Origin of the sequence: Brumicola pallidula DSM 14239 = ACAM 615, assembly GCF_000428905.1 — a bacterium.
GTDB lineage: Bacteria > Pseudomonadota > Gammaproteobacteria > Enterobacterales > Alteromonadaceae > Glaciecola > Glaciecola pallidula.
The window spans coordinates 173339-231009 of sequence record NZ_KE386817.1; the positions used below are offsets into that span (position 1 = coordinate 173339).

A 57671-nucleotide genomic window follows, 5' to 3' on the forward strand; every position below is an offset into this window, starting at 1 on the left:
CAGTAGCGTCCACCACTTTTTGGAATGCACGATGAAATACGCCAACCCATGGTTCAACTACTTCGTAGCGAGCCGTCAGTAGCGTCCACCACCTTTCTTTTCAAGCACTTAGCTTCAAATCTCTGTTCAAATATTAAGCACGAAAAAGTCTGTGGGGCGCCAGTGGGTTTTTTGTGGGACTTTTGTGGGACAATCGGAAATGACTAATCTTCTGTATCTCGCGTCAAACGTGGCCTAAAAAGAATCTCCCGTGGGGCAAAGCTGTTTTAGTTAATATCATCAGTTGGACTAAAATAGTGCACAAGAGATTTTTATAATTTATGAGGTTACTCTATTATTGCACCCGTTATGGCATTATCAACTTATCGAATTAAGATGATTAGAACAAATTTTCGGTAGCTCATGCCAAATTCTGGACGCAACTAGCCCTAGTTCATTCACTAAAGGCTCGTTCTCGCAGTATCCTGTAATTATCGGCTTGCATTTTATGGCGGCCAAGCCTAAACAGATTATTTACAATGCCATGACACAATAGAAATCGTTGTGCTTGGCCTTGTGATTTAAAACGCCGCATTTGCCGTTTTTGTTGTCTACCCGGCTGGTGAGACAATTCACAGCGATTGTTTTCGTATGTTGGGTTGAATGAGCAACGCTGGGCATAACTTCCCTTCTCGCAGCCGAATAGCTGCGCAATTTATCGGTGCCTAACTTTAATGGCGTTGCCTGCTGGCCCTTCAATAACTTTTTAAAGAACTTCATTGCGGTCTTTTTGTTTCTGCGTTTTTGAACGAGAATGTCCAGCTCATCGCCATCTTGATCGACTGCTCGCCAAAGGTAGTGCAAAACACCACTGATCTTAATAGATACCTCATCCAAGTACCACATATCGCCGAGTTGACCGCGCTTCTTCCTGAGCCGATTAGAATATTGGTTACCAACCTTTATGCACTAATTTCTAACGGTCTCGTAACTTACATTGATCCCTCTGGCTGCCAATAATTCTTCAACATCTCTGAAGCTAAGTGTAAATCGATGGTACAGCCAAACTGCAATACTGGAGGAGACCATGTATGACAGTACCTTTATAAAGGATCAATCGGAGAAAACTTCTAGAATAACCCTTGATTCAGCCATTTAAAATCTAGACCATGAAGAGCATGATTGATTACCTAAAATAGAGGTACTCAACGCACATTTTAGAATTTTCACTAAGCAGAATAAGTCAAAGTTACCGGTTAATTCGATTTGCGAATAGAACGTAAACAATGCTTCCCCTTGAAAAAACCAGTTTAGAGACTATAATATGGTCTCCAAGTAATTTATAAAGGTAAAATTATGATACGTTCAATACTAACCGAAAATTCTACAAGTATTTCTGAACTCAAAAAAAATCCTATGGGAGTGATTGATCAGGCAGATGGTTTTCCAGTGGCTGTATTAAACAGAAATCAGCCCGCTTTCTATTGCATCCCAGCAAAAGCTTACGAGGCTTTACTCGACAGACTTGAAGATATCGAACTTGCGGAAATAGTTAAGCAAAGGCTAGGTCAAGAGGAAGTCGAGGTCAACATTGAAGACCTATAGGCTAGTTTTTAAGAGTGATGCCCAGAAAGAGTGGTACAAACTTGATAACACGGTGCGTTTGCAGTTCAAAAAAAAGCTGAAAGAGAGGCTTTTGAATCCTAAAATTGGATCAGCGAAATTGAGCGGATTGGATGACTGCTATAAAATCAAGTTGAGGAGTGCTGGTTATCGCTTGGTTTATCAAGTTAGAGACACCGAACTTGTGGTATCTGTTGTCTCAGTTGGAAAACGCGACAGGAACGCAGTCTATAAGGCCGCAATAAAACGTATTTGATTTTGTATATTTAAAACGAGCGCTTTTTAAGATTACCGCTTTTGTAGAACTAATTTAATCCACGAATTTTGTTTTTTTAAACAATAATAAAGCTATTAAAACAATCATGTCCTACACACTTCAGCTAAGGCGTGAATTTCAATGATATTAAGCTTTTTTCGATTATGACTATTTTCAAGCCCTTATAAGGCGAGGGTCACTGGTTCAACTACTTCGTAGCGAGCCGGCAGTAGCGTCCACCACCCTTCCTTTCAAGTACTTAGTTTTAAATTCAGTAGCTGCAAAATCTTGTTGTTTATAAACCATAAAAACGTTGGCAAAATTACAAAGTCAAACGGCATTGTCGCATTATGGACACGAGACCTATCTTTGAAAGGTGCACGTTGCTTAAGTTTATTCATGATAAAACCACCTAATCGGTAAGTATTGCCATAGTAATATACACATAACCAATTATAGATTTAGAAAATTAAAATAAAATCTCCGAAAATCCACATGTAATAAACGTATACACGATAAAGAAAAAATATAGAACAAAACCAGACTTTTTAATTAAATAATTTTTGCAGAAAGCGCGGTTATTTAATTGAAATTAGTATTGATGTAAAGCGTATCCGCCTTTTAAATGCCCTACATGTTCAAAACCTAAGCGACCCAATGCTTGTGCAGCCAATTGAGAACGACTGCCACTGCGGCAGGCAAGCACGAATTGCACTTGTTTATCTTGTTGATGTTCTCGGGCAAATTGAACTAATCGATTTAAGGGAACATTTATTGCGAATTTTTCATCATGTTGCAATGCATATTCGTGAGCTTCACGAACATCAATTAATTGAATTTTATCCGACTGCTTTATTGCATCGACTAAGCTATTGCTGTCATATTCAACCACTAATGTTTTATGACAATGGTCAAATAGGGCGCCACACATAATTTCACTTCCTGTCTCGTCGAGAATCTGAGTATCCATTATTGACTTTTGGAATGAAAACTCTTCACTATTAATTTCATTATTAACCACTTGAGTCAGTAGTGTATTGCGTGTTGTTTCAGCTGCAATACTAGTGGCAAATTCGTTGTTATAATCATGACTAGGGCAAACTAGGCTCTCGTTCCCTATAAGCGTTTTTAATAATTGTAAACTTGTATACATCGACGGCGCACTGCTCGTCGTAAAGTTCGTTCGGCCGAGACTATCCATTAAAATCAGGTCTCCACAAAACGCATAATGAACAATTAGTCTTTCTGTTGATGTTCTGATTGGTTCGCAAAGTAGAAGACTAATACTGTCATTGGTATGCCCCGGTGTAGGCACTTTAATTAACCATTTGGCGCCAACAGTAATGTATTGGTACTGTTTTCCATGAATTGTTATTACTTGCGCACTTATTGGCCATCCCAGAGCATTAGTCTTTTGAACGGCTAAAAACTTTTTAGCGATTACGCCACGACAGGATTCATGATCTGCGTGGCCATGAGTGTCGATTACTGCGGTTAAAGTGAGTCCTCTACAAGTAAGCAATGTTTGTAAACGTTTCACTAATTCAGGTAGGGGATCGATAAAAATGGCTGATTTAGTTTGTTTGTCGATATATAACCAACTGCAGCTGCCAGCGACTTTAAACTGCAGCAGACCTTCTAGTTCAGCTCCATCAGCTATGATGTTTGAGTCCAGTGTTAAGCAACTTTGACCTAAGGCTTCAGCTGCAAAGACTATTCGTGTGCAAGCATCAATAATTTGTTCTTGAGTTATTGCAGGGCCAAATGACATTCTAATAGCGGACTCACTTTGCCAAGCAGGCAATCCCATCGCGTCCAATACAAAACTGCGAGTAACTGTGGAACTACAAGCAGACCCGGAGCTAACGCGTATGCTCGCTGCGTCAAATAAATCCATGACTTCTTTTGAAGTAAATCTAGGGATAGAAAAATTAATAGTGGTCGGTACTGAATTTTCAAAACTATGATTAAAAACGATATTTGGAAATGCTCGCACTAACGTTGCCACTAATTGCTGACGAAATAAATGAAGTGTTTTTAGTGGCGTAAATTTATATTCACTTTCGCCCAGGAGCACATTAAATATAACGTTTAAAGCTGCTATGCCTGGTAAATTTTCCGTACCTGAGCGTAAACCACTTTCTTGTCCACCTCCGGCGATAAAAGAAGTAAATGGCGAATTTTCTTTGATGTACATAAAACCAATGCCCTTAGGCGCATAAAGTTTATGACCACTAAAGGGTGCGTAGTCGATACTTGTCTTTGCTAGGTCGAGGTCTTGTTTACCCAATGCTTGAACACAATCTACCAACCATAAAGTATTTGGATTGTGGAAGCGGATGGTTTGGTCTAGGAGATTGATGTTTTGATAAACACCTGTTTCGTTATTGACCGCCATAGTGCAAATCATCAATGCATTAGGTACCTCTTTCGCAATAAAATCCAAATCTAGTTGGCCTCTCTCATCCACTGGAATAGCTTTAATGTCGGCGTTTATTTCAAGAATTTCGTTCCAATGTATAAGTGACTCAGGTACTGCTTTATGTTCGGTTGCACCATATAAAAGCGAATATTTCTTGGTTTTATCTAGGGTGTTTTTAGCATGACGTAACGCTGACAAAATTGCGGTCTGAATACCTTCCGTTGCACCACTGGTAAATATAAGATTGCCATTTTCTGCCCCAATGACTTTCTTAGCTTGTTTACGCGTATTATCTATTACTTGTTTTGCTTGAAGCCCAGTAATATGAGAACTACTAGGATTACCAAACAAGGTTTCCATTGCCAATAAGGCCGCTGATGATGCCTGCGGTAAAACTTCAGTTGTGGCGTTGGCATCTAGGTAAATTACACTTAACGGCTGCTGTGGTCCTCTGGATAAATTAATCATGACATTCTCTTAAATTATTTTGTTAACGGTCTCTGCTGAAAGAGTCACCATTAACAACGCTTAACATCCTTTGATCTTTCCACATATGACGTAGTGTTTTTTTCTTATTTGTCTTCCTTCTCGCAATATATTGACATTTTATTTCAATAAATCTGCATTATTTAGAAAATACTTCCATAGTTGCAAATAACTCCGGGTAAAAGTTAAAAGAGAATCATCGCGCTACAGCATTGTAATCTTAGTTTTTTGATTATTGAATGTTCAAAAGAAGCTTACTAATTAGCTAATATTGCGCAATAGCGGGATAAGACCTAAAGAAAGAATTTAGAGGACCGGATTCATCTCTGAAATGAACATTACTTAACAACGTGAAGTTCATCATCAAAGTAGTCTACAAGACTGTCTATCTGCCTAAATCAAACATATAAATAAGTATCAGATAAACCTACATTTTTCGAACACTTTAATGACAGTGGATGGTAAACATATGCTAAGTTCTCAAGAACTAATTTTTAAAAATTTTGAAAGTTACTTCATTAGTGACAAAATCCAATCAAGATCGAGGTTCCGTATTATGATTTTAGCGTTATTAGGCGCATTAGCAATTGGCTTAAGTTTAGGAGTGTTAGGTTCTGGAGGTTCCATTTTAACAGTTCCGGTGCTGATTTATTTTGTTGGGCAGGAAGAAAAAGTAGCCATCGCGGGCTCACTCGCTATCGTAGGCACCATAGCACTAGTGGGTACAATTCCAAATATATACAAAAAGTTAATTGATTGGCAAAATGTCATCTGGTTTGGCATTCCCGGCATAATAGGGACTTACTTAGGCGCTTTTACTACTCAGTATATCCCCGGCATTGCTCAGTTAACGTTGTTCGCCATTATTATGCTTATCGCCTCATATAAAATGCTCAATGCAAAGGAAGTGGTTCAAACCTCCAACGTCACTCGCCCCCGATTTAAAATTATCTTGGATGGCTTTGCCGTAGGCGTAATTACAGGTATTGTTGGTGTGGGCGGTGGTTTTTTGATTGTCCCAGCACTCGTTATTATGGGCGGTTTGAGCATGCGCCGTGCCGTGGCAACTAGCTTGATGATAGTCTCTTTAAAGTCATTTGCAGGATTTTATAAGTACGTGGATGTCTTAGCAGCGCAAAATTTATCTTTGGATTGGAATACTATTTATCTAATTTCAGGTGTAGGAATAGCTGGTTCGTTCTTAGGTAACGCAGTTGCTGGTGTGCTCCCTCAGCAAAAACTAAAACGTTTTTTCGGTTTCTTTTTAATTTTTATGGCTACTTTTATATTGATAAAAACGGTTCCTAAGTTTCTAACTTAGCGAAATACGCCATCAGTATGCATAAACTGTTAATTTGCACGTAAAACTTAACGCTCAATGGACCAGTTTTGGTTGTAAATTAACAGATATGCATCATTTCTCTCCGCCTGTCGGGCTATTATTGCAATTTGCTTCGCATTTCACAAAAATCCAAAAATTTTATTTGCACTACACGAAAAAAAGTAAAATCGTAAATTATTAGTGATAAAAATCAGCGGGTTACCCACCACTTTTATTAAGGCATACTTTATGCTTACTCTACTTTTAGGCGTTTAATATAAAATCTTTATAGATGTTATAAATGAAAAATAAGAACGCTGACACAAATAATTAAAAACCTGAGAGCTGCTGTTTGTAAAATAAAATGAAACCTCGGTCTTCCTAGGTAAAAAATAATTTAATAAATAGAGGTAAAAAATATGAAACATATAAACAAATTACTAATGGTAACTATCCTTCCTGTAATGTTTAATGCACAAGCTGGAATTATACCTGTATTGTTGGATGCAGACCTAAATGGTCAATCAATCTATGCCCATTTTGGTGTCACTTTGGGCCAAGATACGGATGTCGGAGGCAATATGCAGGGCGCAAGCCCAATTACGATTGGCATAAATTCAATCGTGGGCGGTAATGTGCAGGCTGGTACTGTCGTGCTAACTGGCGCCGGCTCCAGCGTAGGTGGTTATATTAAGGCTGGAACTTCTGTCGACACCGGTGTGGGATCGGTAGTAGAAGGTAATATTTATAGTGGAACCACTACAAATACTGGCGGTTCTTCTATTGTTGAAGGTAATATTGAAGCCGGAGGTAAATTTCAATTAGGCGCTTCTGCTGTAACAAACAATTCCGTTTCTGACTTCCTTGCGAATGACCCTGACTATGTGCCACCCTCAGTCACAGAACAAGGAGATCAACTTAGGGTCGTACAAGAAACGCTGAGATTGCTGGGAGTAGGAAACTCGACAGCACTCGATATTACATTCGGTGAAACTAACAGAACGCTCACTTCTGGTATCTATGATAGTCTAAATTATCTAACGATAAGGGCTGGTAGGACTCTCATCCTTGATGGTGAAAATAAAAAGGGTGATTTTCTTTTTAATGTCCATAATTATCTAGATTTTGCGAGCGGTGCAACTGTAAAGCTGGTGAATTTTACGGATAACAGTAAAGTTATTTGGAATGTATTAGGCGACGTAACTGGCACAGCTGGATATATGCAAGCGGCCGCAGGTGTCAGTATTAGGGGCTTTGTTTTTGCACGTGGCTATATTGGTACGGGAGCTGACACCACTATTTTTGGTGTGGGCAATTCTTGTGGTGGAGCAGCTTCAGGGCAACAGAAAGTCGGATTTGGCGCAAGGAATACTATTGGCGCAGTAGGTTGCACTAGTACCTTTGAACCCACCGTCGTTAACTTGCCTGAGCCTAGTTCACTCTGGTTATATAGTGTTACCCTAATCGGTTTAATAGCTACTTACAGACAAAAAAGTTTATAAATTTATATGTTAATCTACCCTCCTAGCGTAATTAAAAGGAACCATAAACCTAATCTGTGCAGCGGGCTTATGGTTCCTTTTGATCCCAACTCAAAAAGATGCGAGCTCTTCGCCACTAATTTATCGTTTTGACTAACTCTGCCAGTCCAGCGTAATTGAACAATGTCTGCAGCCATGAACACATATAGCGAACCAGGGCGACTGCGTATCTTCAACTGATAAATTAAAACAGCGAAGAATGATGGACATTTCTTCCCCAGCTTTTGATACTATTTGAACACAGGAAAATTGCTCGCCGAATTTAAACCAATTATTTAAACGCCGCTAACATGTTAATTGTTTTGAGCGATTTTTTATTATAGATAGCATATGTGCAAAACATTGCACATATGCACTGTTTTTTAAAGCACCGCGCAACCGATACGTCCGCCAGCAGCGCCAGTTGGCTGTGTTGTAAAATCATCTGCCTTTTCATGGATGATGAGAGCCGCACCGTCGTCATCAATCAAAGCAGGAAGACCATAATCGCCCCTGATAGAAACACGTTCATTAACTACAGTAAGCGTGCCCGTACCATCACTTGTAACTTCAATGTTCATCATGTCACCCGCATGAGGACCATCTGGTGACATTGTGCCATGGGAAACGTTAGTTGGATTGAAGTGCCCCCCTGAAGACGTGAAGCCGGGCGCTTCGCACAGGCCTTTTTCATGAAAATGCATCGCGTGGGTTCCTGCACCGTCTAAACCGCTTATGCTTATGGTTACCTGTATTCCGCCTTCAGCTAAGTCGGTTAAAGAAACAGAACCTAAGGTTGTGCCATCTGCCATTTGAATGTCGCGTACAAATGCTTCAGCCTCTGGCATTTCAGTTGAATCAGGCATAACTTCAACCTGTGACATCGCATCAGTCTCCGAGGGATCAGCCTCAGGCGGAGCGGACGGAGTACAAGCTAATATTGTGCAAGCAGAACTTAGAATAAGCGCAGTTTTTATATATGTCATAAAAGATCTCCATTGAAATAATTGTAAATATAATTGCAAGACTAGCATGCAGTCCTATGTTATCACGCCAAGGTTGATAACTCGCAATATTCAGTTCATTAACCTCAAATCCAACAAAATCTATACCCGTTGAATAGATCAGGAATGTCGTTTACTCTCAAGGTCTATCAAGTAGTTTCACCGAAACAATTGGTGGGTCTTGGATTAAAAGGTAATGTATTTGGCGAAGAGCGTCGCAGTGACCAGGTCGATGCTATTGGAGATCTAAAGAAAACACACGTTAGTGACTCAGCTGAAAATTAATATGGATAACATAATGTCAAACAACCCCACATTACTTATTACTGGCGCAGCTAAAAGACTAGGGGCCGAAACTGCACAAATATTCCACGATAATGGCTACGATATTGCGCTGCACTATCGTCAATCAAAAGCACCCGCCCTATTACTAGCAGAAAGACTCAACAATATCCGCGCAAACTCCTGCGAAATTTTCGCTGCTGATTTAGATCAGTTAAATGAAATAGAAAAACTAGCAACTGATACAGTCCAACGCTTTGGCAAAATCGATACGCTAATTAATAACGCGTCGAGTTTTTATCCAACGAAAATAGGCACTGCTACAGAACAGCATTGGAACGACTTAATTAGCAGTAATATGAAAGCACCGTTTTTCTTATCACAGGCTTGCGCTCCATACTTGCAGAAAACCAAGGGATGCATCATTAATATTGTCGATATTTATAGTGAAAAAGCCCTAACTAATCACACCATTTACTGCATGGCTAAAGCGGGGCTTAGTATGATGACCCAATCGCTAGCGCTAGAGTTGGCGCCAAATGTACGCGTTAATGGCGTCTCACCGGGTGCTATTCTGCAGCCCAGCGAAGGCGATTTGGCCATGCCTGACCAGACGACTATACTCGCCAAAATACCATTAGCTAGAACTGGAGAAGCGTCAGACATTGCCAATACAGCATTATTCTTGGCGACAAATGCACCTTATATTAGCGGGCAAATTATATCAGTAGACGGCGGCAGAACTGCAGGCGCTTAAACTATAGAGTCGCGTTTTCATGCCATCAAATCTTAGCCAGCCACATATCTTTTTCATCTAAGTTAAATTCTGTTGCCGTTGTTTGATAGGCTTTATAGTATCCTAGCGAGAGTGAAGCAATCGATAGTCGCAATGGAAGGTTGTGGTGCGTCTCATTAATGAGGACACTAAGGATGAGGACGGAGGTGACAAGTCAGGAAAGAGCAAACCTTAACTGTCGCCTACTTAAGTTGCGGGTGAATTCTTGGAACTTGATACCGCATTAAAATATATGTCAGGGATATCGATGACGCCACAGGCGCCATCGTTGATAAATGTAATCCGCTTCGCTGGGGTTAGGAAAGTGCAGATTTTGCTGCAGCCAACTCGGTTTGGCTGTTGGCAGTGAGTAAATCACCATCAGAAGATTCCCAAAGTAGTTATTCGCTCTGCGATGGTGTCTGTTATGTCGCGCACCGCTTCTACTTGAGGGTAAGGGCCAAATCGAGCAGTGCTGCCATTAGATCGTCTAAAAGTGAACTTTGCCAAAAGTGGCATAAAGCCCCTCTCTGTGACCTAATCACGCTATCAATTACGCAAGCCCTTTGTTAAGCATCAGCAACCGTCTGCGACTTATCTGAGCTGTGTACCATTCCTTCGAATTTCTGAATGTTTTTTATATGCGATTCAACAAACGAATATTGATTAAATACCCTTTATAACTTCAATAAAGATAGCTAAGCGCCCTTAACAGAATACTGATCCCCCATTTATTATGTTGAATTAAATTCAACATAATAAATTGAACCAAAAGGTGAACTCAGATATCGTTTGAAGTCTAATAAAACAAATTCAAAACGAGTGGATCTGCAGCCTCGTTATGCATTATTTAAAGTTTGGAGTTTCTGTGACGGATAAGATAATTGTTCCTTTATCACTGCGCGTATTGAATAGAATAGCAAAACACTATTCAGTGACTGTGGTAGGTATCGTTTTATTTAATGTATGCTCTTTGTTTACTTCAATAATCCTAAAAGATTTTGATTGGTTAGCTGCATCCGGTGGTGTCACAACTATATTTGGTGTATTACTGACAGTCAGTCATTCAGTGCCAAAAACAGATGAAGAGGTTCAGTATTATGTAGCTTCAATATTCCCAAAATCTGGAGATGGGATAATGTCTGAGCTTCCAACAGCAAGAGGAGTTAATCTATCAATTCCTGAAGTTAGTGAGGACAATGAAGCGCTAATGAAGAACACAGCCAAAAAAGTCCTCAAAATTGAGTCAATCGGTGTAACGTTGACTATCATAGGTACTTTACTTTGGGCATATTCTGGTTTTTTAACAAACTTTATATATCCATATAAATGCCTAACAAGTTGTTAAAAAAGGACCAAAAAAGCTTTTTGTTGCTTGTTAGTTACGCGTTGAGGCTCTGATATAAAAACCAGCAGAATAGTATTTGAAGTACATTTGCGCACATTATTAGTGCAAAATCGATCTAATTTAGTGACTTTATTGACTAGTTTTTACATATTTAAATCTTTGAGTTTTGCGACTGCCCTGCACTGCGGGCTTAACAATAATTGTATTTAAAGGTATTGAATTTGCACCAGCAACGCTGACACTTGCAGTCAATCGAAATACCATGGATATTCTTATTGAAAAAAAGCCAAAAGCTGAGTTATATGTTCACTTTAAAGGAACGTCAAAGCCCGAGTTAATTTTTGCACTGGCCAAGACTTAATCAATTGACCGCTAACCCTCATATTATTGCGGAGATGCTAGTAAAAAACATGTAGGCGTTTGGCGAAGAAGGCTTGTTGTATTTGGAAACATAAGTAAGTGCCAGTAATTTTTTAGACCCAAATGTAAAGTCTATTCCCAAACAAGAAGCGGTTAATATTTACCGTAAACGACTCGTCCAAAAAGATGCCAAAGAAACAGGAGTCACCGTTAGGCTGCCAAAAGCAGTGCTGCGCTTTTTACCAAAGGCTGAAAAACAAGCCCTACTTAACCCGTTCAACAGTAAGATGGCAACCTTTACTCAAGGCCTTAAAGAAGATGGAAAGTTTGATCTAAAATCGATTCAAACCCGGCATTTTATCTGTAATAACTATGCCATTTGTATAAACGATAAAGTTAAGTAAGCTTGAGTCTTGGCGATGCACTTAGTGCCCGCGTGAAGCGAAAAACCAGAGATGTTAGCTAATTGACCATAGCAATGCAGATCGAACGCTAGGCGCTCAAAGCGCTGTATCAAGAAGCATCATCAGCACAAATCCAATTATAAGCCCACCCGTTGCCCAGCTTTCATGCCCGGCGCGATGGGATTCGGGGATCATTTCATGACTGATCACAAACAGCATAGCACCTGCCGCAATTGCCAATCCCCAAGGCAGAAGATGAGTCGAAAGGCCGATCAATGCGACGCCCAACACGGCCGCAATAGGCTCCACTAAACCAGAAAAAACACCAACGCCAAGGGCTGCGCCTTTACTGTAACCAACGCTCATCAAGGCCAAAGCCACCACAAAGCCTTCGGGAATATCCTGTATCGCAATACCCACCGCTAGGGCTTTTGCACCCACCAGATCCGGCCCGGCAAATGAAACACCAATCGCCATGCCTTCAGGAAAGTTGTGCAACACGATTGCCGTGACAAAAAGCCAAACCCGCTTGAGCTTTGTTGCCTGCTCGATATTGACTTCAGATCGGGCGCCACCTTCAAGGCCTTTCACAAAATGCTCATGCGGCACAAACCGCTCAATCATAAGCAAACCCAGAGCGCCCAGTATGATGCCACCGCCAACAATGCCCCCAGCCAGCCAGGAGCCTGCACCCTGATCAGCAGCAGTATCCAGTGCCGGTATAATCAATGAAAACGACGTTGCTGCCAGCATCACTCCCGCGCCAAACCCCATTAGCGTATCGATAAAGCGCTGCGAAAGCTGGCGCGTTAAAAGCGCTGGGATCGTACCCAGCGCAGTTGCCGCAGCGGCAAGCATGCCACCTAGCAGCGCGCCCGTCATGTGCGGGTCATTCGCCGCTAAGCGCGAGTATATGCCGGGCAACAACGCGACGAAACCACCGATAAGAATCGCCAGAACTAACCAATATCGCAATGCCATAAACTCACCTTAGGTTGATAGTATCGCGGATGTGCATGTAACAAGAATAAACCACATACCTGATCGATTCAACAGGGTCTGATTTTGCTGGTCCTGGCAACTTTACCGGTTTCCTTAGAATGACAGCTTATACATTTTCAGTATTTTCCTTAGGTTTTGCATACGCTGCATTGTCTGTATTGGCTTGGAAACAGGGCGTCATTTACGTCACTTTTTACCTGTACAGGCAAAATAGCGTTAATTAACTATCTATTACAAACAGCCGTTGGCGTGACTATATTTTATCTTTGCTAGATACCATCTATGTTCTTATTGCACTGCTTTAGTGGTAATGTATGTTTTAAGTTCTCCTGTAATAATCAACTAATAAGTGGTCATAAACGATATGAGTAAATTACTTAACTGGTTTGCAGTGCTAAGTGCGTTAGGATTTCCACTTGCGCTGGTCGGATTTAGACTGGGTCTATACGAATTTGGAACAAGTTTTAAGATTTTAAACTATTCTTTTTATTTGGCAGTTGCGGTGCTTTTAGTCGGCCTTGTTCTGTTTTTTGTGCATCGGCGCTCTAAACCAACGAGCAGTCGAAGCGCCATGATAGCGGTAGCAATAAGTGTAATTCCAATTGTAGGCTTGGGTTCTCAGGTATTTGTCGCAAGTTCGGTACCCGCAATTCATAACATTTCTACTGATATTGTCGACCCTCCTCAGTTTCGCGCAATTGTTGATCTTCGCGGCGCAGGCACGAATCCTCTGGCATATACTATTGAGAACGGCAATCTAGGTGAAATTCAGAGAAATGCATACCCAGATATTAAAACAATTACCGCAAATATCGACATAGCTAACGCCTTTGATAAAGCTGTTTTTGTCGCCGATAGTTTAGGTTGGGACATCGTCAATAAAAACATAGGTGGGAAAACCGTCAATAAAAATCAAGCCAATGAGGGCATCATCGAAGCGACACAAACAACCACTTTATGGCAATTTAAGGATGACATCGTTATTAGACTGCGGTCAAATTCGCAAACGCCAGATGCTACATATATCGATTTGCGCTCAGTGTCGAGGATTGGTCAGAGTGATTTGGGCGCCAATGCGAAAAGAATTCAACGCTTTATAGACCAATTCAATAGCTAAAAATGCATCTGCAAATAGCGGGTGTAGATCAAAACAAGTCATTTGCAACAAGGTAATCAGTGCGGCCCTAACATTAAGATCGTCTTGACGTTTGGCTCAACTTCAACACGGGTGATATTCATACAGAGCTGACATTTATGCAAAATTGCAACTAACAGAAGCGTTATCGGGCAGTTTGGGTAAAAACGATAGGTCGTTTTATAATTATTTGAAAGAATAATTTCCTAATAAGGGTCTACTAAGCCAAGCTACTGCCTGCAGCAACACTGTTTGTCTATGATCACTTAATGTCAGACAGCGTATTGATACTGTTTTAACTAATTACATGGATTTATCAAATATGCGACGAAATTCGTCTACACCGCGCCACTCGCTTGTTGCGCTATCTATCCTGCTTTCACTTTTTTGTTTTACAGTCGCGGCTCAGCAAACAACAGAAGCGTCAATTGAAGTTATTAAGGTCACTGATAGCGGGTCTAATGCGAGTTTAATGTCACCTAAAGAGGCTTTAATCAATGGACCTTTTGGCGATGGCTTAACCATCGAAGATATTCCACGTTCAATAACCCCCATCTCGGCTCAAATGATGGAAGCACTGAATATCACGACCTTGCAAGATATTTTAGCCGTTAGCCCAAATACTTATGCTGCGACAGGTTTTGGCGCTCCTAGCCTACCAACAATCAGAGGACAATTAGGCGAATTACTGCAAGACGGCGTGAGACGTCAAGCAGGTAACAATGGCTTTGGTGTGCCGCTATCATTCAACGCAATTGAACAAATTGACGTTGTAAAAGGACCACCTCCAGTATTATTTGGCACCAGTCAACGCAACGGTGGGTTTGTTAATTTACAGTCTAAACGAGCATCAATCACCGAACAAGACAGTCAATTTTCTGTTTCAGCAGGCAGATGGGATAGTTATCGCGCCCAAATAGATACGTCAATGGTGTTAGTTAAAAATAAAAGCGGCTTGCGGCTAAGCTATGAGCGTATCGACAATGGTGACTTTTATGATTTCAGCTCATATCAAAGCGACAGCTTGTATGGAGCACTTCTATTCGTGCCAGACTCCGACAGCAGCTGGAATATTAACTTTGAATATTATGATGTGCAGTTTACTGACAACGCAGGTATAAATCGACCTACCCAAAATCTGATTGATAATGGCTTGTATATCACAGGCCAAGGCGTTCAAGCTAACGGCAGCTTCATTCCTGGCGCTGGCGCAATCATCTCACCGACGGCGCAAATTGTCATCGACAGAAGTCGAGTATTCACAGACCCAGATAATATCAACAATGCGACAACCTTCTTAATGCACAGCATCTACCGACGTCAACTTAACGATAGAATAAACCTAAAAAACACCACCTATTATCAACACCTTGAGCGTGAAGGAATTGCCCAAAATAGTTTTGTAGAAATTATTGATGCTGCTAAAACTGCGCAAAACCGCACCGAATTAGCATACAGTTGGAACGACAATCAACAAAGCATATTGGCAATTGATGTTCGCTATAATAGTGTACTTGGCTATAGTCAATTTACCACAGAAGCCGATGCTCCAATCGACCTAACTGGCCCTATCACAAACCGGCGCATCCCACTGACAAATACACAACAAGACCGCTTAGTCGAGCTACGTCCTGGTGTATTTGTTTCGCCCGGTGGGCAATACGATATTAATGGTGACGGCATGGGTGACTTTTCCCTATCAGACACCACTGATTCAAGCAGCTTACAAACCGGTTTGGCCGTGCAGCACGACAGCAAATGGACTGACGACCTCAGCACAAGTATCGGCTTGCGACTTGATTATTACGATGTTAACGCCCAAGACCCCATTGCGCCGCGGGGACAAATTGCTGCTTACGACAGTATTAATGATATGCTGCTCTCTAGGCAAATTAGCGTGACTTACACTATTACTCCTTCGTTAACCTCATATCTTGCCACCAGTTACAATGAAGCCACTTCAAACAGCATGGCAGGAGGCAATACCTTGAGTGGTGATAACACCATTAGCGAGCTAAATTTTGCCACCGATAATAGTTTATTTGAAGTGGGTCTAAAGTATGCACCCGACGACAGCGGATGGTATATAGATGGCGCTTGGTTTAATCAAAAGAGAAGCCAGAGAAACCGAGATGGCAGCAACACAGGAATTCGTTCAACAGGTTTAGAAGTGCAAGCCTTTTATAGCGCCGAGCGCTTTTGGCTCAACGCCGGATATACTTACGTAGATGTGCGTTACGACAACAGCGGAGCAAGCCAAGAATCTCGACAGGTAGCCGATGCTTTTGACAACTCCCGCCCTGATATTATTCAAGGAACGGCCTTAGGCTCGCCTAACTTCACGCCATTTCCAGAATCAACTAATCGGCTACAAGGGATCCCGCAGCAAAGCTTAGGGTTAAGCGCAGGTGTTAACATCAAAGAGCACTGGACCATAGGTTTCTCGGGCATCTACACAAAGAGTTACCCCTTAGATTTTTTAGCAACGGTGATGATCCGCGATCAGGTTACCCTCAATGTGAATACTCGTTATATGTTTAGTGAGCGGTTAGCCCTTCGTTTTGCACTTACTAATATTACCAATGAAAAAAATTGGCGACCGGTTTTCGAAGGCGGATTTTTTGGCTCAACATTAGTCTTTCCAGAACTGCCCATTCATGGCGAAGTGAAGCTGACCTACTCATTTTAAGGAAGTAACAACATGTTTAAAAAAATTACCGTAGTCGTCGTTTTAGCGGCTTTAATCGCAAGCTTTTTCTATTTCAATTTGAATACCTACCTCACTTTGGAAGGTCTTAAGAGCTCCATTGACGACTTCAGGCAATGGCGCGATGCTTCTCCTGTCTTAGTATTAGGCGGTTTCTTCTTTATATATGTTATAGTTACCGCGCTTTCATTACCTGGCGCGGCCATACTGACCATCACTGCTGGTGCGCTATTTGGATTAGTTGAAGGTCTGCTGCTCGCCTCTTTCGCTTCAAGCGTCGGTGCATTATTAGCCTTCTTAGTATCTCGCTATATATTAAGAGAGACCATAAAAAGAAAATTTCCTGAACGCTTATCTTCGATAGATAAAGGCATGGCTTCACAAGGCCCTTTCTATTTGTTTACACTGCGCCTAGTCCCCCTCTTTCCGTTCTTTTTAATTAACCTGCTAATGGGCTTAACCTCAATTAAATCATGGACCTTTTATTGGGTCAGTCAAATAGGCATGCTGGCCGGTACTCTTGTGTATGTAAACGCAGGCACGCAGCTTGCTCAACTCGATAGCTTGCAAGGTATCTTATCGTTCGACCTTATCCTTTCCTTTGTTTTGTTGGGTATTTTCCCACTAATAGCCAAAACGATTATTAACATAATAAAAAAACAGCGGGTGTATAAAGATTGGAACAAACCAAAAAGTTTCGACCGCAATTTAATTGTGATTGGCGCGGGTGCGGGCGGTTTAGTGACGAGTTATATTGCCGCCGCCGTGAAAGCCAAAGTGACGTTGATTGAAGCTGGCGAAATGGGGGGCGATTGCTTAAACTACGGCTGCGTGCCCAGTAAAGCCATCATTAAGAGTGCAAAAGTACTCAGCCAATTCCAGCAAGCAGAAAAATACGGCTTCGACGAGGCCAAAGTGAGCTTTTCATTTGCTAAGGTCATGCAGCGCGTGCACGATATTGTTGCTCAAATAGCCCCGCATGACAGCGTTGAACGCTATACTAAGCTAGGCGTAGAAGTTATTAAAGGATATGCTAGCTTTGTCGATCCTTGGACCGTAGAAATTGCTTTAAATGATGGTAGTAAACAACGCTTAAGCGCCCGTAATATCGTTATTGCTGCAGGCGCACGCCCCTTTGTACCGCCGTTACCGGGCATTGATGATTCTGCTTATGTTACCAGCGACACCATGTGGACAGAGTTTGCAAAACTGCAAGAGGCTCCTAAAAAACTGGTGGTGCTGGGTGGCGGTCCTATTGGCTGTGAACTTGCACAAGCATTTGCCCGATTAGGCTCTGAAGTTTCCCAGATTGAACTTGCCAAACGTATAATGACAAAAGAAGACGAAGAGGTTTCTGACTTCGCCATGCAAAGCCTTCAGGACAGCGGTGTGAATGTGTTAACCGAGCACGAAGCATTGCGCTTTGAGCAACATGATGGCAAAAGATTCATCATCGTGAAGCACGATCAAAAAGAACTTTCGATAGAATACGATCAGTTGATTTGTGCAGTTGGCCGCGCCGCTCGTCTAGAAGGTTACGGTTTGGATGTTTTGGGTATTGAAAGCGGTCGTACAATTAGTACTAATGAATTTTTAGAAACCAAATACCCGAATATTTTAGCTGCTGGCGATATTGTTGGACCTTATCAGTTTACGCATGTTGCAGCTCATCAAGGTTGGTATGCAGCGGTTAACAGTCTATTTGGGAATTTTAAAAAGTTTAAGGTCGATTATCGCGTAATCCCATGGGTTACATTCATCGACCCTGAAGTTGCCCGAGTAGGTATTAATGAGCAAGAAGCCATTCAACAACAAATTGAGTATGAGGTAACGCGTTATGACTTTGAAGAGCTCGACAGGGCCATTACCGAAAGCGCAAACAAAGGCTTTATAAAAGTAATTACGTCAAAAGGCAAAGACAAAATCTTAGGAGTGACGGTCATTTCAGAGCATGCTGGCGACTTAATAGCTGAATTTGTTTTAGCCATGAAACACGGTCTTGGTCTTGAAAAAATCTTGGGTACCATTCATAGCTATCCGACCTGGGCTGAGGCTAATAAATCTGCTGCTGGTGAATGGAAACGGGCGCATGCTCCCGAAGCAGTGCTCAGATTACTCGAGAAGTACCATACGTTCATAAGAAGATAATGATATGCACACATTGAGAGGTCCGACGGTAACAACTTCGCGAGTAAAAGGCTATGCAATAGCGAGCATTATTTTACACGCCATTTTTACCCCTTTAGTTGAAGCAAAAACGCTCCATGAAAGCTGGAATACCTTGTTAGCTGAGCACGTAATTCCAATCAATCAGGGCCATAGTACCGCAGTAGATTACACCGGTTTTTTAGCACAACGAAGTCAGCTAAAGGCTTATCTTAACGAGCTCGAACAAATCAGTCTCTCAGACTTCAGTCAGTGGAGTGATGCCAAGCAATTAGCGTTTTTAATAAATGCTTATAACGCATGGACAGTAGAACTTATTTTAACTGAGTATCCTGATGTTAAATCCATTAGAGATTTAGGTAGCTTCTTTCGGTCGCCTTGGGAAAGGTCTTTTATTACTTTACTAGGGCATACTTATAGTCTTGATGACATAGAGCACGAACTCATCAGAGGCGGCAATAAATATAAAGAGCCGCGTATTCATTTCGCTGTCAATTGCGCTAGTATAGGCTGCCCAGCGCTGCGTGAAGAGGCTTACGATGCTGACCAGCTTGACACCCAGTTGGAACAGCAAACGCAAAGGTTCTTATCCGATAAAAGCCGAAACTATGTGCAGGATAAGCAACTGTATTTGTCGTCAATATTCAAATGGTACAAAGGCGATTTTGAAAAAGAGTTCAGAGGAGCAAATAGCGTTGAGTCATTTTTACTATTGTATCCTGAGTCACTCGACTTGACTGCCGAGCAAAGGGCTAAATTGAAGAATAAAAAGATGACAATCACTTACTCAGACTATAATTGGCAGTTAAACGATGTGAAAAAATAGGCTGGATATCGCTTGCCCATCATAAAAAATAAAGCTTTTAGGTTAAGGCGCTGGTTAATTTGGACACTACTCTTGGTTTGTCCGTTTATTAACGCACAGACGTATTCAGAAAAAACAGCTTGGCAGCAGACACTCCAAGACGCTCGCGACGAAAGCGTTTATTTTTATGCTTGGGGCGGCGATCCTCAAGTTAACCGTTATCTCCAATGGATTGCAAAAAGAGTTGATAACAAATACGGCATCAATTTAGAGCACGTCAAACTGGCGCAAACCAGTGATGCTGTGAGCCGCGTGCTTGCAGAAATGTCAGCGGGAAATATCAGCGCAGGACAGGTTGACCTTTTATGGATAAACGGCCTAAATTTTGCGACTATGGCAACAAACAATTTGCTTGAAGCCAACTGGGTTGGCAACCTACCCAATTTTTTCCTGACCAATCCAGATCAAAACCCCGCCATGACGATGGATTTTGGTATGCCGACAAACGGTATGGAAGCACCTTGGGGAAGAGCCGCACTGACCTTCTATTACAATAATGCGTCCATATCAACGCCGCCAACAACTCTGCAACAACTATTAACTTGGAGTAAGCTTAACCCAGGGCGCTTTACCTATGCTAAACCGCCTGATTTTTTAGGTTTGAGCTTTTTAAAATATGCATTAATAATACTCAACCAGCAGCAGGATGCAGGCGTTTATGAGCAGCTATATGCAGCACCAACACCGCAAAGTGAACGCCAATTATTATCATCTTTATGGGCATTTTTAGATCAGCTTCACCCACAATTGTGGCGTCAAGGTCGATACTTTGTAAGCGATGGCACAAGCATTAGGCGCTTAGTTGGTGACAGCGAGCTTGACCTAGGCTTTACTTTTTCTGCTTCTGACATACCCGGTGCCGTCGACCGTTTTGACTTACCTCTTAGCATTCGAAGTTATGCAATGAAAGACGGTAGTTTAAGCAATGTGCATTTTGTCACTATACCGGTTAACGCCAAGCATAAGGCTGGCGCAAAAGTAGTCGCTAATTTTTTAATGAGCATAGAAGCACAAGCAAAAAAGCAGCAGCCAAGTAATTGGGGTGACCGGACTGTGGTAGATTTAAGCTTACTAGCGCCCGATAAACAATTGCTGTTTAGCTCGCCTAAACAGCATCCAAGCGCCTTGCCTGAGTCGGATACGAGTCCATCTTTGAGTGAACCTCATCCACAGTGGAGCGCAGTAATTTCCAAAGAATGGGAAAAACGATACGGTGCAAAGCAATGATAGTCGACACATCGCTTTTTACACGCTGGGTAAAGCTAACTCCGAGCATTCTAATAACACTGCTGCTAGTACCTGTTGTCGCCGGCTTATTAGGCGTTATACTGCCGGCATTTGGTTGGTTACCTGCACTTGGCGAAGATAGCGTTGACTTCAGAGGTTTTAAGGCTCTATTTCAAACCCCTGGTTTCGTCACAATGCTAACCTTAAGTTTTTCAACTAGCTTCATTAGTACATTTTTTGCGGTCATTTTAAGTATTTTAATACTGGGGAATTACTTCGACAGTAAACTGCTAGGACACATTCAAAAACTTTTAGGGCCAATATTGGTTATTCCTCATGCGGCAGCAGCTATTGCTATTGGATTTCTAATTGCGCCATCTGGCTTGATCATGCGTTTATTTTCGCCATGGCTAAGCGGTGCTGAATTACCACCAGATATACTTTTACCAAACGACCCCCTCGGTTTTAGCATCATTTTAGGGCTTACTTTAAAGGAACTACCTTTCATTTTGTTAATGGCAATGGCCGCCATGCAGCAAAAAGAAATTAAACAAACTATTGAGGGGCAATACAAAGTCGCGCTTAGCCTTGGCTATTACCCTTTTACCAGCTTTTGCAAAGCCGTTTTACCTATCCTTTATCCTTTTATGCGCTTACCTATCTTTGCTATTTTGGCTTATTCTAGCGCCAGCATAGAAATCCCGTTAATCTTAGGTCCAAATACGCCACCCACTCTGGCAGTTGCCATTATGCAGTGGTTTAACGATGTTGACTTGCACTTAAGGATCCAAGCCTCGGCAGGCGCGCTAGTGCAAGTTATACTAACCTTGTGTGTATTATTTACTTGGTGGTTATTAGAACAATGCGTTAAACGATTTTGTTTATCTAGGTTGATAAATGGACGCAGAACGTATGCTGATATGACTTGGAAATTCCTAACTCATTGCATAACGCTTCTAGTGCTTTTTGCCATCGTTTTGGCATTGATTGGCTTAGTGCTTTGGTCGTTTGCTGGCTATTGGTCTTTTCCAAAAGCGTATCCCGATCAATTAGTTACTCTGCACTGGCAAAGCGCTTTACAGCAATTACCAGAAATTATCAACGACACAATTTTAGTCGCTCTTGCTGCCACCGGTATTGCTTTATTCCTTGCTTTATTCACATTAGAGGCAGAACAACAACGCCGTACACAGCTAAGTTCTGTTGCTAGTCTAATGATTTATTTACCTTTGTTAGTACCCAGTATCGCTTTTTTATTTGGCATTGTATGGGTTAAAGAAATCATTGGTGTTAATGCCGTATTTAGCATGGTGGTGGTCGGCCATTTACTATTTGTTATGCCATACGTGTTTTTGTCTTTAGCCACAAGTTATCGCAAGCTCGATTTGCGCTATGCAAAGGTGGCGGCGTCTTTAGGCTGTTCGCCATGGAGCGTGTTTTATTCGGTAAAACTGCCTCAATTAATGCCGCCTATCTTATTTTCTAGTGCGCTTGGACTTGCCATTAGTTTCAGTCAGTATCTGCCAACATTATTACTAGGTGGCGGACGTATAAATACCCTAACCACCGAAGCTGTGGCTATTGCAAGCGGTGCCAGTAGGCGTATAAGCGCGGTCTATGTCATAATACAGCTTCTGCTGCCAGCCTTCGGATTTATACTTGCTTGGCTGATCCCTAAACTTTTTTTTCGTCCAAGGTGTTAAGCGATGGATCCAGCAAACAACATGTTAAGCATTCAAAACTTATGTATTTACAAAAATGAGTCACTTTTATTTACGCTAGACACAAGCCTATTGGCGGGTGAAATATTGACCATCATGGGGCCATCAGGAAGCGGCAAATCGACTTTACTAAGTTGGCTATCGGGAATGCTATATCCTGCATTTACAGCAGAAGGGAAACTATTGCTAGGTGGCCAAGATATAAGCCAAACTCCCAGTCATTTGCGACAAATTGCGCTTCTTTTTCAAGATCCGTTGCTGTTCAATCATCTTACAGTCGCAGGCAACATCGAATTTGGCATGCAGGCTTCAAAATCGAACAGCAAAAAAGAGCGTATATCAAAGGCATTGGCCTCAGTTAACTTATCCGGTATGGAAATGCGAGCACCTAAAAGCCTATCAGGTGGCCAACAAGCGCGTGTTGCACTGCTGCGAGTATTGTTGAACGAGCCACGGGTAATTTTGCTAGATGAGCCTTTTAGCAAGCTCGACAGTCAACTTAGGCAAGCAACAAGAGAACTCGTATTTGAACAAATACGCCAGCGCGGTTTGACCGCTATATTGGTTACCCATGATCAAAGTGACGCAGACGCCGCAGCAGGTAAGGTGATTAATTTGTCAAATACAAGGAGCGCTTAACAATGTTAGACGCAAGAATTACGCCAGCGGTAAAAGTGTTATTAATGCCCTTGGTTAAGCTTCTAGACCGTACTAAGGTAACGCCAAATCAGTTAACGTTCACCGGCTTTGCCGTTGGTTTGTTGGCAGTCCCATTTTTAGCTTTGCAATGGTGGTATTTGGCCTTAACCGTCATTTTGTGTAATCGGATCTTAGATGGATTAGACGGTGCTCTTGCACGGTATCAAGGATCTAGCAGCAGCGCAGGCGGGTTTTTAGATATCTGCTTAGACTTTCTTTTTTATGCGGCGGTGCCAGTTGGCTTTGCACTTGGAGACACGGCTCAAAATGCGCTGCCAGCCGCTATTTTATTAGCCGTTTTTATTGGAACAGGATCGAGCTTCTTAGCCTTTGCTATACCGGCAGAAAAATACCAGTTAATTAAGCCTCAATTTGAATACAAAAGTTTTTATTATCTACATGGTTTAACCGAAGGCACAGAAACCATTCTAATTTTTATCGCCTTTTGCATCTGGCCAGAACATTTTCCATGGTTAGCCTACGGGTTTGCAATTGCGGCAAGTATCACCGTATTCACGCGAATTTACGGTGGTTATTATACCTTGAAAGAGCAAGATTTGAAGGCACCGCACGACGAATGAGATGTTTCAGGTTGAACACATTTGCGCAATTAACTACCGTAAAATACGCTGCGGGTCTGCGTACTTCAGTCCAGCCGATGGTGCTTCATGAAGCCCAGATCTAGATAGTCCTTCCACAGGCCTATGAGGCGTCCACCCAGACTAAAATGCTGGTAGTCCAGCAGTGCGCTGCCATCAGCAGTGGAGAGCAAAGCTAACGAACGTGGTTGGGGCTGGTATTCACGCAGTGTTCTGCCTGCCAACAATGCAGGAATGATTTCGCTCAACACCGCTCCTTGTCGCACCGCATAAACACCAGAATGGAATGCTCCAGGCTGACTTGCACAATCTCCAGTCGCTAAGACCTCGGGGTGACTTTCACTTTGTAAGGTTGCTCGTACTCGCACAAAGCCTGAATTGTCGCAACTAAGACCAGAGGTAGACTGCCAGGGCTGCGGTGCAGCGCCTGTTGCGATCACAAGCGCATCGGGACTTTGTATTCGTTGTTTGTTGCTCAATAACCAACCACCCGCGATACAATCGACTCGAGTGCCTTTACGCAGGTCAATACCGCGTTTATATAGTATTTTGCTGGCTCGTTTGCGCAGCCCCAACGAATAACCATCCAGCAAATCACCGCTGCAAATCAATGATAACTGCGCTTGAGGTAAAATCTGATGCAAAGCTAGTGCGAGCTCGAATGCCGCCGCTCCGCCGCCCAGTACCGCTATCTGTATTGAGTCGTTATGCCCTCGCCACGCTTGCCAATGGTTGTTAAAAGCCGCAAACGGTTTTGCTGGGGCAACATTAATACTACCGTCGTTTAGACTGGGCTGAGGTGGCACCGAACCTACGTTTAATGAGAGATAGTCATACTCAAGTTCTCTTTTGTCAAGCAGCTTCAATTTGCGACTTACGGCGTTCAACGTCGCAATTTCACCAATCATTAGTTCGACCCCACAGGCCTTGCATAAAGGCGCAAGTTCGATCGCACACTCTTCTTCAGTAAAGCGGCCAGCAACGAGACCAGGCATCATCCCTGAATACCAAGCGTGCGAATCAGGGCTGAGCAATATTGTACCTTTTGGAGGTCGATATCCATTATCTATCCAGCCGCGCACGGCAACTAAATGAGCATGGCCAGCGCCGGCGAGAATAAGCGTATGCCGTGTTGCTTTCATAGATATCCAGTAACCCTAGCTGATGGGTTTTTTCACTAGGTCAACGTATTGACCGTATCCGGCTTTGTCCATATCAGCTTTCAAAATAAATCTAAGCGCGGCTGAGTTCATACAGTAGCGTAATCCCGTTGGTTTCGGTCCATCTTTAAAAACATGGCCTGAGTGGGAATCTGCCAGTGCACTGCGAATTTCGGTGCGCACTCCCCCATACCAAGAGCGATCTTCTTTCTCCACCACCGCATTCGAACTGATTGGCCGAACAAAGCTCGGCCATCCTGTACCTGACTTGTACTTGTCAGTGGACAAAAATAAAGGTTCACCAGAGACCACATCGACATAAATACCGGCACGTTTTTCATCCCAATATTTATTGTTGAAGGAGGGCTCAGTCGCATCCTGCTGGGTAACCTTATACTGAATACTGGTTAATTGTTTACGAAGTTGTTCATCACTTGGCTTTTTAAAGGCCTGCTGATCAAACCTACCATGCTGGCCTCCATCAGCAGCTTCGCTGGTTTTGGGCCGGTATTGGGCATAGTCAATTTCACGGTCCTCCCCCCATACCTTATCAATAAACTGATAGCGGCCGGAGTTAAAAGTGTAATACTTATACCTTATCGGATTTTTTTTATAATAATCCTGATGATATTCCTCTGCGTCATAAAATGACTCAAACTGGCTTACCTCCAGCGCCACCGGTTTGTCATAGCGACCACTGTTCTGCAAGGCCTGAATAGAAGCCTCAGCGCTAAGTTTTTGTTCAGCGTTGTGGAAAAAAATAGCGGGACGGTACTGTTTGCCTCGGTCTACAAACTGACCGTCGACATCAGTTGGGTCCATCATTCGCCAAAGTGCTTGTAGCAGTCCCTCATAAGTGATGACCTGTGGATCGTAATAAACTTGAACAGCTTCCGTATGGCCCGTTGCACCGCTAGCAACTTGCTGATAGTTCGGATTTTTCTCAATACCGCCGCTGTAGCCAGAGACTGCTTCGGCCACACCAGGAATTTGTTCAAAACCGGCCTCAACACACCAAAAACAGCCCCCTGCGAACGTGGCTACTTTCAGGGATGGATCAGATGGTGCATACTGCGGATCTTGAAGAGCCACATTATTTAGTCCAATGGCCTTGAAACCAATAAAGCCCAGACTCAAAACCAGGACGAAGTAAAATATTTTATGATTCATGCTAATAACCTAATTTATGATTCATGCTAATAACCTAATTTGCGAGATATGCGTCTCATTTGAGGAAACACGGGTCTGTTGGCCTGTTTCCCAGTCAGTCCGCAAACAACTACTTAATAGCTTAAACGAATGTACACCGTCTTAGGGATCAATCCCGATGCAGATCATTTTAGACTACACAGGGTCAATTGAATATGGTTAACAGGCCAAATTGAATTCGTCGAACAGTAAAGCATAGCTAAGATACTCCTTAGCTACTCACACAATAAAGAGACGAGCGCAGTATACTGTTAATTGAACGCGAACTCTTGCAACGAGGGCTTGGATTGTTGCATAGATCAGGTATGCCGTTTATTGTACTTATACACGCAGGTAAGACTTTAATAATATACAGAGTGAGATCATGAACGATAGCCTACGTCAAATATCTAACTTAATCCTCGCGCCGCTGATGTGGATTTGCTCCAGCCTTGGTTTTGTTATTGAGGGAGCGAATAGCCCAGGCGATATGTCAGATCCCAACACGAATTTGTTAACACCGTTTGGCGCGGCGTTTTCAATATGGCTGCCGATATTTTTGCTCTGCATTGCTTACGGCCTTGTTCAAGCACGTCCGAGAAACCGCGAACGTGGCGTGTTTAGACGTCTCGGATGGTGGAGCGCAGCTGGTTTTGCGGGCGTTTGCCTGTGGGGAATTGTCAATGCTTTCGCACCAATGCAGCCCTTTAATTGGGCACTATTGAGCACCGCAATTATATTTATCCCGACCATGTTACTGCTGGTCAAAGCCATGCTGATTGTAACCACAGAGAAGGGAAACCTTAAAGGATTTGAGAAAATCGTGACATGGTTGGGCCTTTCGTTAATCGCAGGCTGGTGCTCAATCGCCGTGTTCTTAAACTGGACCACTCAAACGGTGACATTAATGACAAACGCTGGGCTAGATACTCAACTCTCCCATACTATTATCCTCGCGCTTGCGCTTATGTGGGGAGTATTTATCATCCTTAAAAGCGGTGGCAATCGGGCGTACGCCTTTCCCATTATTTGGGGCTTGGTGTTTATCGTTATTAGGCGCCTCAATTCAGAACCAAGCTATACCGTCATCACACTCGGCGCCGCCATTGGCATCGTAGTTTTAATCGTCGCTTGTTTGGTGAAGCCAAAAACCAAGCAAATTATTTAAGCCCAGCTCTGTGTTTTGACGACATCGCTGCAGCTGAGCTAAGCTAGTGAATTTAATACATGGAGCCAAGGTTATCTAAATAAAATTAAAGTTGTGTAGAGGTTATGTAGAGGTTATAAGGAGAAGATAATATAATAAGTGAATGGCGCAGAGCCCTTTGCCACCGAGCGTAAAGTCCTCAGCGGCTGATGCTGCTTGGTCCTTGTTAGGCATTTTTTGGTGCTTAAGACCAAAGAATTGAAGGATTTCCATACTCAATGGGAGAACGACCGCCGTTCGACGAATTTATGTGCAGTGACTTATTAGTTCCGTTTAAAAAACCGACCGCTTCGACAACTGAGTACCTTTCAATCACCTGATTTTCTATTGTTTAATTTAGGCATACTAAAAAAGATTTAATTCAAGTATATTATGGATATAACGATAATAAATTCAGTAATAAGAATTAATAGTAGATGATAATGGACTTGGCTGTCATAACAAGAATACGTATCCTCATTATTGACAATGTGGTCAGCGCTAAAAAACATTTTACATCACCTTTAGAGCAAATTGGTTTTAGAGATATTCAATATGTCGAATCAACTAGTCGTGCCCTGCTGGCGATTGAGAAGCTGCCTTTTGACTTAATTATTTGTGCATATAGTATTCAAACTGAACATGACGGCCTGTATTTTTACGAGCAGTTATTGCAGTTAAAATTGTTAAATAGCAAAACTGGATTTATTTTTACTAGCACCACCACTAGCTTTGAAATTATTCAAAGCATTGTCGATTTACCTCCTGACGACTTTATTGCGAAACCAGTCGATACCCAAAAGCTTGAGAAACGCATTCACCGCGTATACAAAAAAAAGCAGCGAATGAGTGCGACTTGCGAATTTATCGGGCAACAAAAGTATAACTCAGCCCTCACTGAAGTTGACAAAGTTCTCTCATCTCAAAGTAATCGAGAACTTTTTCCAATCGCGCTCAAAACCAAAGGTGACGTATTATTGCTAAGCCAACGCTATACTGACGCAGGTGCCTTTTTTACATCAATGCTAAAAGTACAGGCACTTAGTTGGGCTGAAATTGGGTTTATTAAGTGCCTCATTGCACTTGATCAAGATGATGAAGCTGAAAAGAAAATCATTAATTTGGCCTGTAAAAGAGAGACCAAAACAATAGCTTATGAGCTCTTAGCTGTATTACATGTTAAGCATAGTAAATTTAATGAGGCACTTGAAAGTACATTAATGGCTACCGAGAACTCACCCAAAAATTTTAAGCTTCAAAACACAGCTCGTTTGTTGGCTAAATTATCACATGATCACGAAACCGAGTTTGATATCACTAAACGCATGCTGACTTTTGCAAAAAATTCGGTAAAAGAATCACCCGAGTTATATAAGAATGCGGTTCGTGCGGGTATCGACTATGCAATGAGTGCTAAACCCAAACAACTGCACGATATTATGAATGCGACCAAGCAATTTTTAACTCAGTTGAAAAAAAACTATGTCATCGAAGAACATGCTGAAGAAGTAAAAGTGATGCAGGCACGCATTTTGTATTTACAAAACGAAAGCGAAAAGGCGCTCGAAATTGTCGAACAATTTAGTAGAGATAATTCATTTATGTCAGATGAGGCCCTGATCGATAAAGCAAAAGCCTTGCACGAAATCGGATTAAAAGACGATGCTATTGCACTCTATAATGTGTTGGAGGCACGCGCTCAAAAGCGCATCAATTATATTGACGGTCAACTTTCCGATGTCTCGCTGCTGTCAACATTAATAAGCAAAGAGAAACTAGAAAAACAACGTATTCAATTGAATCCAACAGAGTTAAATAAGGAAGGAATACAGGCCTTTAATAACGGTAATTTTGCCAAAGCATTTGAAATATTTTCACAAGCTTCGGCATTAATGCCGAAAAATACCGCGATTGCATTAAATTTGTTGCATGTCATTTCAAAACTGCAAATGAACACCGCTATTTCAGAGTTGGGTTTACACGTTAGCCGCAATATAAATGTACTCGAACAGAAAAAACTTAGTTTTGAACAATCTCAAAAATACAAAAAACTGCGCAATCTATTAAACGTTTAACGGATATTTCGCGTACTATCTTGAGAATAGAATATCGACTCATTATCAAAGGTGGTACAACAAAACCATGCGACAATCCCGCTACAATGATCCAGAAGACGCTTCAATAAACTGGCGCGTACTAACAAAACTATTACCTTATCTTACTGAATTTAAAACCCGTGTATGGCTTGCCATCAGCTGTTTAGTGGCTGCCAAATTAGCCAGTGTAGCACTCCCTTTTATATTAAAAGATACGGTAGATAACCTTAATTTAAACACCACAAAAGAAGTAATAATGGCGGCCACAATAGGTCTTATTATTGCTTACGGTGTCTTGCGACTCGCTAACGTATTGTTCGGTGAAATAAGAGATACTTTATTTGGTCGTGTTACCGAGCGCGCAATGCGTCGACTGGGCCTAACCGTATTTAATCATCTACATAAACTGGACCTCGACTTTCATCTTTCTCGTCAAACCGGCGGTTTATCTCGTGATATAGAGCGCGGCACATCGGGCGTCAGCTTTTTAATGCGCTTTTTGATTTTTAATATAGGCCCTACTCTGCTTGAAATTGGCATGGTAGTTGGGCTCTTGTTTTATAATTACGGTGCCAGTTTTGCTTTGGTCATTTTTGTTTCTGTTGTGCTTTATGTGTTTTTTTCTTTGAAAGCGACCGATTGGCGTACAAAATATGTGAAAGAAGTAAATCAAGCTGATAACAATACGACATCACGTGCCATCGATAGTCTGCTCAACTTCGAAACAGTCAAATACTTCAATAATGAAAAATTTGAAGCAAACCGGTATGACGTTGACCTTGAAAAATGGGAAAATGCACGTCGAAAAAATCGCTTATCCTTATTTGCATTAAATGGAGGTCAAGCGTTCATTATTGCTGGTGCGATGACCTCGATGATGGCTTTAGCTGCGATTAATGTGGCAAACGGCAACATGACCATTGGTGACTTTGTATTGGTGAATGCGTTTACCATGCAGATATTTATGCCATTGAACTTTTTAGGCTTTGTGTATCGTGAAATTAGAGGCTCATTAACTAATATCGAAAACCTATTTGCCTTGCTAGAACAACAGCCTGCTATTGTTGATAAGGCGGATGCAAAAGAGTTACATGTGACTAAGGGTGAAATTGTCTTTGAGAACGTTGGGTTTGCTTATCATAAAGATCGTCAGATACTCGAAAATGTTAATTTTGTAGTCAAAGCAGGGACCAAAGTTGCCGTGGTTGGCGAGAGTGGAGCGGGTAAATCAACCCTAGTAAAATTGTTATTTCGATTTTACGACCCCACCGCGGGAAGTATAAAAATTGATGGCCAAGACATCGCGCAATATACCCAGGATTCGGTGAGACAACATATTGGGATCGTGCCACAAGATACCGTTTTATTTAACGACACACTGTACGAAAACATTCGCTATGGACGTCCTGATGCCTCTGAAGAAGAAATTCAAGAAGCAATAAAATTAGCCCACTTAGATGCATTCGTAAACCTTCTTCCAGACAAAGGCGACACCCAAGTGGGTGAGCGTGGTCTAAAGCTCAGCGGTGGCGAAAAACAACGCGTGTCGATTGCTCGAACAATATTAAAACGCCCTCCTATCATGGTGTTCGATGAGGCAACATCGTCACTTGACTCACAATCGGAGCAAGCAATACTGTCGGCCTTGCGAGAAATAGCCAAAGGCTACACGAGCTTTATGATTGCACATCGACTTTCAACTATTGTTGATGCTGATATTATTATTGTTATGGACAAGGGACAAATTGCAGAACAGGGTTCACATAGCGACTTGCTTAATCTAAATGGAATATATACGAACTTGTGGCAAGCACAACAAAAAAACACTAACACTGGGTGATATGCCTAGTGACACTGCGGGCATTATTGATTTGCGTACTATTATTTACTTACTATTATTTACGTACTGTTATTTACGTACTGTTATTTACGTACTGTTATTTACGTACTGTTGTTTACGTACTGTTATTTACGTACTATTTTTTAAGTCCTATAGCTGCAAGCATTTTTAACCGTGAATATAGATAAGAAGAGTTGAATATGAACATCGATTTCGGCAGTCAGTCGCAGGAAGCCTTGTTAACATTGGTTAATACCGTTATGCCTTTTGGTAAATATGCTGGCACCAAACTACTCAACTTACCGGAGCCATACTTAGTCTGGTTTCATAAGCAAGGTTTTCCCAGTGGCCAACTAGGAGAGCAATTAGCGTCAATGTATGAAATCAAACTGAATGGCTTGGAGCCTCTGCTTACGCCTTTACTTTACGAAAATAGAAATGCCGGACGAGCAGCATTTTCAAACTCTGAAGATATAGAAACAATAAAAACCCGTGATAAAAATCGATATTAATATGCGCTTATTTAATTCTGAACGTCGCGCGCAATCGAAGCGCAAACCCCAGTATGAAAAAGTACAAGTAAAAAACGTAGGCATAGACCATCAAATTCTCAATTTGCACAGAGCAATGGTGGAAAAATGCTTTGCAAATCCTGATTTATTTTCTGATATTCAAGCCCGAATAGAAATGCGCTATACAGCAAAACAGATGAGCTATGGGACTTATTTAACTTGGTTATCTATTCTTGAATTAAAGGATAAACCAGAGCAGTTAACAGCGGCACTTTTGGAGAAATCAGTGAAAATGCGCAATCTGCGTCGAGCAACGGTGTTCACTCAAGTACTAACAGAAGAAGAGCGCGTTGTGGTGATTCAGGGCGACTGAATACATCAGGTACATCTAGTTGATGAGTAATATTGATGCAAGTATTACTAACTAATAATAGTATCTATAGGACCCATCGACGCCCACCTATAGGTGACTATGACTCATATGTTTATTTCGCTACTGCCCGCTTGACTTATTTCTTGCTCCAACATCGTTCGAAACTCTTCATTATAAGAGGCAAACAGGATACCAATACCCTCTTTACTGGCATGCATCACCATGCCTTTTTGTAATGCACAAGCCTTATCTTCATTTTTACTGGTAAAAGAAATTCCAACAAAATCATCAGTGACTAATTCAGGCTCGGGTAATTCTATAAAGACACCAAAAGGATTGATATTTCGTGTACAGGCGCGGCCCAGATTTTTACCTTTAAACTGCAATTGGACTTCCAGAGCTAAGCTTGTGCGGTTGTTGGTACGATGATAAAGCGACATTTCAACTCCTAATAATCAATTTAGCTAGCATCGATTTTGACTTTAAAATCGATGCTACCCTGTTCTAACGAAAGTCAGTATATGCATATCTCTTTGGCTGAAGTTGATTTGAATCAACTCGGCGTATATGAGTGTCTATTGTGAAGTGTCTATCGTGAAGTATCTATTGTGAAGTAACACTTATTCACTCAATCTGCCCACGTATTTCACCCGATGGATTAGCTGGCGTATGCACATTAACGTAATGACCACCTGAAGCTAAGACGCCAAATATTTCTGCGTTCAACGTCGTACCCTCAGGTACAGACCAAACATTAACATCATCGATTGATTGCTCAAGAGCAACTAAAACTGGCCCGTTTTCGCCAATTCGACCTGTGTGAATGTGCGCCATACTGGCGTCTTCAACACCCGTTGTGTTTACTTTGAGCGTTAACGCTTGCGTTGTTTTGTTATAGCTTGCATAGCCGTCTGCATTTGCTGACGTTGCAACAACAGGAACTTGTTGAGAGCCGGTTAGTGAAAAGCCGATAACCACTGCGTCAGACGGCAATATTTGCCCACGTATCGCTCCACCAGGAAACTCGATCGTAGCGATATTGATGTACATTAAACCGTTAAGTAAGGCACTTATTTGCTGCGGACTAACCACATTAGATAGCTCAAGCATATCAGTGTCGTTATTTTCGAAGGTAAACAATGATGCGCTATTTTCTCCTATCGCAGCGATATGTAAAGTGGCCGTTGTAAGCATATTTACAGAACTTACATCTAGCATTATTTTTATTAAATTACCGTCAGAATCATATTCGACAGACGCCGTTGCAGTATCGGCACTGCCCGTTTGTGGAACTTGTTGTCCAGCGTTAAGCGTAGGGTTAAAACTGCCGCTAGGGCTAAATATTTCTGCAGGTTCAATGAGGTCAGCATCATTCCTGCCGCAAGCAGCAAGGACAAATACAACAGATAGGATCAATAAATGTTTTAGCATGGTAGGTTCTTTTAATTTTATGATACCCAATTAGACTGGTGCAAATAATAAACAGTTCGCTTACAAAAATTAAATTTTTGTCATGTTTGTATGCTGCTTTGATAAAAGCAGTTAACGGCGTCACCGGACTTCAAGGATTGGAGGGAAATATAGATATTGTAATGAAAAAATCAATGAGTTATACCACTCATTGATTCATTTCAAGGCTCGCTGCCGAGCCCTATTAATTGACTACACTTTTGCGCTCTTTAAATGATCAGCGACTAAAAAAGCCATTTCTAACACTTGATCGGCATTTAAACGCGGGTCACACTGAGTTTGATATGCCTGGGATAAGTCAGCATCACTTATTTTATATGCACCACCTGTGCACTCAGTTACATGTTGACCCGTCATTTCTAAGTGGATACCACCGGCATGCGTTCCTTCTGCTTTGTGGGCATCAAAAAACTGAATGATTTCAGTCAAAATAGCATCAAAATTACGCGTTTTATAACCGCTTTTAGAGGTGATGGTGTTTCCATGCATTGGATCTGAGCTCCAAACTACATTACGACCTTCAGCTTTGACTCGGCGAAGTAATCGCGGTAGCTTTTCACCTAGATTATTTGCTCCCATACGGGTGATTAAGGTTAATCTCCCAGGCGTATTGTTTGGGTTTAAGGCATCAATTAAACGGATCAATTCATCTTCTTGCATGCTTGGGCCAATTTTCACACCTATAGGGTTGTTGATACCACTGAAAAATTCAACATGCGCATGATCTAATTGACGTGTGCGCTCACCAATCCACAACATATGTGCAGAACAGTTGTAAGGTTTGCCGGTTAAGGTATCAATGCGCGTTAATGCTTGCTCATAATTCAATAGTAAGGCTTCATGCGAGGTAAACAACGACGTTTCATGCAATGAACTGTTGTTTTGTGCATTTATGCCAATCACATCCATGAACGACAATGTATCTTGAATACGATCAGACATATCTTGATAACGTTCTCTTAATGGATTATTTTCTAGAAACGCCATATTCCAGCGATTAACTTGGTGTAAGTCGGCCAAACCACCTTGCGCGAATGCTCGCAATAGATTCAGTGTAGCCGCGCTTTTATTATAAGCTTCGATTAAACGTTGAGGATCCGGTTGCCTAGAAGCCTCTGTAAAATCAAAGCCGTTAATAATGTCACCGCGATAAGTTGGCAAGGTAACGCCGCTGATTGTTTCAGTGTCAGATGAGCGAGGTTTAGCATATTGCCCCGCCATACGAGCTACTTTTGTCACCTGACAACGACCCGCAAAAGTCAATACAATCGCCATCTGCAAAATAACTTTGAACGTATCTCTAATTTTAGGCGCATTAAATTCATCAAATGATTCGGCACAATCACCGCCTTGCAATAAAAACCCTTTACCTTCACATACATCGCCAAGTTGCTTATAAAGTTGACGTGTTTCCTCAGCAAATACCAATGGCGGATAACCGGCTAGTTTAGCTTCTACTTCTTTAAGTGCTTGTTGGTTTTGATATGTGGGTTGTTGAAGTATCGGCTTTGATCTCCAACTATCGGGTTTCCATTGACTCACTGTGTTTCCTTTTACTCTGTTATGTATTGTTCGTATTAATAAATAATATATTTTATGTTTGTGTGCGTGCCTGTTTTAATCTCTGTTTATCATAAGCTGTTTATCAGAAGCTGTTTACCAGAAGCTGTTTACCAGAAGCTGTTTGGGTTCTGACTAACAATCGATTAGCTCAAGCACAACAGGACTTCAAGCATATCATAAGGGGGGTTAAAGTGGGCTTCTAATAAAGAATTTTTCTGAGTTATTCTGGTTTATAACTGCAGTGAACGGATAATTGTAGAGTGCGGTTATATTCTCAGCAGTCATAACGGATTTGACGTCACCAGTACAAAATTCTGATTTATTTTTAATCATCAAAACATGATCACAATAACGCAGAGACAGGTTCACATCATGAATACTCAGCACCACTAAATTTCCCTTTTGTGCTAATGCCTTAAACATAGCTAAGGTTTGTTCTTGAAATACAACGTCAAGGCTTTGGATCGGTTCATCTAAAAGGATCAAGGCGTCGCCATTTTTAATGGTATGCCAAACTTGCATTAGGCATCGCGCAATATGCACACGTTGCTGTTCTCCGCCACTGAGGTTATTTAACTTATGATGTAACAATGGCTTGATTAAAAGTGCTTGCTCAACATCATACGGAATATCAGCGTGCCCAGCATAAAAAGTTAAAATTTCTGACACATTTAGCGAAAATGATAGTGCATAGTGCTGTTGTAAATAGGTCAACTTAGTCGCCAACACTGAAATTGGAAATGCGGATATATCTCTACCATTTAATCTAATCACGCCACTATCAGGCTCTACTAACCCCGCTATCACATCAAATAGTGAGCTTTTGCCTGCGCCATTTTGACCAAGCACGTGCCAGCATTGCCCAGCATGCATGCTGACATTTATACTTTTTAGGCGATGTTTAAGAAACAAGTGAGAAACGGTTAGCATACAGGAAGTTATACCTTAAAATAAAAAACGGCTTTGTGTGCATATCGCAAAGCCGTTAGTGTCTCTATTTGAGACCTGTAAAGCAAGCCAATATAAGTCTCCTAAGATACTACTTTTGGCTGAGCCACCGGTGCATCGGGGTAATCTTTGAGTACTTCATCAACGTATTCTTTACGCTTTTGTTCAGCTTGATCACCAAACAAGATTTGGCAGGCCTCGATAATTCCCGGCGTATTGATAATTTCTGTCTTTCTTAACACCATTTCAATTTTAGAACGTCGACGCAGGAAGTCTTCCAGATTTGTGATCATTTCTCTTCTTGCCGCATAATGTACTTCCGCACGTAAATATTCTGCGTTTCGCATCAATTGCTCGGCTTGGGCTGGGTCACGTTGAATTTCATCTAGAATTTGCAACGCATAAATGTCATAACGACGCCACAGTCTCACCGTCAGTTTTTCTGAACTATAGCTTGGCGTCATATCGTCTAGACCAATCAAGCCCGCTCTATATTCAAATTCTGTTTTAATCGCATTTGAAGACTCGCCATACCAAATAGCATCTTTATTCGGCAATACAATACCTAAATCTTGCACAAGGTCAGCAATCTCTTCCCCTACATTAATACAGTCGGTCAGTTTGCCGCCAAAAATACTTACATACTTGTCTTCTTTATTAACGTCTACAGCGTGTTTGCGAGATAACTGAACCCAGTCAGCCTTGCCCCCTGCATCCTTTACAGCAAGTGGGCGTACGCCACAACGTTCAGAAATAATATCACCTCTAGTTAATGGCTTGGGTAAATCTAAAAGCGCATTTACGTTATCAAGAATAAAGTCGCGGTCCTCTTCAGTGACAGATGTCATCGGATTTTTTACTTGATTGTCAGTGGTGCCAATACAGGTTTTCTGACCCATGGGAATAACAAAAAACAAACGCCCGTCAGAAGCAAAAAAGGCTAACACTTTGTCTACTTTAGTGAGCTTATTGACAATTAAATGCACGCCCTTGGAAAACAAATGGCTGTGCTCAGTAACTTGCTTGGTGTCGTCATTGTAGTTGTCCACCATCGGGCCACAGGCATTAATAATTGCTTTGGATTGAATGGTAAATGTTTTACCGGATTGCTCATCTATCGCTTTTGTGTGCCAAATACCCTCTATTTTCTGGCTTCCGTGTGCACCGACATAATTGGTTACAACGGCCCCGTTATCCATTGAACTGCGCACAAAGTTAAAAACGAATCGAGCGTCATTATCATGCAAGAACGCGTCTGAATATTCAAAACCGCCTTGTGCATTTGATATATCGATGGCAGGTTCAGTTTGTTTTATCTTTTTTGAGGACATAAAGGTCGGCATTTGGGTGAAGAACCGTCCCATCAACCAATACAGGCAAGTACCAATAAAAACAAACCAGGCAGGAAAACGAAAACCTTTTTGTAATGTGGTTAAAAAACGAATTTCTTGAACCGTTGAAGGATAACTACGCATCAAATGATTGCGGCTTTTACATAATTTATTAACCAGAAAATACTCATGATTCTCTAAATATTTAATACCACCCCAAGCAAGATTAGACGAATTAGAAGAAGTGTGACCAGCAAAATCGCCTTTATCAATCATCGCTACGCTTGCACCCTTTCTTGATAAAGAAGCCGCTGACACAGCACCATTGATACCCGCGCCCAATACAAGCACATCGAATATCTCAGCCGACAGCTTGGTTATATTGGTTTCTCTCAAAATCATAGTTCTACCCCCTTAGCGATTACCATTTTTACACCTCGCCATGATAAACTATTCAATCAAATATGATATATATGATTTATTATTATTTAGAAGCTTGTTAAGATTATGTTTTGTTCACCTACTTTTAATAAAAGAGCCGTGTTGTAGAGCGCGTATCACATTTAGTTTTGACTACTGTTAACGGCGTTCTTAAGCAAATATAATATCCAAATTAACTATTTAAATAAAGTATTAACAACGCAATCAATTTGCAAGGCCATTAAAAACTGCTTAATCTAATACAAAGATTTACTTACGTAATATCATACAATAAAGGCGGAACAACATGTCTAAAACATCAGGTATTCTTTCAATAGACCAAGGAACAACATCAACCAGGGCTATCGTGTTTGCATTGGACGGTACTAAAATAGCTGTTGCTCAAAAAGAATTCACGCAGTTTTATCCCAACAATGGTTGGGTTGAACATGATCCTGAAGAGATATGGAAAACCACTGTTGAAACATGTAAATCGGTATTGCATGAAGCACAGCAAAAAGGCGTTAACGTAGCTGGTATCGGTATTACTAATCAGCGCGAAACAACCGTAATTTGGAACAGAGACACCGGCAAACCGATTTACAACGCGATTGTTTGGCAAGACGGCCGCACCTCTGCTTTTTGCAATAGTATAAAAAAACATGAAGATAACGTCTCCTCCAAAACAGGTTTATTGCTGGACCCCTACTTTTCAGCGTCAAAAATAAAATGGTTATTAGATGAAATAGAAGGTGCAAGACAACTTGCAAACGCGGGCAAACTGGCGTTTGGTACTATTGACTCCTTTTTAATTTGGCGCTTAACCGGCGGCGTTAATCATGTAACTGATACAACAAATGCATCGCGTACTAATCTTTTCAATATTCATCGTTTATGTTGGGATGATGATTTGCTTAGCCTGTTTGATGTACCAGCATCTGTTTTGCCTAAAGTATTAGAATCCTCAGATGATTTTGGCCACACTGAAGCCAGCCTATTTGGACGCTCATTGCCAATTACTGGTGTTGCAGGTGACCAGCAAGCTGCATTATTCGGCCAGTGTTGTTTTGCCCAAGGAGATGTAAAATCGACTTATGGAACAGGTTGTTTTGCATTACTAAATACGGGTAATCAAGCACTTAAATCAAAACACAAGTTGCTAACAACCATTGGCTATAGCTTGAATGGTAAAACCACCTATGCATTGGAAGGTTCAATATTCACCGCAGGAGCGAATATTCAGTGGTTACGCGACGGTATAGGTGTCATTAACGACGCTAAAGAAAGCCAAGCCCTCGCTGAATCACTCAACTATGACCATGGCGTATTTTTAGTTCCCGGCTTTGCTGGATTAGGCGCTCCGCATTGGGATCCTGATGCTAGGGCTAGTCTGTATGGTATGACACGCGATACATCGCAAGCGCACTTCGCCCGCGCTGCCCTTGAAGCTGTGTGCTTTCAAACTTATGACTTGCAACAAGCAATGGAAAGTGACGGCATTGCTTCTTCTAAAGTATTGGTTGATGGCGGAATGGTAGCGAATGACTGGTTATGCCAATTTTTGTCGGACATATTGCAAGTTGAAATTGAACGTCCGCAAAATATGGAAACAACAGCAATCGGCGCAGCTTATTTAGCTGGCTTAAAACTCGGTTTATATAAAGATCTTACTGATATTGCTTCGCAAAAGAAAATCGAGAAACGCTTCACACCTAATATTGATGAAAGCGTGCGACAAAAATTATTAGGGCAGTGGCATAAAGCAGTGGAATGCACTCTCGCATTTAGTCGCGCTTAGTTGCGGTTAGCATTCGTCAGTATGCTAGGCTGCTTTAATAGGCTATAAATAAACAATGGGCCGCCTATGGTGGCGGTTAACATTGATACAGGTACAACCATATCAAAAAACCATTCATTGATTAATGCTGTGATTATAAGTAACGATGCACCCATTAATGCCGATACAGGTAAGACTATACGATTGTCATGGCCAACTAATTGTCTGACAAAATGCGGTATAAGTAGTCCTATAAAAGCAATACTGCCGGCAATAGAAACACTCGTTCCTACTAGTAATGCCGTTAGGATGAGTATTTTTCGTTCAAACTGGATCGGGTCAATACCTTTAAGTTGTGCCGATGCGCCACCAAGATATAAGCAATTAAGCTTTTTCCCCTGCATTATCAGTAACGCTGCTGAGATACAAATGATAGGCAAGGCGAAGGCAAGACTAACGAAGTTAGTATTGTGCAAACTACCCATTAACCAAAAGCTCAAGTTTTTAATTGACTGGGGAGGAGCATATATAAATAGCCAACCTATGATTGCACCCGCAATCGTCGAAATACCAATACCGGCTAAAATCACAGCACTAACTGATGCTTGCAGCTTTCGAGCTAATGCGTAAATGATAAAACTGCTCAACAAGGCACCGATAAAACAAGCAATGGGAAGCACGTAGTAAGCTACAGAATCAAAAACGCGGGGTAAAAAAGCAATACTTCCAGTCAGCAGTACGATCGCCGCCATTAAACTTGCGCCAGCACTAATGCCGATAATACCAGGGTCAGCTAACGGGTTTCTCAATAGAATTTGCAGTGCAGCGGAGCTAATTGAGATCGCGCTACCAACGCCAATAGCGGTTAGTAGCACCGGCAGCCGAATATTGATAAAAATATGTTGCTCAATATCCGACGTGAACCAAGCAAGCCCATCGGCGAAGACAAACAAGATGACAACGAGGGTAAATACGACGACGGATGAAACAATAGTTTTACGTTGACTCATTGAGGTTCTTATCGAGTCAAATGCGTCAATAAGCCATCTGATGCATCTTCAATCAAATCAAGAACGAGTTCAAAGCCTCGTTTGCCGCCGTGATAAGGATCAGGAACTTCATCAAATTCGGATTGTGTATAATCTAAAAATAACGCTATCTTGAAATGATATTCCTCAGGACATTTGCGCTTTAAATCTCTTACGTTAGCTTCGTCCATACCTAAAATTAAGTCAAAGTCGGTAAAGTCTTGCTCGTTTACTTTTCTGCACTTTAAACGAGACAGATCATAGCCTCTAGCACTAGCGACCTCTTGAGAACGCTTATCTGGAGCTGCCCCTTTGTGATAACCTGCCGTACCCGCTGAATCAACTTTAAAATCAAGGCCGACGTTCTTCGCTTTTAGAGTAAACACTCCCTCCGCCGTGGGTGAACGACAAATATTCCCTAAACATACGAAAAGTATTGCTGGCGACGACATCGATTACCTTTACCTTATTTTTAGGTCAACAGACCTTTGTTTCAAATAAAAACGAGAATACAAGTTTATAACAATTAACTCTCTTGTTAACATCAGTTTTTATATCAATTTAATAGGATAACAATTAAATATGCTTGATTTAGCTAAAGTACTGATGCTAAGCAGTTCCAGAAAGAACGATGAGCCATATCTATATCATGCTGAATCGATGATAAAACAACATTTAACCGGGATTACTGACGTCTTGTTTATCCCGTTTGCTGGCGTAACAGTGCCGTGGAATGATTACACTGCAAAAGTCCAAGAAGCCCTACCCGACTTCAACGTTAGCGGTATTCATCACCATACAAATGCACGCGACGCCATTGCAAGTGCACAAGCTGTGTTAGTCGGTGGCGGCAATACCTTCAATCTACTCAATGAATTATATAATCAAGATTTACTGCTGCCTATTCAGCAACGAGTTGTTAAGGGCATGCCTTACATTGGTTGGAGTGCGGGGTCAAACTTATGTGGTTTAAGTATCAAAACATCAAATGATATGCCAATCATTCAACCGCTAAGCTTCGATACTTTTGGTTTCATTGCGGCACAGATAAACCCGCATTACAGCGACTACGTTGCTCCTCATCACAATGGTGAAACACGAGACCAACGCATCACCGAATTCTGTACTTTATATCCTGAAGTTCCAGTTATCGGCATTCGTGAAGGAAGTGCATTGCTGCGTGAAGGTCAAAAACTAACGCTTATGGGTCAACTTGATGCTGTTGTATTTACTGGGACGCAGCGAAAAGTAGTGTCTGCAGGCAGCGACATGTCGGTTTATCTATAATTAGCCAAGAATATGCTTTAGCGTACTATGAGTAAATTCAATGCCTTGCTGAGCATGCTTAACTTCAGCAAGAAAAGGCGCGTCAAGAAGTGCATGTAGAGATGCGAGATTTTCAGCGTAACAATTCATATTTGGATCAATCTGATTTGCAACCCAACCGATGATATCGCAATTGTCGCGCTTAATTTGTTCAACCGTCAGCACTGCATGATTCAAACACCCTAGCTTCACCCCAACAACCAATATTACTGGCAACTTTGACTTAGCTACAAAGTCAGATAAGAATTCCACTTTTTTGTTGTCGTTTAATTGAGTACATTTACTATCATCTGAAGCGCTCGATAATGAAGATCTTAAGGGCGTTGATGGCAATGATGTGGGCAAGCGCCAACCACCTGCACCCTCTACCAGCAAAAAGTCTGCGTCCTCGTTTTGTAATGCTTTTAACGCACCCGCTACTCGCTGCATATCAATCTTGCCACCCATCTGAGCAGCAGCAATATGCGGTGCAATCGGCGGGGAAAAAGCAATCGGATTAACCATAGCATAGGGCACTTTATGACTCGCAGCATCCTGCAAATTTAGGGCATCTTTATTTCGTAAACCGTGTGGTGTTTGTTCACAGCCAGCTGCTATCGGTTTAAAACCGATAGTTTTAAAGCCTGCCGTGTTAATTGCATTCAGCAATAAAACGCTGACATAGGTTTTTCCTGCATCAGTATCAGTGCCGGTAATAAATACACTTTTCATGCTTAACTCTGTTTCTTTTGAATGGTTAGAAATAAAATCTGGTAGGTTAACGGCAAACCCCGATTACCCTCTCCTTTATCACCGGCGTTTCGTTGTTGATATTGCTCAGACAGACCGCACACCCGTCGTTGCATTTGTTTGTCGAGTTCAATCAATTCTTGTTTACTAATAGCTGTGGATACTGTTACTGGAGAGAGTTGTAATTGACTATTTTTGCCTATTTGCTTGCTGTTGTATTTTGTCGCCGCACCAATTAGCTTCAATGCCCTTAACATATCTAAACTGCTGGAATGCCATTCTGTAAAGCTACGCACCTGTTGTTGAATATTTATTTTCACATTTGAATTTTGATTAATTTGTTCAATCTGCAAATCTTGAGTTGCTTGTAGCCATTGCTGTTGACTAAAAAAATTATTTATTCTTGGCGTTATGCCAATGTTCTCCCATGCATCTCGAAGTTCATACAGTGAAGAATCAAGCATAATAGCCAGTTGCGCAGAACCGCTAGTTGATAACACCCGAGCAATTTCAGCAATCGCAAAACTAGGCGAGGAGCACCACTGCAATGCCATTGAGGAATGCAGGACATCAATGGATTGGGATTGCAGCGGCAAGCTATCAGCGTCACCACTGCAATACAGAATTGCGTTATTGGTGGCCGTCGTCATGTCAGTATTATTTATCTGGGCGACTTTCAACATGCCGTGAGAGATGTCGATTGCTAAACAATTATCTGACATTTTGGCAAGCAAGCTAGTATGTAAACCTGTGCCACAACCTAAATCCACTGAAAATTTACTGCGCCCAGCAATAACATGACTAAGTAACTCAAGATTCACTTCAGCAATTTGCTTCTGCACTTGTGCGTAATGGTCGTAGTTACCACAAGCGGCTGAAAAGTGCTCAGCAACATGTTTTTTATTTACTTCTTGAGCACGAACCTCTGCACTGTTAGTTTGCTCAACTTCAATACATTCAAGCACGTCATTTATTGCGCAATTCATTGCTTTGCATCATTGGGTCGAACCGTGTTATCACGCTCCACTGTTTTTAGCGGGCTCATCACGATACTCAATGCATCTACCAATGCTTGAATATCTTGGGTCTGATGAAGTGCGCTAAGCGTAACCCGTAGTCGATCAGAATGCTTAGGAACGGTTGGGCTTCTAATTGCACTGACCCAAATACCTAAGCTTTTTAGATGTTCGCTCAGTGCTACTGCTTTTACCGGATCACCAATAATGATGGGCTGAATAGGCCCATCAACAGGTAAAATAGGCAAACCCGCTTGAGTTGCTAGCTGTTTAAACACCGCAATATTTTGATGCAGTGCTTCACGCTCTATCCCCTTTCGCATTATTTGCAAGCTGGTTCTAGTTGCGCGTGCTTGTGCAGCAGGCATTGCGGTGCTGTAAACGTAATGTTTGGCGAAATTCAGCATATATTCGACAAGGTCATTTGAACCCGCGATAAATGCGCCTTGAGTACCAATTGCCTTACCAAAAGTACCCATTAATACATCGATTTTTGGTGCACTGCGGGTTAATTTGTGCGCCGATAGTGCGGAACTACCCATTCCATTTTCACCAACACAACCTATTGCGTGAGCATCATCAACCATTAACCATGCATTTGAATTTGTGTTATCTAAGATTGCTGCAATACCTGATATATCGCCCTTGTCACCATCCATGCTAAAAATACCTTCAGTGACAACTAATGTGTCCGTCTTCGGCGTTAACGTAGATTGCAGGTGCTGGAGGTCGTTATGTTTGAATCTTGAGAATACTGCCTTTTTTGGGCCATTGTTAAGCTGCATGGCGCTGTCTATGAATGATGCATGCATTAGTTTGTCCGCAACGATGCAGCGCGGCACTTGCGTGCTTAAATTAGCAGTTTGAAAAAGCGCCTGACATAAGGCCTGATTGGCCGCAAAACCGCTTGAAAATAGCAATGCATTATCAAACGGCGTGTGTTCGCAAATATCCTCTTCTAATAATCGATGTTCACGAGAGTATCCGGTGACTACAGAAGAGGCACTGCTGCTAGCACCGTATAGACTTAAGCCTTCAGCAAAGCTCTGCAACACGTCAGGATGTTGACTCAAGCCCAAATAGTCGTTGCTCGAAAAGTTAATATAATGCTTACCATCAACCTCAATAATACCTTGGGTATTATTGGCAACTTCAACCCGCTTTCTGAGCAATGAATCAGCCCTTCTTTGCGCCAACTCTCGCTTTAAAAAATCAAATGACATTAGCTAATCAACTGCTCAGTCTGCGTTTTAATTTTCTTGTCCATTGTTTTCTCGTCCATTGTTTTAGTTACAGCGCTGGGCTTATTTGTTTTATCACTTGCATCGACATATAGCGACGCATTTTGCTTTTGAGTTATTTCATCAGTTAATGCCGCTGCAAATGCTTCATCAGAATAGTCTTTAGTTTGCTTTGAATTAATTCCTAACTTATTAAACAACATCACATCTTCTTGGGTCTCTGGATTTGACGTTGTTAACAGTTTACATCCGTAAAAAATACTATTCGCGCCTCCCATAAAACACAAGGCCTGCATTTGTTCATTCATTGATTCGCGTCCAGCCGACAAGCGTACAAAAGACTGCGGCATCATAATGCGTGCAACCGCAATTGTGCGAATAAATTCAAATGGCTCTAAATCATCTACCGAGTCTAGGGGCGTGCCTTCTACTTTTACCAGCATATTAATGGGTACACTTTCTGGATGTTGCTCAAGATTCGCTAGTTGTACTAATAAACTAGAACGGTCGTCACCGGTTTCACCCATACCTACAATACCACCGGAACAAACATGCATGCCGGAACCGCGCACATTACCCAGTGTATCTAAACGGTCTTGATAAGTTCTGGTGGTAATAATGTCACCATAAAATTCAGGCGATGTGTCTAAGTTGTGGTTATAATAATCCAAACCTGCTTGTTTAAGCTCTATCGCTTGCTCGCGAGTTAACATCCCTAAAGTCATGCAGGTTTCTAGTCCCAGTTTTTTCACTTCCCGCACCATGCCTGTGACATAGGGCATATCACGCGCTTTTGGATTACGCCAAGCCGCACCCATACAAAAACGAGTGGAACCGGCTTCTTTGGCCTCTTTAGCACGCTCAATAACTTTATTTATTTCCATCAAGCGTTCTTTTTCAAGACCAGTGTCATAACGTGCACTTTGAGGACAATACGCGCAATCTTCAGGACAAGCACCTGTTTTAATCGATAATAATGTGCTCACTTGAACATAATTGGGATCAAAGTAAGCTCTGTGCACCAATTGTGCATGAAACAATAAATCGTTGAAGGGCAATGCATACAATGCATTTACTTCAGGGATAGTCCAATCATGTCTTGGTTCAAATTCAATGTTTTTTAGCGTAGTCGAGGTCGCAGAAGTGTTCATGAATACCTATTATCCTAGTTAGTCCCATCACGTTTTATCGTGCTTGTAGGGTTTACTATTCTTATTATGTCCACTAGTCTATGCGGACGGACAAAGTTGTCAACTTTACTAAATAAAAAAACTGTACTAAAGGCTAATAATTGAACAATACAGAATTTGACAAACGCCATATTTGGCACCCTTATACCTCAGCAATAAATCCCCTCCCGTGTTACGAAGTCGTTGGCGCCAGTGGTGTTGAGCTGATTTTAGTGGGTGGTGAAAAGTTAGTTGATGGCATGTCATCTTGGTGGGCAGCGGTTCATGGCTATAATCATCCGGCTCTTAATCAGGCTGCACATAAACAAATCGACGCTTTTGCACATGTAATGTTTGGTGGTCTCACCCATCAACCGGCAATCGATTTATGTCGTAAATTAATCGACATAACGCCCGACGGTTTAAACAGGGTGTTCTTAGCAGACTCAGGCTCTGTTGCGGTTGAAGTCGCAATTAAAATGGCCTTACAGTACTGGGCATGTCAAGGACGCTCACAAAAGGTCAAGCTTATCGCACCACGCAATGGTTATCATGGCGACACCTTTGCTGCGATGGCGGTGTGCGATCCAATTAACGGCATGCACAGCTTATTTCAAAAAAGCCTAGTTGAGCACTTTTTTGCTCCTGCGCCGCAAACCCAGTTCGATCAAACTTGGAACGCGGATGATGTGTTGCCGATGCGAGAAATCCTCGAACAGCACCATCATGACATAGCCGCCTTAATACTTGAACCAGTGGTGCAAGGTGCGGGCGGAATGCGCTTGTATCACCCTGAATATGTTAAAGCCTGTCGAAAGCTCTGTGATGAATTTAACGTCCTATTGATTTGCGATGAAATTGCCACGGGTTTCGGCAGAACGGGTAAATTATTCGCCTGTGAGCATGCGCAAATCAGTCCAGATATTATGTGTTTAGGCAAAGCACTAACCGGGGGCTACTTAACGATGGCGGCAACATTGTGCACTGACGAAGTTGCCGAAGGAACGTGTGTTGGTGACCCTGGCGTATTTATGCATGGACCAACTTATATGGGTAATGCACTGGCATGCGCCGTTGCCAATGCCAGTATTGATTTAATTCTCGAAGGTGCATGGCAGCAACAAATTCCTCGAATAGAAAAACAACTACTTGAAGAACTTGCGATCCTCAACGACTTCGAATCTGTCGCCGACGTCCGAGTGCTCGGCGCAATAGGCGTGGTAGAAATGAAACAGCAAGTAAATGTAGCTGACATCCAACAAATATTTGTAGAAAAAGGCGTATGGATACGACCGTTTGGTAAACTAATTTATATTATGCCACCGTATATTATTGAACCCGAGCAATTAAAAAAACTCACGTCTGCAATTCATTTTGCGATCCAGCGCTTATACCCAAATTAGTCTTTATTGCCGCGAAAATCAGCGGCATTTAAACCATGTTTTTTCAATAGTTTGTGCATGTCGGTACGATTGCGTCCTGCTAGGTCAGAGGCGCGCGTTACATTACCGTCGGCTAACTGCAGTAATCGGCACAAGTACTGATATTCAAAAGAATCTCTTGCTTGTGTCAATGTTGGCCAATTTTGAGACAATTCAGATAACGCCTGTTCCACAAGACTCAGGGGGATCACGGGGGTCTGTGTTAAAGCAACGCACTGCTCAACAACGTTTACTAACTGTCTTACGTTGCCCGGCCAATCGCTGGTTCCCAAACGGTTTAAGGCATCTGATGAGAATCGAGTGACCTTTACACCATGTCTTTCAGCGCTTTGTTTTAACAAATGATTGGTCAGCAGAGGAATATCCTCAAACCGCTCTTTGAGTGACGGTATACGTAAATTAACTACATTCAAACGGTAATATAAATCTTCTCTAAAACGGTCTTCTTCCATCTCAAGCTGCAAATCTTTATGCGTTGCTGAAATAATTCTGACATCAATATCAATATTAGTAGCGCTGCCTACGGGTCGAACAGTTCTCTCTTGTATCGCGCGCAGCAACTTGACTTGTAAAGACGTTGGCATATCGCCAATTTCATCTAAAAACAGCGTACCACCGTGTGCTTCCCGAAATAATCCGGTTGATGATTGCACTGCCCCCGTAAATGCCCCTTTGGTATGTCCAAACAGTTCAGATTCGAGTAAGTTTTCTGGCAACGCGCCACAATTTATTGCCACAAAAGGCTTATTTGCACGATCACTCGCGCGATGAATGGCTTTTGCTAGTAACTCTTTACCCGTTCCGCTAGCACCATTGATTAGCACACTCACGTTTTTACCTGCAATACGATGTGCTTGAAGCAATAACTTGGTCATTTCAGGTGCGCGAGTGACTATGTCCTTACACCAATCACCAATATCGCTGGTTGTATTTTTTTGTGTGGCTCGAGCCAATACTTTTCTTAGTTCGTCATGGTCTATGGGTTTTGTAAGAAATCCAAAGACCCCTTTTTGTGTTGCCGCTACGGCGTCTTTAATAGTGCCGTGGGCTGTCATTAACACAACTGGCAAATTAATATAACGGTGAATTATTTCGTCAAAAAAGCTCAAACCATCTAAACCGGGCATACGAATATCACTCAATACAACATCAAATGTATTATTGAACATCATGCGTAAGGCTTGGGTTGCATTATTTGATGGTGTCACATCATAACCCTCTCCTTGAAGTCGAATAGTTAATAGTCGCAGTAGGTTTTCGTCATCTTCAACTAGCAACAGTCGAGGTGTTTTTTTAGTTTGGCTAGCAGCCAAATCATTGGTCTTTGCTGGGCTTGTGATCATTTGCTAACACTCCTATTTTGATTCACCATGGAGGCCTCAATATCGAGCAATTGCTCAACCTGCTTGCGTTGCTTTTCTATCTCTTCATTTTTTTCTACTAGTTGAATTTCTTGAGCTGCAATCGTTTTCTCTTGACGTCCATTAACTTTGCTCAAAATAGTGATCGCCGACTCTAATTCTAATAACTGTTGGCTGGGTTGGAATATGAGAATATCCAAAACTTGTGTCATCGACTTGTCGGTCAGCATTTGCAACTCTTCAATCCATTTTTGTGCACGTAATCGGTTACGGTATGGGGTATCGTCGCCTTGGCTCAATAACACTTTTTCGATAAGTGATTTGGGGTCTAGTGGCAACGCTTCTATCATATCGCTCCTGATTGACCATGAAATAGTTGATACTAAGATCAATTTGTCCGACCAAGCGTCAAGCTCACAGTAAACACCAAAAAGAGCCATTGTTTCTGGATCGCTACAATATTTAGTCGACATTAAGCTAACCACTTCGCTTTGTTCGCTCTTCAGTGGCTTTAATACTCCACAACCGATGAGTGAAAACACAGCCAGTAAAACAAGCAATATTTTCATTGTGCATCATTCCTTGGTAATTTAATTCTGAAACACACTTCCGCGTAATCAACATCAACAATAGTCACTGTACCACCGAGTAATCGAGAGCAATCGGCAACAATAGACAAGCCTAATCCAGCACCAATAACTCTATCATTACGCATAAAGTCGCCTCGCTTAAAAGGTTCAAAGATGTCAGTGCGTGCCTCAGCCGAGATTGGATTACCGTGATTAGCAACATCAAGAAGGTAACTGTTAATATCAACTGTAATTGCAACATAAATCCTAGTTTGAAGTGCGCCATGCGCTATTGCATTTGAAATAAGATTGTCCAATATTCGCCTAAATAATTCTGCATCAGTGGGTATCGTCAGTGCGCCATCACTGACTTCAACCTCAACAATACAGCCAGATTGCTTTAAAGCTAAGCCATTTTGAGTTAAACATTCTTGAATAATATTTGCACTTTTAATATTTTCAATTGAAGGTTCGGCTTGTTGCAATAGGGCATTGTAGTCAAGTAGCTTTTCAATCAACAGATTTAATCTTGTGGTAGAAGCTTGGAGCAAAGTAACGACTTCTTTTTGCTGCACGCTTAATGGCCCTACCATTTCTTCTGCAAGCAATGCGCATCCTTCTTTGAAGCTAGCAAGTGGGGTTTTTAATTCATGCGATGCATGTCGCAATAGCGCCGTCCTTACTTTTTCAAGTTGTTGAATGCGTTGGTGTAGGGCAAATAAATCTTTTTCAACAGCAATTAATTCACGTGGTCCCGAAGACGATTTTGCTGGTAAATCATTTTGATTTTCAGCAATAGCACCAATAATGTCTTTTAGCTTATTCACCGGCTTAATAATTAATTTAGTGGCGAAAATAATAAGGGTCAACGAGAGAACGGTCAACACTGCAGTTGACCATGCCTGTTTTTGCTGCAATTTAGATAGGTAGTCTTGCTGTTTAGATACGCGCTCATTAACCGTATCACGCACGCCATCGCTCAATGTGCTAACGGCTATCCGAAACGACTGTAAATGCGCATCAAGCACTATTTTATCAGTCATTGAGCTATAATTTTCGAGTTGGATGAGCTGTCGATGCACGTGTCCGCATACATCCGCATCATTTAGTTGTTGGCAAAATGGCGTTAGCTGATCTTGAAATAAATTCAGAGAGTCGTCATTAAGTCGTTTAAGCGTGGCATTGGGGAGAACGAAGTGTTGTCGCAGCAGTCTTTCGATATCAAGAGCCATGTTTTCTAAGTTTCTGATAGTGCCCGCTGTTTTAACAAAAAACTGCGTCTCTGTTACCGTATTGTGATTTAGTTTGGCTAAGTCATTTTGACTTTGCCATAGCAGAGTAAACAGAGGAATGAGTGCAACAATGAAGCTACCAAATATGAGTTGTTTGAGAGAGCGTATTTGCACGTGACGAAATAATTTCAAGTGGATTTTTTTAAGCATTACATAGCCGGGGCGTGGCATCAATAGTTGCATATTGATAACACTCGGATACTAGCCCAATCATCTGTGTATTGAGCCATTAAAGCCTTCGATAGATGCAAAATATCAGCCTTTGGTTATTTCGCTAACCTCTAGTTCGTCTAAACTGATGAAGCCGTCTTCGTTGCTATCAATTTTAGTAAAGTTTTCAAGCAGTGCTTTATGCCCTGCTGCTTCGTGTAAAGATATTAAACCATCTTGGTCGCTATCAAGCGTCGTCATCAGGCTTTCCTGAGCACGCGCCGTAGACGAGACAACTAGTGCCAACAGACCCTGCACCAGCATGATAGTTAGGGCAATTGTCATTAATTTTTTGAAATTAGCCATATTATTTCCTTAATCAGCGCCCGTGAAATGCGTTCTTAACTGCAAGTACCAGTGTCGCTTTTGTTATTCATTACCTACAACCTGCACATTCTCAGCAATAGGCTCTGTGAAAGAAGATCTTGATAACGCCTATACAAAATATAAGCCAATATTTTTAATTTATTAAATTCATAGACTTAAGAAAAATACACCCTTTTTTGAACGTTAATGTGAAGCGAAAAACAGACACTAAATTAGAGGGCGAGCGGCACCTCATTTAAATTAAATATAAACATCATAATTTACAACAACTTAATCGCATAACAACGGTGTATCTATTAACAGACAAAGCGATAGCTGTGATAATTACTAATACTGAGTCAACTGATTGCGGCCAGCTTCAGAGTCTTGCAGAAATATGGTGCTTTAGCACAACGATGTGCGGCTGATGAAATTAGCTTATCTCCTAATACAGCGTGGTGTAAAAAGTCGTGTTCAGCGTGATTAAACTGATAATGGTAATGCTCGCTAAAATAAAAAGATTTATACCGAAGCTATCGTTCTTGCGTCTATTCCTTCGCAAGCGCAGGATCATTGAGACCAAACTTAAGCCCAAACAGACTTGCAACATAGCCAACAAGCCATCGATGTGTTCTTTTGACCAATATACTCGACCTTCAACTCCCCAAAATTTTTGTATGCCACTGATAAATTCTGGGCGCGCATAGTGAAACAGCACCAGTGCTGCTATGAGCGAAACCCAGGCGGCAACATTTGAAATAACCATGAATCTAAATAAAGGTTCCTTGCTCACAGTCGTGTGTCGACGATTAGTAAACCCTGAAGGTTTTGTTGCGTCCTCTGTTTCAGTCTGCTTTTTTTTATGAATATCCTGCATAATCGAATTTGCCTACTGTTATCCGCTGCATAGTTAAGTATACTTGGCGCCTAAATTGAGAACAAAATGTGAAGTCTCTAATATCACGCGCTTTGCGTACAACTTTGCTAACTTTGACACTTGTATTTTTTTTATACAAACTTTAATGCAAAGCAGATTAATAATGCAATAAAAATGAATTAGTGAAATCTAGTTATGCCCATGGAGAAAAATATGACATATGCACCAGTCGCCGATGTTTTGGCTGGCAAATATGGTGTCAACGACACTGTGACAATTAAAGGTTGGGTAAGAACCCGTCGTGATTCTAAAGCGGGTCTTTCATTTATCAATGTACACGATGGTAGTTGTTTTGACCCTATTCAGGTGATTGCACTGAATACCCTTGAAAATTATGATGAAATCATACGTCTCACAACCAGTTGCTCAGTGTCAGTAATTGGCACAGTGAAACAGTCTGAAGGACAAGGCCAAAGCATTGAAATTGATGCACAGTCGTTGGAAGTATTGGGTTGGGTGGAAAATCCAGATACTTATCCAATGGCAGCCAAGCGTCATAGCATTGAATATTTGAGAGAACACGCTCATTTGCGCCCACGCACGAACATTATAGGGGCTGTAACACGCGTTAGAAACTGTTTATCGCAGGCGGTACATCGTTTCTTTCATGAGCAGGGTTATTTTTGGATTAGTACACCCATTATTACAGCGTCGGATACGGAAGGCGCAGGTGAAATGTTCCGCGTTTCAACACTCGATATGATGAACATTCCACATGATGAGCAAGGTAACGTTGATTATAGAGAGGACTTTTTTGGCAAAGAAACTTTTTTAACCGTATCAGGCCAATTAAACGTTGAGACTTATTGCACCGCTATGTCAAAAGTTTACACCTTTGGACCTACGTTCCGAGCTGAGAACTCAAATACGAGTCGTCACCTAGCTGAATTTTGGATGATTGAACCAGAAGTGGCTTTCGCTGACTTATCAACGGTTGCAAAATTAGCTGAAGACCTATTGAAATATGTCTTTAAAGCAGTCTTAGAAGAACGTTTAGACGACATGACTTTCTTTGCACAACGCGTAAATAAAGACGTCATTACTCGATTAGAAAACGTGGTGAACTCTGAATTTGTTCGTATGGATTATACCGATGCGATTGAAATTCTGAAAAACAGCGGCAAGGCATTTGAATTCCCAGTTGAATGGGGTGTGGACTTGTCGTCTGAACATGAACGCTATTTGGCAGAAGAGCATGTTGGCGCGCCTATTATCATGCAGAACTATCCAAAAGATATTAAAGCATTTTATATGCGCATTAATGATGACAACAAAACTGTTGCAGCGATGGATATATTAGCCCCTGGTATTGGTGAAATTATTGGTGGTTCGCAGCGTGAAGAACGACTTGATGTATTTGACCGACGCCTAGCAGAAATGAGTCTAAACCAAGAAGATTATTCTTGGTACCGCGACTTACGTCGCTATGGTACGGTTCCACACGCCGGTTTTGGTCTAGGCTTTGAACGTCTGGTTGCTTACGTTACAGGTGTTCAAAATGTGCGCGACGTGATTCCCTTCCCGAGAACACCTGGAAATGCTCAATACTAATTTTTAGAAAATAACAACGCAGTTAAAAGGCTTAATATGCTCTTCATATTAAGCCTTTTTTATATTTGCGTTAAATTAAGCAAGGTGTTGTTAACCAAGTCACTGAAACAGCATCAACAGAAATTTGTCGTTATTGATATGTTAAAAAATTGTTGTTTCATTGAGTAAACGAGGTAATATTGCACATGTAAGATTTAGCTGCTGATAATTTCAGTTCCGCTAACCAATCACAGACCATAAGTTCACTTTAAAAAAACTGATATACATGAGACAAAACAAATGTTTGCAAATGGGAAAAGAACATTTATAAATTACCTTCAAATTGGCACTACAGACGAAAAAAGTCTGGAGGCCAATCAGCAGTTATTTGTCTCAAATTTATTTTCTTTTATCGGTTACACCATCACGTTCATCCTCGCCCTTAACGCTGCCATTAGTGGCACGTCTATGTTGTCAATTTCATTATTTTTTGCCAGTGGTATCTTTTTCTTTTGCCATCAGGTGCATCGCTTTCCGAAGTTGGGTAACACCATTTCAATCTCTAAAAGCATCGTTTTTATTAATCTGTTGCTATTAATGCTCTACCTTGTCTATTCTGGGGGCGTGTCTAACACGGGCCCTCTTTGGATCTATATTGTGCCGCCTGTGGCATTCTTTTTTAGTGGCTTGCGTAAGGGGATTACAGGCATTGCTGTTTTTGTAATAATTCTCACTGTTATGCTGTTTTATCCACATGAAACATTACTACAGACGACATATACGCTGGAGTTTAAACTGCGCCTGATGTTGTCATTCCTTACCGTCACCTTACTCTTCGGCTTTTACGAATATTCTCGCCAGCAGTCATACAATCGTATCGAGGACCTTAGCCATAAGTACGAACAACAAGCTATGCATGACGCATTAACGAACTTGCCAAATAGACGAGGAATGCGAGTATATTTAAATCATGAATATAATCGGTTAATGCGCTCAAAAGAACCTCTGTCTTTACTTATTTGCGATATTGATTATTTTAAACAAGTGAATGACAAATACTTTCATGATGGCGGTGACTTTGTGCTTCAAAGCTTATCCAAATTTTTTATTGAAAAGATTAGACAGCAAGATATTGTGGCACGATGGGGCGGAGAAGAATTTTTATTTTTACTGCCAAATACCAGTTTAAAGGATGCGGTAGTACTTGCGGAAAAAATTAGACAGCAAGTTGAGGACCATATTATTCATTACAAACACAATGACATCAAAATTACGATTAGTATGGGAGTAAACGAAGTTACTCCCAATGTTAATATCGAGCAAGCTATCAACATAGCTGACCATTCACTGTACGCTGCTAAAAAAGAAGGTCGTAATCAAACGGTTTCTGCTGATACGATGAAATATAGTACGTAAAACTTGTAGAGAAAAATAACAGTGAATATTGATCGAATAGATAAAGAAATTCTACGAATCATTCAACAGGACGCAGCACTAACAACCGCAGAAGTTGCTGAACAAGTTGGACTGACAACAACGCCTTGTTGGCGACGAATTCAGCGCATGCAGGACTCAGGGATAATTATAAAAAAGGTAACCCTACTTCGACCCGAAAAGCTAAACCTTATGCTGACTGTTTTTGTGAATGTCAAAGTTGCTAAACATGACTCTAGTTGGCTCAAAAAATTTGCTGAACATACTCAAGCTTTTGAAGAAGTTGTTGAATTTTATCGATTAAGTGGTGAGTTTGATTATATGCTCAAAGTCCTTGTTTGTGATATGCAAGGCTATGATCATTTTTATAAACGCTTCATTTCAGGTATTGAATTAAGCGAAGTTACCTCGAGTTTTGCCATGGAAAAAATTAAAAACCAAACTGCTATTCCACTTAATCATTTATAGCTTTTAGTTGTTTACCGATATTCGGCAGCGAGATTACAAATAAGCTAAACGTTGCCTCAGGCACTTTCTCACAAATTAGTGCTGATTCACTTCAAAATATAAGCTCAACTGCTATATTTTTAGCCACTTCTAACACCATAAAATATTTCTATTTGCAAAATAATCAACTTTTTGCTGTAAATTTACCCTAACTTTATTGTATAATTATTTTAAGGTTAGATTTATGATAATCGTCTAAATTAAATAAAAATGCTAAATCGTAAATTTTCGCAAGGTGCAGCAGCACTATTAACTGTATTGCAAAAATCACCTCGAAAGGATTTTTTTCAAATGAAGTCTGAGCAAAACAAAGAAACAACTCGAATAAGTCAACTGGATGAAAAAAAACATACTATTGAAATGTATTTTCATGCCATCAATAATTCAACAGATTCAATATTCGTAAAAGATCAAGAGTTTAGGTTTGTCCTTGTCAACGACGTTTTTTGCAGTATTTCGGGGTTATCTAGGAGGCAAATAATAGGTACAACACTTGCCGGCAAACTAACACCTAGCGAAATGGAACATTTTTTTTCTATCGATAGACAGGTGCTTGACACAGGGACAGAAATTTTATGCGAAGAGTTACTGACACCTAGTGATGGGGGAGAAACTAAGACTGTATCAACCAGAAAAAATCGGTTTATAGACTCCAAAGGTGACTACTATATAGTAGGAGTCGGTACCGACATTTCAGAGAAAAGACAGCTTGAGCAAGAAAAAAGCGATGCCCTGAAAGATAAAGGTAGGCGAGCCGATGAATTAGTCATTGCTGAAGAAGATAAAGGTAAGCGAGCTGATGAATTAGTCATTGCTGAAAAAGAGAAAGGTAAGCGAGCTGATGAATTAGTCATTGCTGAAAAAGAGAAAGGTAAGCGAGCTGATGAATTAGTCATTGCTGAAAAAGAGAAAGGTAAGCGAGCTGATGAATTAGTCATTGCTGAAAAAGAGAAAGGTAAGCGAGCTGATGAATTAGTCATTGCTAACAAAGAACTAGCCTTTCAAAATAAAGAAAAAGATAAACGGGCTGATGAATTAATCATTGCCAACAAAGAGAAAGATAAGCGTGCTGATGAACTAGTTATTGCAAACCATAAACTTTTTTTGCAGAACCAAGAGAATGAACACCTCCTAAAAAAGCTAAAACGTGCGGCCAGTGTTTTCACCTCCGCCAATGAGAGTATTATAATAACCGATGCCAATGGCATTATTGTTGAAGTTAACGAGGCTTTCAGTCGCATTACTGGTTACGCTGCTCAGGATGTACTGGGTAAAAATCCAAGATTTCTGCAATCTGACCGCCAGTCGCCAGAATTTTACACCGAAATGTGGGATAGGTTGTTAGCAAAAGGTACCTGGCGTGGTGAGATATGGAGCCGCCGCAAGAGTGGTGAAATCTACGCCGAAATGATGGCGGTCAGCATCGTCAAAAATGCCACTGGTGTCTTGCAACACTCCATTTCATTGGGCACCGACATTACAGAGCTCAAAAACTATCAGAGCCAGTTGGAACAGATTGCTCACTTCGATATTTTAACCAATCTGCCTAACCGTGTATTATTAGCCGACCGCCTAAGCCAAGCTATGGTGCATTGTCAACGCAATAATCTCAAACTAGCGGTTGCATTTATGGACCTAGATGGCTTCAAAGAAGTCAATGACAAGTATGGTCATAATGTGGGTGATGAACTACTCATTGCCTTGTCACAACGCATGAAAGCCGGTTTACGTGACGGTGATACACTGGCACGTATTGGCGGTGATGAATTTATCGCCGTCATGGTTGATTTAGAAAAGATAGAGGATAGT

48 protein-coding genes and 2 pseudogenes (1 of these 50 cut by a window edge) are annotated in these 57671 nt (G+C 41.5%); 28 read left to right on the top strand and 22 right to left on the bottom strand.

Features of this window, described 5'->3' with window-relative positions:
- Positions 1-433: 433 nt before the first annotated feature.
- A pseudogene (locus G399_RS23045) lies at positions 434-1068 on the bottom strand (IS6 family transposase).
- 267 nt (positions 1069-1335) lie between these two features.
- On the opposite strand from G399_RS23045, the gene G399_RS0118575 reads away from it, so the two are divergent.
- Positions 1336-1584, top strand: a complete 249-nt coding sequence (locus G399_RS0118575; protein WP_006014485.1) for a type II toxin-antitoxin system Phd/YefM family antitoxin — start codon at positions 1336-1338, stop codon at positions 1582-1584.
- Complete coding sequence (locus tag G399_RS0118580; RefSeq protein WP_026843882.1) at positions 1571-1858, top strand: type II toxin-antitoxin system RelE family toxin; 288 nt, start codon at positions 1571-1573, stop codon at positions 1856-1858. Before G399_RS0118575 ends, G399_RS0118580 begins: the two co-directional genes overlap by 14 nt.
- 592 nt (positions 1859-2450) lie before the next feature.
- Here the strand turns inward: G399_RS0118580 and G399_RS0118590 are convergent.
- The gene (locus G399_RS0118590; RefSeq protein WP_006014490.1) at positions 2451-4748 is read right to left on the bottom strand and encodes an aminotransferase class V-fold PLP-dependent enzyme; all 2298 of its coding nucleotides are present in this window, start codon (positions 4746-4748) and stop codon (positions 2451-2453) included.
- Positions 4749-5322: 574 nt separating this feature from the next.
- Between G399_RS0118590 and G399_RS0118595 the strand changes: the two genes are divergently transcribed.
- Both G399_RS0118595 and G399_RS0118600 read left to right on the top strand, forming a co-directional pair.
- Positions 5323-6087 carry a sulfite exporter TauE/SafE family protein gene (locus G399_RS0118595; RefSeq protein WP_006014493.1) on the top strand — a complete coding sequence of 255 codons (765 nt, stop codon included), beginning with the start codon at positions 5323-5325 and terminating at the stop codon, positions 6085-6087.
- A 419-nt stretch (positions 6088-6506) separates the two neighbouring features.
- Entirely contained in the window at positions 6507-7589 is a 1083-nt protein-coding gene (locus tag G399_RS0118600; protein ID WP_006014494.1) for an ice-binding family protein, read from the top strand.
- 401 nt (positions 7590-7990) lie between these two features.
- On the opposite strand, the gene G399_RS0118605 is transcribed toward G399_RS0118600, so the two are convergent.
- Complete coding sequence (locus G399_RS0118605; protein WP_034897704.1) at positions 7991-8593, bottom strand: superoxide dismutase family protein; 603 nt, start codon at positions 8591-8593, stop codon at positions 7991-7993.
- A gap of 144 nt (positions 8594-8737) precedes the next feature.
- Between G399_RS0118605 and G399_RS22135 the strand changes: the two genes are divergently transcribed.
- The 3 genes from G399_RS22135 (at position 8738) to G399_RS0118620 (ending at position 11016) form a co-directional block, all read left to right on the top strand.
- Entirely contained in the window at positions 8738-8896 is a 159-nt protein-coding gene (locus G399_RS22135; RefSeq protein ID WP_006014499.1) for a hypothetical protein, read from the top strand.
- A gap of 13 nt (positions 8897-8909) precedes the next feature.
- A complete protein-coding gene (locus G399_RS0118615; protein ID WP_006014502.1) occupies positions 8910-9650 on the top strand; it encodes a pteridine reductase in 741 nt (246 codons plus the stop codon).
- Between the two features lie 886 nt (positions 9651-10536).
- Entirely contained in the window at positions 10537-11016 is a 480-nt protein-coding gene (locus G399_RS0118620) for a hypothetical protein (protein ID WP_006014505.1), read from the top strand.
- 860 nt (positions 11017-11876) lie between these two features.
- Here the strand turns inward: G399_RS0118620 and G399_RS0118640 are convergent.
- A complete protein-coding gene (locus G399_RS0118640; RefSeq protein WP_006014512.1) occupies positions 11877-12761 on the bottom strand; it encodes a ZIP family metal transporter in 885 nt (294 codons plus the stop codon).
- A gap of 156 nt (positions 12762-12917) precedes the next feature.
- Here G399_RS0118640 and G399_RS23050 point away from each other — a divergent pair, with 156 nt between their 5' ends.
- The 9 genes from G399_RS23050 (at position 12918) to G399_RS0118680 (ending at position 23883) form a co-directional block, all read left to right on the top strand.
- A complete protein-coding gene (locus tag G399_RS23050; protein ID WP_081585850.1) occupies positions 12918-13055 on the top strand; it encodes a DUF418 domain-containing protein in 138 nt (45 codons plus the stop codon).
- A gap of 91 nt (positions 13056-13146) precedes the next feature.
- The gene (locus G399_RS0118645) at positions 13147-13899 is read left to right on the top strand and encodes a DUF1499 domain-containing protein (protein ID WP_006014517.1); all 753 of its coding nucleotides are present in this window, start codon (positions 13147-13149) and stop codon (positions 13897-13899) included.
- Between the two features lie 340 nt (positions 13900-14239).
- Entirely contained in the window at positions 14240-16606 is a 2367-nt protein-coding gene (locus tag G399_RS0118650) for a TonB-dependent receptor (RefSeq protein ID WP_006014519.1), read from the top strand.
- A 12-nt stretch (positions 16607-16618) separates the two neighbouring features.
- Positions 16619-18772, top strand: coding sequence for an FAD-dependent oxidoreductase (locus G399_RS0118655; protein ID WP_006014521.1), 2154 nt, complete (start codon positions 16619-16621; stop codon positions 18770-18772).
- 4 nt (positions 18773-18776) lie between these two features.
- Positions 18777-19616: a DUF547 domain-containing protein gene (locus G399_RS0118660; RefSeq protein ID WP_006014523.1), complete on the top strand. Its 840-nt coding sequence runs from the start codon at positions 18777-18779 to the stop codon at positions 19614-19616.
- 12 nt (positions 19617-19628) lie between these two features.
- Positions 19629-20882 carry an ABC transporter substrate-binding protein gene (locus G399_RS0118665; RefSeq protein ID WP_026843884.1) on the top strand — a complete coding sequence of 418 codons (1254 nt, stop codon included), beginning with the start codon at positions 19629-19631 and terminating at the stop codon, positions 20880-20882.
- On the top strand, positions 20879-22585 hold the full coding sequence (locus tag G399_RS0118670; RefSeq protein ID WP_006014529.1) for an ABC transporter permease: 1707 nt from the start codon (positions 20879-20881) through the stop codon (positions 22583-22585). The genes G399_RS0118665 and G399_RS0118670 overlap by 4 nt, the downstream gene beginning before the upstream one ends.
- Positions 22586-22588: 3 nt before the next feature.
- On the top strand, positions 22589-23242 hold the full coding sequence (locus tag G399_RS0118675) for an ATP-binding cassette domain-containing protein (RefSeq protein WP_006014531.1): 654 nt from the start codon (positions 22589-22591) through the stop codon (positions 23240-23242).
- 2 nt (positions 23243-23244) lie between these two features.
- Positions 23245-23883 carry a CDP-alcohol phosphatidyltransferase family protein gene (locus G399_RS0118680; RefSeq protein ID WP_006014533.1) on the top strand — a complete coding sequence of 213 codons (639 nt, stop codon included), beginning with the start codon at positions 23245-23247 and terminating at the stop codon, positions 23881-23883.
- 65 nt (positions 23884-23948) lie between these two features.
- Here the strand turns inward: G399_RS0118680 and G399_RS0118685 are convergent, their stop codons facing one another.
- Together G399_RS0118685 and msrA are read right to left on the bottom strand one after the other, a co-directional pair.
- Entirely contained in the window at positions 23949-25043 is a 1095-nt protein-coding gene (locus G399_RS0118685; protein WP_006014535.1) for an FAD-dependent oxidoreductase, read from the bottom strand.
- A gap of 15 nt (positions 25044-25058) precedes the next feature.
- A complete protein-coding gene (gene msrA, locus G399_RS0118690) occupies positions 25059-26153 on the bottom strand; it encodes a peptide-methionine (S)-S-oxide reductase MsrA (protein ID WP_244877415.1) in 1095 nt (364 codons plus the stop codon).
- 481 nt (positions 26154-26634) lie between these two features.
- Between msrA and G399_RS0118695 the strand changes: the two genes are divergently transcribed.
- The 5 genes and pseudogenes from G399_RS0118695 to G399_RS0118720 all read left to right on the top strand — a co-directional run bounded on the left by G399_RS0118695 (position 26635) and on the right by G399_RS0118720 (position 32256).
- Positions 26635-27417: a hypothetical protein gene (locus G399_RS0118695; protein ID WP_006014539.1), complete on the top strand. Its 783-nt coding sequence runs from the start codon at positions 26635-26637 to the stop codon at positions 27415-27417.
- 461 nt (positions 27418-27878) lie between these two features.
- Complete coding sequence (locus G399_RS0118705; protein ID WP_158409443.1) at positions 27879-29510, top strand: response regulator; 1632 nt, start codon at positions 27879-27881, stop codon at positions 29508-29510.
- Positions 29511-29577: 67 nt separating this feature from the next.
- Entirely contained in the window at positions 29578-31371 is a 1794-nt protein-coding gene (locus G399_RS0118710; protein ID WP_006014548.1) for an ABCB family ABC transporter ATP-binding protein/permease, read from the top strand.
- 200 nt (positions 31372-31571) lie between these two features.
- Positions 31572-31796 (top strand): annotated as a pseudogene (locus tag G399_RS0118715) (DUF3820 family protein); the annotation flags it as partial.
- 88 nt (positions 31797-31884) lie between these two features.
- Positions 31885-32256 carry a hypothetical protein gene (locus G399_RS0118720; protein WP_006014551.1) on the top strand — a complete coding sequence of 124 codons (372 nt, stop codon included), beginning with the start codon at positions 31885-31887 and terminating at the stop codon, positions 32254-32256.
- Positions 32257-32360: 104 nt separating this feature from the next.
- On the opposite strand, the gene G399_RS0118725 is transcribed toward G399_RS0118720, so the two are convergent.
- The 5 genes from G399_RS0118725 to G399_RS0118745 form a co-directional block, all read right to left on the bottom strand.
- Positions 32361-32696 (bottom strand): hypothetical protein, encoded by a 336-nt coding sequence (locus G399_RS0118725; protein WP_006014553.1) that lies wholly within the window; start codon positions 32694-32696, stop codon positions 32361-32363.
- 184 nt (positions 32697-32880) lie between these two features.
- Positions 32881-33687 carry a CHRD domain-containing protein gene (locus G399_RS21070; protein ID WP_006014555.1) on the bottom strand — a complete coding sequence of 269 codons (807 nt, stop codon included), beginning with the start codon at positions 33685-33687 and terminating at the stop codon, positions 32881-32883.
- A gap of 231 nt (positions 33688-33918) precedes the next feature.
- Positions 33919-35268 (bottom strand): class II 3-deoxy-7-phosphoheptulonate synthase, encoded by a 1350-nt coding sequence (locus G399_RS0118735; RefSeq protein WP_006014558.1) that lies wholly within the window; start codon positions 35266-35268, stop codon positions 33919-33921.
- Positions 35269-35475: 207 nt separating this feature from the next.
- Positions 35476-36219 (bottom strand): ABC transporter ATP-binding protein, encoded by a 744-nt coding sequence (locus G399_RS0118740; protein ID WP_006014564.1) that lies wholly within the window; start codon positions 36217-36219, stop codon positions 35476-35478.
- Between the two features lie 101 nt (positions 36220-36320).
- Positions 36321-37970: a glycerol-3-phosphate dehydrogenase/oxidase gene (locus G399_RS0118745; RefSeq protein ID WP_006014565.1), complete on the bottom strand. Its 1650-nt coding sequence runs from the start codon at positions 37968-37970 to the stop codon at positions 36321-36323.
- Between the two features lie 325 nt (positions 37971-38295).
- Here G399_RS0118745 and glpK point away from each other — a divergent pair, with 325 nt between their 5' ends.
- Positions 38296-39786, top strand: a complete 1491-nt coding sequence (gene glpK / locus G399_RS0118750; protein ID WP_006014569.1) for a glycerol kinase GlpK — start codon at positions 38296-38298, stop codon at positions 39784-39786.
- Here the strand turns inward: glpK and G399_RS0118755 are convergent.
- Together G399_RS0118755 and G399_RS0118760 are read right to left on the bottom strand one after the other, a co-directional pair.
- Entirely contained in the window at positions 39783-40775 is a 993-nt protein-coding gene (locus G399_RS0118755) for a FecCD family ABC transporter permease (RefSeq protein ID WP_006014572.1), read from the bottom strand. The two genes, glpK and G399_RS0118755, sit on opposite strands and share 4 nt — an antisense overlap.
- An 8-nt stretch (positions 40776-40783) precedes the next feature.
- Positions 40784-41245 (bottom strand): low molecular weight protein-tyrosine-phosphatase, encoded by a 462-nt coding sequence (locus G399_RS0118760; protein ID WP_026843885.1) that lies wholly within the window; start codon positions 41243-41245, stop codon positions 40784-40786.
- A gap of 130 nt (positions 41246-41375) precedes the next feature.
- Here G399_RS0118760 and pepE point away from each other — a divergent pair, with 130 nt between their 5' ends.
- The gene (gene pepE / locus G399_RS0118765; RefSeq protein ID WP_006014578.1) at positions 41376-42080 is read left to right on the top strand and encodes a dipeptidase PepE; all 705 of its coding nucleotides are present in this window, start codon (positions 41376-41378) and stop codon (positions 42078-42080) included.
- Here pepE and bioD read toward each other — a convergent pair whose 3' ends face one another.
- The 4 genes from bioD to bioB are packed head-to-tail and all read right to left on the bottom strand — an operon-like array spanning position 42081 to position 46256.
- Positions 42081-42830 carry a dethiobiotin synthase gene (gene bioD, locus G399_RS0118770; RefSeq protein WP_006014583.1) on the bottom strand — a complete coding sequence of 250 codons (750 nt, stop codon included), beginning with the start codon at positions 42828-42830 and terminating at the stop codon, positions 42081-42083.
- A 2-nt stretch (positions 42831-42832) separates the two neighbouring features.
- Positions 42833-43834, bottom strand: a complete 1002-nt coding sequence (locus tag G399_RS0118775) for a methyltransferase domain-containing protein (protein WP_006014585.1) — start codon at positions 43832-43834, stop codon at positions 42833-42835.
- On the bottom strand, positions 43831-45087 hold the full coding sequence (locus G399_RS0118780; protein ID WP_006014587.1) for an aminotransferase class I/II-fold pyridoxal phosphate-dependent enzyme: 1257 nt from the start codon (positions 45085-45087) through the stop codon (positions 43831-43833). The genes G399_RS0118775 and G399_RS0118780 overlap by 4 nt, the downstream gene beginning before the upstream one ends.
- Positions 45087-46256 carry a biotin synthase BioB gene (gene bioB / locus G399_RS0118785; RefSeq protein ID WP_006014590.1) on the bottom strand — a complete coding sequence of 390 codons (1170 nt, stop codon included), beginning with the start codon at positions 46254-46256 and terminating at the stop codon, positions 45087-45089. The genes G399_RS0118780 and bioB overlap by 1 nt, the downstream gene beginning before the upstream one ends.
- Positions 46257-46396: 140 nt before the next feature.
- Between bioB and bioA the strand changes: the two genes are divergently transcribed.
- The gene (gene bioA, locus G399_RS0118790) at positions 46397-47677 is read left to right on the top strand and encodes an adenosylmethionine--8-amino-7-oxononanoate transaminase (RefSeq protein ID WP_006014593.1); all 1281 of its coding nucleotides are present in this window, start codon (positions 46397-46399) and stop codon (positions 47675-47677) included.
- On the opposite strand, the gene G399_RS0118795 is transcribed toward bioA, so the two are convergent.
- The 5 genes from G399_RS0118795 to G399_RS0118815 all read right to left on the bottom strand — a co-directional run bounded on the left by G399_RS0118795 (position 47674) and on the right by G399_RS0118815 (position 52331).
- Positions 47674-49059, bottom strand: coding sequence for a sigma 54-interacting transcriptional regulator (locus tag G399_RS0118795; protein WP_006014595.1), 1386 nt, complete (start codon positions 49057-49059; stop codon positions 47674-47676). The two genes, bioA and G399_RS0118795, sit on opposite strands and share 4 nt — an antisense overlap.
- On the bottom strand, positions 49056-49646 hold the full coding sequence (locus G399_RS0118800) for a hypothetical protein (protein WP_006014598.1): 591 nt from the start codon (positions 49644-49646) through the stop codon (positions 49056-49058). The genes G399_RS0118795 and G399_RS0118800 overlap by 4 nt, the downstream gene beginning before the upstream one ends.
- Positions 49643-51070, bottom strand: coding sequence for a sensor histidine kinase (locus G399_RS0118805; RefSeq protein WP_226989014.1), 1428 nt, complete (start codon positions 51068-51070; stop codon positions 49643-49645). The genes G399_RS0118800 and G399_RS0118805 overlap by 4 nt, the downstream gene beginning before the upstream one ends.
- A gap of 123 nt (positions 51071-51193) precedes the next feature.
- The gene (locus G399_RS0118810; RefSeq protein WP_006014604.1) at positions 51194-51454 is read right to left on the bottom strand and encodes an EF-hand domain-containing protein; all 261 of its coding nucleotides are present in this window, start codon (positions 51452-51454) and stop codon (positions 51194-51196) included.
- A gap of 445 nt (positions 51455-51899) precedes the next feature.
- A complete protein-coding gene (locus G399_RS0118815) occupies positions 51900-52331 on the bottom strand; it encodes a hypothetical protein (RefSeq protein WP_006014607.1) in 432 nt (143 codons plus the stop codon).
- Between the two features lie 213 nt (positions 52332-52544).
- Here G399_RS0118815 and asnS point away from each other — a divergent pair, with 213 nt between their 5' ends.
- The 4 genes from asnS to G399_RS21835 all read left to right on the top strand — a co-directional run.
- Positions 52545-53942, top strand: coding sequence for an asparagine--tRNA ligase (gene asnS / locus G399_RS0118820; protein ID WP_006014610.1), 1398 nt, complete (start codon positions 52545-52547; stop codon positions 53940-53942).
- A 279-nt stretch (positions 53943-54221) separates the two neighbouring features.
- Positions 54222-55337 carry a GGDEF domain-containing protein gene (locus G399_RS0118825; protein WP_006014615.1) on the top strand — a complete coding sequence of 372 codons (1116 nt, stop codon included), beginning with the start codon at positions 54222-54224 and terminating at the stop codon, positions 55335-55337.
- A 21-nt stretch (positions 55338-55358) separates the two neighbouring features.
- Positions 55359-55823, top strand: coding sequence for an Lrp/AsnC family transcriptional regulator (locus G399_RS0118830; RefSeq protein ID WP_006014618.1), 465 nt, complete (start codon positions 55359-55361; stop codon positions 55821-55823).
- A gap of 330 nt (positions 55824-56153) precedes the next feature.
- Positions 56154-57671, top strand: partial view of a sensor domain-containing protein gene (locus tag G399_RS21835; RefSeq protein ID WP_081697516.1) — the 5' portion only. Its footprint extends 1014 nt past the window's final position; the window shows 1518 of its 2532 coding nt (coding positions 1-1518); its start codon is at positions 56154-56156; the stop codon falls past the right edge of the window.

Coding starts and splice junctions, on each gene's coding strand:
- G399_RS0118575 (WP_006014485.1), top strand. CDS start 1,336: ATGATACGTTCAATACTAACCGAAAATTCTACAAGTATTTCTGAACTC.
- G399_RS0118590 (WP_006014490.1), bottom strand. CDS start 4,748: ATGATTAATTTATCCAGAGGACCACAGCAGCCGTTAAGTGTAATTTAC.
- G399_RS0118595 (WP_006014493.1), top strand. CDS start 5,323: ATGATTTTAGCGTTATTAGGCGCATTAGCAATTGGCTTAAGTTTAGGA.
- G399_RS0118600 (WP_006014494.1), top strand. CDS start 6,507: ATGAAACATATAAACAAATTACTAATGGTAACTATCCTTCCTGTAATG.
- G399_RS0118605 (WP_034897704.1), bottom strand. CDS start 8,593: ATGACATATATAAAAACTGCGCTTATTCTAAGTTCTGCTTGCACAATA.
- G399_RS22135 (WP_006014499.1), top strand. CDS start 8,738: ATGTCGTTTACTCTCAAGGTCTATCAAGTAGTTTCACCGAAACAATTG.
- G399_RS0118615 (WP_006014502.1), top strand. CDS start 8,910: ATGTCAAACAACCCCACATTACTTATTACTGGCGCAGCTAAAAGACTA.
- G399_RS0118640 (WP_006014512.1), bottom strand. CDS start 12,761: ATGGCATTGCGATATTGGTTAGTTCTGGCGATTCTTATCGGTGGTTTC.
- G399_RS0118645 (WP_006014517.1), top strand. CDS start 13,147: ATGAGTAAATTACTTAACTGGTTTGCAGTGCTAAGTGCGTTAGGATTT.
- G399_RS0118650 (WP_006014519.1), top strand. CDS start 14,240: ATGCGACGAAATTCGTCTACACCGCGCCACTCGCTTGTTGCGCTATCT.
- G399_RS0118655 (WP_006014521.1), top strand. CDS start 16,619: ATGTTTAAAAAAATTACCGTAGTCGTCGTTTTAGCGGCTTTAATCGCA.
- G399_RS0118660 (WP_006014523.1), top strand. CDS start 18,777: ATGCACACATTGAGAGGTCCGACGGTAACAACTTCGCGAGTAAAAGGC.
- G399_RS0118670 (WP_006014529.1), top strand. CDS start 20,879: ATGATAGTCGACACATCGCTTTTTACACGCTGGGTAAAGCTAACTCCG.
- G399_RS0118675 (WP_006014531.1), top strand. CDS start 22,589: ATGGATCCAGCAAACAACATGTTAAGCATTCAAAACTTATGTATTTAC.
- G399_RS0118680 (WP_006014533.1), top strand. CDS start 23,245: ATGTTAGACGCAAGAATTACGCCAGCGGTAAAAGTGTTATTAATGCCC.
- G399_RS0118685 (WP_006014535.1), bottom strand. CDS start 25,043: ATGAAAGCAACACGGCATACGCTTATTCTCGCCGGCGCTGGCCATGCT.
- G399_RS0118695 (WP_006014539.1), top strand. CDS start 26,635: ATGAACGATAGCCTACGTCAAATATCTAACTTAATCCTCGCGCCGCTG.
- G399_RS0118705 (WP_158409443.1), top strand. CDS start 27,879: ATGGACTTGGCTGTCATAACAAGAATACGTATCCTCATTATTGACAAT.
- G399_RS0118710 (WP_006014548.1), top strand. CDS start 29,578: ATGCGACAATCCCGCTACAATGATCCAGAAGACGCTTCAATAAACTGG.
- G399_RS0118720 (WP_006014551.1), top strand. CDS start 31,885: ATGCGCTTATTTAATTCTGAACGTCGCGCGCAATCGAAGCGCAAACCC.
- G399_RS0118725 (WP_006014553.1), bottom strand. CDS start 32,696: ATGTCGCTTTATCATCGTACCAACAACCGCACAAGCTTAGCTCTGGAA.
- G399_RS21070 (WP_006014555.1), bottom strand. CDS start 33,687: ATGCTAAAACATTTATTGATCCTATCTGTTGTATTTGTCCTTGCTGCT.
- G399_RS0118740 (WP_006014564.1), bottom strand. CDS start 36,219: ATGCTAACCGTTTCTCACTTGTTTCTTAAACATCGCCTAAAAAGTATA.
- G399_RS0118745 (WP_006014565.1), bottom strand. CDS start 37,970: ATGATTTTGAGAGAAACCAATATAACCAAGCTGTCGGCTGAGATATTC.
- glpK (WP_006014569.1), top strand. CDS start 38,296: ATGTCTAAAACATCAGGTATTCTTTCAATAGACCAAGGAACAACATCA.
- G399_RS0118755 (WP_006014572.1), bottom strand. CDS start 40,775: ATGAGTCAACGTAAAACTATTGTTTCATCCGTCGTCGTATTTACCCTC.
- G399_RS0118760 (WP_026843885.1), bottom strand. CDS start 41,245: ATGTCGTCGCCAGCAATACTTTTCGTATGTTTAGGGAATATTTGTCGT.
- pepE (WP_006014578.1), top strand. CDS start 41,376: ATGCTTGATTTAGCTAAAGTACTGATGCTAAGCAGTTCCAGAAAGAAC.
- bioD (WP_006014583.1), bottom strand. CDS start 42,830: ATGAAAAGTGTATTTATTACCGGCACTGATACTGATGCAGGAAAAACC.
- G399_RS0118775 (WP_006014585.1), bottom strand. CDS start 43,834: ATGAATTGCGCAATAAATGACGTGCTTGAATGTATTGAAGTTGAGCAA.
- G399_RS0118780 (WP_006014587.1), bottom strand. CDS start 45,087: ATGTCATTTGATTTTTTAAAGCGAGAGTTGGCGCAAAGAAGGGCTGAT.
- bioB (WP_006014590.1), bottom strand. CDS start 46,256: ATGAACACTTCTGCGACCTCGACTACGCTAAAAAACATTGAATTTGAA.
- G399_RS0118795 (WP_006014595.1), bottom strand. CDS start 49,059: ATGATCACAAGCCCAGCAAAGACCAATGATTTGGCTGCTAGCCAAACT.
- G399_RS0118800 (WP_006014598.1), bottom strand. CDS start 49,646: ATGAAAATATTGCTTGTTTTACTGGCTGTGTTTTCACTCATCGGTTGT.
- G399_RS0118810 (WP_006014604.1), bottom strand. CDS start 51,454: ATGGCTAATTTCAAAAAATTAATGACAATTGCCCTAACTATCATGCTG.
- G399_RS0118815 (WP_006014607.1), bottom strand. CDS start 52,331: ATGCAGGATATTCATAAAAAAAAGCAGACTGAAACAGAGGACGCAACA.
- asnS (WP_006014610.1), top strand. CDS start 52,545: ATGACATATGCACCAGTCGCCGATGTTTTGGCTGGCAAATATGGTGTC.
- G399_RS0118825 (WP_006014615.1), top strand. CDS start 54,222: ATGTTTGCAAATGGGAAAAGAACATTTATAAATTACCTTCAAATTGGC.